The following is a 57,671-nucleotide window of genomic DNA, read 5'->3' on the forward strand; positions in this document are numbered from 1 at the left end:
GATAGCCCCAACAAGTAGTTCAGGGGCAAGCCTCTTCCGACTTAAAACCCATAACGCGTCGCCCGGTTCCGTGCAACCACGGCTTCATTGTGGGCACTCCGTACCCAACGAAGCCTTAGTTGTTATGGGGAGTAATTTTTTGTACTATTTTATATCTTTTAAGTAGGACTCATCCCAATCGTCCACTTTCCGCACAATGGGAGAAACACGAATAAAAGCGTCTTTTTGCTTTATATTATGCATTATGAACTCCATTAATTGAGGTTTTGAAATTCTTTTCCATCCTGACGAGCGCCCATGATTTCCTCCTTTAAATGCATATCCATTTTCATATCTCTGAACATCAATATATGAACCATCTCTATCACTTTGGTATTCATGCCCTTGGTAGTCATAGAATTCAAGTTCCATGTCATTAGGAAGCCACTCTACTAATTTCCCTATACTTTCAGATGTGATACTAGTGACATCTATCTCATATTGATTGTTTCTGATAGTTATATTGAAATTTTGAGTGTTGAACGGAAACTCTTTTTTCATTTTATTAACCATAACTACTGTATAAACGTCATAGTGACGTTTATCTGCCATATATGCGAAGGTGATTTTGCCTGAATCAGCTGACTTTTTTGAGCTTTCATGTAATATATCCACCTCACTGCATATGGTTAAGCTAATATAGTTTATTCTTAGAGATTATTTAGCGTGCTTATAATTTTATCCAGGGCGTAGCTGGTTACGTGCGTATAAATCTCGTTCGTTTTGCTGCTCCTGTGCCCGAGCAGGGTCTGGATATACCTCAGGTCGGTGCCCTGCTCCAGCAAATGCGTGGCAAAAGAGTGCCTGAGCGTATGCGGGGTGGCCTTGGTCCGCACGCCGGCCTTCTCCTTGGCAGCCCGAAACACATTGCGCAGGCTCTCCACCGTGTATTGCCCGCCCGTCTGCCCCTCAAATAGCCACACTTTCGACCTATACTGCTTGTAATAAGCTGAGACTCTCGAGCAGCTTCTGCGAGAGCACAGTGGTGAACAACTCGCTCAGGTATAGCCAAACAAAAAGCCCCGCCTGAATGACCAGACGGGGCTTTCTAATTTAAAAATGCTTGAGCTTAATTCACTACTTCAGCAGCTTCTTTTTCTTTCTTTTTGGCTGCTTTTTTAGCGGCTTTCTCAGCTTTGCGCTGCTCTTTCTTTGAAAGCTGCACAGCTTCTGCAGGTGCTTCCGTTTTGCGACGGGCATCTACCTGGGGCAAACCGGATGTGTTGTCGTTAACAAGCGTCATCTCTTTCACCAGGTGACCGGCTCCGGCAAATTTGTCTACAATAAACAGCATGTAGCGCACATCCACCGAAATGTTACGTACCTGGTCAGGATTGTAAGTCAGGTCACTCATAGTGCCTTCCCAGTTGCGGTCGAAGTTTGTACCGATCAGCTGACCATTGGCATTGATTATCGGTGAGCCGGAGTTACCACCAGTGGTATGGTTCGAAGCAATGAAACAAACAGGCAGCTGACCATTCACACCGTAAGGGCCATAATCTTTCTTGTCATACAGCTCCTTTAGTCGGGCAGGTATAGTATAGTCTTCAGCAACCCCGGAGGCCGCTTTCTCCATCACACCTTCCAACGTGGTGTAGTGTATGTATTTTACCCCATCAACCGGCTGATAAGGCTCCACTTTTCCGTAAGCCACACGCAGGGTAGAGTTTGCATCCGGATAGAACTTGCGGTCCTGCTGCATGGCGCGCAAGCCTGCTACGTAGGTTCTGTACAACAGGCTCAGGTTGTCATTTACCTTAGTGTAAGTAGGCAGTACGTTGGTGCGGTAATAGTCGTTGATGCTGCTGGCCAACTGGAAGCCCGGGTCATTTTTGAATGGGTTGGCTTTGCCAGCTCTGATGTCGGCAATTACTTTGCGTACACCCGCTTCGGAAGTGAAGAGTGATTTGCTGTATACCTCATTGGCATATTTGCTGAAATCGCCCTTGTATTTCTGACGCACCATCGCGAAAGCGGCAGGCTGTAGTTTCTGGTCCAGGTTTTCATAATACATGCTCAGCAGGGCGGCAAAAACCTTCTTGTCAGTAGGGGCGTTGTAGTTTTTGAAATAACCTGCTGCGCCATTCTCCAGACGGTCCAGCTGCGCATTAATTTCCTGCTGAGGAGCCTTTGCTTCGATCAGTTCGTTCAACTTGATGAAGTCGTTGGCGTAACGTACGAGCTCCACACCCCAGGCGGCTTCCATAATATAGTCGCGGGCGATCGTAATACCTTCCAGTTGCTTATAGTTCTTTTCAAACTCAGCGATCAGGTTGCCATACGTCTGCTTGCGGCTGGCATCGGCGTTTGCCCAGGCAGTAAACTGCTTCTCGAGCTCCTGCTTACGTTCTATGGTATTGGCTTTGCGCAAACCACGGCTCTCACCGATCCACTTTTTCCAGGCATTGGCTACACTGGCATGCTTGGCGGCATACTGTATACGCACGGCATCAGATGCTTTCATGTCCTCGTCGAGCACAGCTAGTTTTGTGTCACGGATCTTGATCTTGTGCGGGTTGGAAGTTTCGTATATCTCTTGAATGGCATGAGACGTCAGGTACTCGTTCGTACGGCCCGGGAAACCGAACACCATCGTGAAGTCATTCTCCTGCACACCGCTCAGTGAAATAGGCAAGTGGTGCTTCGGCTTGTAGGGCTTGTTGTTCGGAGAGTATTCTGCCGGATTGTTGTTCTCATCGGCGTAGATGCGGAACATGGCAAAGTCACCGGTATGGCGCGGCCACATCCAGTTGTCGGTATCACCACCAAACTTACCGATCGACGATGGGGGAGCTCCTACCAGACGGATATCACGGAAAGTTTCGGTCACATACATGTAGTATTCGTTGCCATAGAAGAACGGACGGATAACGGCATCGTAATGCGTGCCGGCAATCGCCTGCTGGCGTACTTTAGCGATGTTTGCCTGCACCATTTTCTCGCGTTCAGCCTCTGTTACGTTAGCCGGTATACCTGCCAGAATCTGCTGCGTCACGTCATCCATGCGCACGATAAAAGTGGCAAACAGACCAGGATTCGGAAGCTCCTGCTCGCGGTTCATGGCCCAGAATCCTTCGGTCAGGTAGTCTTTCTCAACGGAACTGTGGTTTTGGATCTGGCCGTAGCCGCAATGGTGGTTAGTCAGCAGAAGTCCCTCAGAAGAGATCATTTCACCAGTACAGAAACCACCAAACGACACGATAGCGTCTTTGAGGCTCGACTGGTTGATGCTGTAAATGTCTTCGGCTGAGAGCTTCATGCCCTTCTTCTGCATTTCTGCTTCGTTGAGCTGCTTGAGGAGCATAGGCAGCCACATACCTTCATCAGGCTTGGCCGTGCTTATACCCAGGCTCAGACAGGCTGCCGCAAAAAATGCTATAATGCGCTTACTGATCATGGTTTTTATAAGAGTTGGTTTTAAGCTCCCAAGATACGCAAGAATTATGAGTTTGGGAGGTGAGGAGTTTAGGAGTTTGAGAGTTGAAACAACTATGTCATTTCGAATGCAATGAGAAATCAGAAGTACAGCTATTCATTATTCAGATTTCTCATTGCGTTCGAAATGACAAGTAAAACTGGTATCTCAATCACGACCGAGGTACCTCTAGAGGGTCCCAATCGTCGGCTCAAAATCTTTGTTGCTTTCCCAGGTTTTAAAATTGGTGATCTCTTTCTGAAAAGAGTCAATGAACCAGGCCATCAGGCTAATGTCGTCAAGGAAGCCGATGACAGGTATAAAGTCGGGAATCACGTCGAGGGGAGTGACCAGGTATAGCAGTACCGCCACGCCGGCTAGCAGCGACTTGTTCGAAACCTCACGATACGAGCCATTGATGTAAGCTTTCACTAGGCGAATGAATGTTTGCATCACTTCCTTCACTTGCGCAAAGCCGCTCTTGTCACTCTCCACATCCACCAGTTTGCCATAAGCCGTGGTCAGCAGCATGCCCAGTTTCACCGGTTTGGACACCAGCACCCCGGCTTTGCCCAGTAAACCCCTGAAAATAGATTGCTGCGATAGTTTTAGTCCTTTATTGATAAGATCCTGAATCATATTTTTGTCTTTAGTTTGGCCCTTATACGGCATCATGCTGCTAAATGGTATAAACAGGGGCAATGTATATAAAGAGACTACCATCAGGAGAAAAATATTCTTGCCTACTTGTTTGTCTATCTTGTTTTTTCTCCTTTAAATTGGTGTACTTTTAGCATTAAATTATCCCATACACTTACAGGTATGTCGCATCCTTTATGAAAGCGTTCCTCATCATGCTGGTGTCGTTGCTGGTAGCTTCGGCCGCAGTTTTTTTCGGTTCCTTTCTGCTCCCTGACTCCTACGAGGTCAGACGCTCCATTTTGATCAATGCCAAGCCGGAACAGGTTTTCACATACCTGAACAACCCCACCAAATGGGAAGAGTGGAACGCCTGGAATAAAAATTATGACCCGACCATGATCCGTCTTTACGGCGGTCCGATCACCGGCAAAGGAGCTCACCAGGAATGGATCGGTGACCGGGTAGGGACGGTAAAAGTACACTTTACGGAAAGCACGCCGCCTAGCGAGCTTTACTATAAACAGCTTACCAAAGGAGAGGACTTTGAGACTATCGGTATCTTCAGCCTCGAGCCGCAGGAAGATGGAACACGCGTGGTATGGCTCCAGAAATCACGGGTAGCAGACGACCTGTATAACAAGTATAAAGGATTCTTCCAGAAGCTCAAAGCTGAAGCAGAAACCGAACAAAGCCTGCTTACGCTCAAAACGCTGTTAGATCCAGCCGCCAAAAAAGACAGTAAAGCACAGATTGCAGACAGAAAAGGCCGCAGCTAGGTATAGCAGCGGCCTTTTTCCTTTCAAACAGGTATAGCTAGAGCAGATCGTTTGCCAGATTGGCCAACTCCGAGCGTTCACCCTTCAGGAGTGTAATGTGTGCATAGAGCGGGTGGTTGCGGGCCCGGTCAATCAGGTAGGAGAGGCCATTACTCTGAGAATCCAGATAAGGCGTATCGATCTGGTAGATATCTCCTGTAAACACAATCTTGGTATTTTCTCCAGCCCGCGAGATAATGGTCTTGACCTCATGTGGAGTCAGGTTTTGCGCTTCATCCACAATAAAGTAAATGTTGGAAAGGCTGCGTCCCCGGATGTACGCCAGCGGCGTGATCACCAGCTTCTCCAGCTCCACCAATTCTTTTAATTTTTGGTACTCCTTGCTGCTCTCGGCATACTGGTTCTGAATGTACTTCAGGTTATCCCAAAGCGGCTCCATATAAGGGTTGAGTTTCGATTTGATGTCGCCGGGCAGGTAGCCGATGTCTTTGTTGCTGAGCGGCACGATAGGCCGCGCCAGGTAGATCTGCTTGTAGTCGCGGCGCTGCTCCAGAGCACTGGCCAGGGCCAGCAGGGTCTTGCCCGTACCGGCCACACCCTGAATGCTCACCAGTTTGATGCGCGGATTTAACAAGGCATGCATGGCGAATGTCTGCTCAGCATTGCGTGGCTTCACACCGTATGCCGTCTGCTTGTCTACCCGCTCAAACTGGTCTTCAGCCGGGTTATAATAGGAGAGGATAGAGTTCTTAAAACTCTTGAGTACATAAAAGTGATTGTCGGGTGGTGTTTCCTTGATCACCTTGCCGCTTTCAGAACTGCCGTTTTCATAGAGGTCGTTTATAACGCCCGGGTCAATTTCCTCGAGCGTGTCGCTGCCGGTATATAAACCCGCCACATCCTGTATCTTGCCGGTTTCATAATCTTCTGAGATCAGGTTGAGAGCACGGGCTTTGAGGCGCAGGTTGATGTCTTTGGTCACCAGCACGACTTTGCTTTTCGGAAAATCCTGCTGCATCTGCAATGCCGAGTTCAAGATGTGGTGGTCGTTCTTATCCCCGAAAATTTTGGTTGCATCCAGCTTGGAACTGCCGTTCAACATCACCTTAAACTTGCCTTTGGTCTTGCCATTGAGCGGAATCCACTCCTGCAGCATGTGTTCTGAGGAAAGCTTATCGATGAAACGAATGAACTCACGGGCTTCAAAGTTCTTGATATCGTTGCCTTTCTTGAAGTTGTCGAGCTCCTCCAGCACCGTGATCGGGATAGCCACGTCATGCTCCTGGAAATTCCGCACCGCGCTGTGGTCGTAAAGAATGACCGAGGTGTCGAGCACAAAGATCTTCTTGCCTTTAGAGTCGGGTGATTTAACGTTTGCCGGATCTTTTACCTTTTCGGCTGTAGGGGTTATTTTTTCAGATTTGTCCTGGATTGTCTTCGTCTGTTTGGGCATAAGGGAAGGGCTAAAGTGGTAGACATACCCTTTTTACGCAAATACATAGTGCTTAGTCTATCTATAAAAGAAGTGATTTCCTGATACGTACAGTCCCTGTTACCAGTCAGGAATTTTTCTGTTTTTTAGTCTTCTGATTCATAACTCTTTACAAGTAAAACATGTATAACTAAATAATTAGTTATATTAAAAAATATTCTATCTTTGTTTAAGAATTAAGTACAAGTTCTGAATTTCTTTTAGCGGTTTTAATAATCGGATTGAGCAAATGAAAACCACTTCTACCTTCTTTTTGCTGCTGTTTCTTGCGCTGCCAATAGCCCTGCAAGCGCAGACGAAGCCTAAAAATGGTATCTGGCCCTTCAGGATCAATCGCTTCGACAAAGAAGGGCGCCATCATGGTCGCTGGAAGCTATACCTGTCAGATAACACCACGCTGCTGCGCAATGGCCGATTCAAGCACGGGCAGGAGCGGGGCAAGTGGCGCTATTACTACCCCGATGGCAGTATCCGGAAAATCGAGTACCACAAACCAAACTCCAATGAGTTCCTGATCAGGCTATTCCACGACAATGGCGAACTGGAGAAGCAAGGTATGGCCAGAACAGTTGAGACTGAGCGCGTAATCCACTACTACTGGTTCGGCACCTGGCAGGTATACAACCGCGCCGGCCAACTAACCCATACAGAGTATTATGAAAAGGGGAACGAGATGAAGCTAGAATTGAGCAGGAAATGATGGGAGTGGGGTTATGTGTATTGTAAATTGTCTGAATCTAAAAATAGCGCCCCTTCCCCAAGGATTTACAGGACTTATAGATTCTCAGGATTTCTGTGTTCATTTGTCATCCCCGTGCCCCCTTCGAAGGGGGACTTTTCTGAAACGGGTGTTTTACAGGTATAGCATTGTGGCTTTTCCTTCACGGGCTCCTGCTAATTTAACACACCCCTGCCCCTCTCAAGAGAGGAATTTGTGCAGTTACTACTTCAAAGGTATAATTGTTCTAGCTGCTGCAATGCATTGCCTATACCGGGTCCAACCACCCCTAACCCCTCCTTGTCTAAGGCGGGGAATTTCACCCCATCCCAGCCTTCCCCTAAAAACAGGGGAAGGAGTCTGAAGCTAACAATTAACAGGTATAGGCGTTGTAATTCCTTTCACACACCACTAGCAGGTATAGCAAGAGTAACTTGCACTGAAACTACTAATTTACAGCTTGTGCCAGGTGCACTATTTGGCGCTCCACTGTTCGAGCGTTCAGCGAGTTTGGAGCGTCTTGATTTTTTTGCTTACTTTTTTCATCAAGGAAAAAAGTGAGGCCCGCCCGGCCAGGGCAAGCTACACAGCAACGCAGGTTGCTATACCTGCAACAGCAGATGCCACAAAGCAGCTACACCTATACCTGGGCCAGAGGCCCCACTATAGTAGACACGAGCCTAGACGCTCGCGCCATACAGAAAAAAATATGCTAAAGCTACACATTAACTCAAAGTATAATACTCCTCCTTTTCCTTATCATGCAGCCGCACATACCCATGAATCACCAGCTTCACCAGCATTCTATAAGCCCTTCTTTCAGATAAATTCGCAATCTTCATATACTGCCGCAGTGTGACGCGCCGGTTAAGTGCCAGGTAGTCGAGCACAGCGCGTTCGTGGCGGTCGAGAGGGATGCGTTCGAATGTAGGAGCCTCGGTCTGCAAAGACTTCTCTACCATCTTGCTGGTCTGCACACTGGTGTCATTTACCCGCACGTAACCCCGCCAGTCATCTTCCTTTACTTTCGCAAAATGTGGCTTGGTGGTGCTTTCGGGGACAGACACTTTCAGGATGGTATAGCCGTCCAATTCCACCTCTTCATAGTGGAGCGCCAGGGGAGGATCGCAGTAAAAGTTGGCGGCTAGCTCCAGGGTATGCTTCTCTTCCTCCGGGTCCACGCCTACAACCTTCCCGTCGTCTTTCACCCCGATCAGGATGGCGCCACCCTGCGTGTTAGCAAAGGAAACCAAAGTGCGGGCTATTTTGTCAGGCTGCGTGACACGCTGCTTAAAATCTACCCGCTCATTTTCGCCCTGCCAGATCAGGCGTTGTAAATCGTCCATAGTCAGAAGGGTTCAGGTATACAGACTATACCTGGTTATACAGTAACAATCGCTGACAGCAGGTTTTGTTTTATAAATTACGCGAAACACTGTGTCGGAAATGCATAAAAAAAGCGAGCCTGTCGGGGCTCGCTCTGTTTATACGCAATATGTATTAGAATGGCAGATCGTTGTCTGCATCGCTGCTGTAGAAAGAAGGAGCCGCTGATTCCTGAGCAGGAGCACCAGCAGGAGCGCCAAAACCACCTGAGGCGGCTGCACCCTCAACACGCCATGCCTGTAGGTTGGTGAAATACATGGTCTGGCCGTTCTTCGTGAAAGGCTTACCGGTCAGGTTAAACGTCACTTTCACCTCGTCACCCGGCTTGTAGTTGTCGATCAGGTTGCACTTGTCTTGCGTCAGTTGGAACTTGCAGTACTGCGTGAACGAACCGTCCGGGATCTCCAGCACAAACTCACGCTTTCTGAATTTTTCACTTACCTGCTGCTCCTCAAACACTTCGTACAGCTTTCCTTGAATATCAAACGACATAAAATAAACTTTATAATGAATAGATTGATCTAAGGACAAATATACAAAATCTTTGGTTTCGGCGGGACGGAAAAATAGTAGCTTTTTTAAATTTATGGCATAAAAGCAGCCCGATAAAACAGGCAGGGCCCTATAGGCGTAGGAGCCTACTATAACGCACCTATTACTTATGCAGAACATAGCCATTGCCATACACGGAGGAGCCGGTACCATCACACCCGCATCCATGACGCCCGAATTAGAAGAAGCTTATAAGCAGGCCCTCTCGCACGCCCTTGAGCAGGGGTACCAGGTGCTCGAAAAAGGAGGCTCAGCTCTGGATGCCGTGGAAATTGCCGTCGTGCTACTCGAAGATTCCCCTTTATTTAATGCCGGACGTGGCTCGGTGTTCACGAAAGAAGGCAAACATGAAATGGACGCGGCCATCATGTGTGGCAAAACGATGGAAGCTGGCGCAGTGGCAGGCGTACGAAGCATACGCAACCCGGTGCGCCTTACCCGTGCCATTATGGAACACTCTGACCATGTGTTTCTGAGTGGGTATGGGGCTGAGGAGTTCGCCCGCAAGTACAAAATCGATTTTGCTCCTGAAGAATATTTTTATGATACGCACCGCTACCAGCAATGGCGTGAGGTGCGGGATACAGACCTCTTTATACTCGATCACAGCAAGGAACGGAAATTCGGCACAGTGGGCGCCGTCGCCCGCGATGCAAATGGCGACCTGGCAGCAGCAACCTCCACAGGCGGCATGACTAACAAGAACTACAACCGCATCGGCGATAGCCCTATAATTGGCTCCGGTACCTATGCGAACAATAAAACCTGCGCCATCTCCTGCACCGGGCATGGGGAGTTCTTTATCCGGGCAGTAGTAGCCTATGATATATCGTGCCTGATCGAATACAAAGGCTATACCTTGCAGGAGGCCTGCGACGAAGTAGTGATGGACAAACTCGTGAAATTTGGAGGGGAGGGCGGCCTGATCGCTGTTGATAGCAAAGGAAATCAGGCCCTGCCTTTTAATTCCGAGGGAATGTACCGGGCTCACCGAAGCGGGGGCCAGGAGGGCAGGGTGTCGATCTATAAAGACTAGCTGCGCGACTCTGAGGCGAGTTCATTTTTCTCCACGTCGGCCATGTCCTTGTAAAAAGACCGTAAATTGATGTTGAACACATTCCCCTTGGCCAGCACATGCATCATCATGCCGGCAATGGCCACCGGGCGACCGGGTTCAATATTGTTGATATTCGTGTAACTCACACTGTGCCCGTCCACGATCACCACCAGGTTAGAGCCAATAGTTTCGATCATGTGCCCGTCCGTGATCAGCACACCGGTATCTTCGCCCAGACCTATACCGACGGTTTTAGGGTGCGTCGCCACAGCTTCCATCAGCCGACCGAAACGACCCCTGATCACAAAGTGGGAGTCGATGATAACGCCGCTGATCAGGCCAAATCCCTGGCCCATCTTGACAGAACCCTTCAGCAATGATTCCGTGGAGCTGCCGCTCTTGATCATGATCTCTGACATGGCCATGGCCCCCGCGCTGGTTCCGGCCACTACAAAATCCTCGTGCCAGTACCTGTCCCGCACGATTTGCAGAAACTCCGTGTCACCAAAAATGCGGGTCAGCCGGGACTGGTCGCCACCGCTGAACATCACCCCATCGGCTTTGCGGATGCGCTCCAGGTACTCTGGTTTCAGGGCATCTTCCTCTTCCCGGATGTGCATCATGTTCGCGTTCTCACAGCCTAAAATACCGAAAGCACTTTCATATCGCTCGCCCACTTCTTCCGGTATGAGCGAGGCTGTCGTTATTACTTCGATGGCAGGCTTGGAGGAAGGGATCTCACTTAGAAAGCGCTTGAGTATACCCAATTCAAAAAAATCGAGGTAGTATTTTTTTTTGTGTTTTGGGTTCGGGTATGAGCCTTTGTCTTCATTTCCGCCAATGGCTATGAGCTTTCCTTTTGGTCTATCCACGGGTGCTTCTATTATATGCTAATTGTATGCTTACTTTAAAGGTATGATGTTTTACGCTGGCATCATCCCCCATAAGATTACCTATATTTTCAAAAATCGTTACGGGAAGTGCGCCTTAATTACGTTTTAAGTCCATTTTAACGTGTTCCAGTGAATTGCACCGTAATAAACGGATAGCACGTTCAAAATAAAAATATCATAAATAATACATATTCGACTACTCTGTATTCTTACTATATATATTTTGTCTAATAAAAATCATATTTTTAAACCTCCGCCATATCCTCCCGTATAGTAATCTCACAAGCTTAGGCTTATTATTTTTTACGACGCTAAACCTTTCCAAGCTATGAAACTAAACAACCTGAACGACTTATTCATCCACGAACTAAAGGATATCTACAACGCTGAAAAGCAGATTACGAAGGCACTTCCAAAAATGATGAAGGAGGCTTCCTCCACTCAGTTGAAGAAGGCTTTTGAGATGCACCTCAGCGAAACAGAGACACAAATAGAGCGGCTTGAGCAAGTCTTCGATTTACTGGGCATGAAGGCCTCCGGAGAAAAGTGCAAAGCAATGGAAGGCATCATCAAGGAAGCGCAGGACATGATGTCTGAAAACGCTGACTCTGATGTGATGGACGCCGCCCTGATTGCTTCGGCCCAGCGTGTAGAGCACTACGAAATAGCCGGCTACGGCACCCTTTGCACCTATGCCAAGCAGCTAGGCCATAAGGAGATTTTGAAACTGTTGCTCATGACACTGGAAGAAGAAAAAGCCACAGACCTGAAATTAACCGATCTGGCTGAAAGCAAGATCAACGTAAAAGCTGAACACGGAAGAGGAACCAAATAATCCTCTAAAGACATACCGAAAAAAATCTGTCCTTTCCCCATGCTAACCAAGCTGGCCAGAAGGAGACAGATTTTTTTGTTTATACCTGTCATTATCAAAAAAGCCCCGCATTGCTGCAGGGCTTTTTTCTTGGCTGGCTATACCTATTTGAGCATAGTATCCAGTGTGTTGGTGGCTACGGCATGGTAATTAGATTTCGCTCTGCTGTAGATCTCCTGCGCTTTTTTCTTGCCTTCCGGAGTTGCAGCAAGTGCTTTGTAGATCGGCACCAGGAATTTGCGGCGTCCCACGTTGGTCAGGAAGTTGTCGAGCGCCTGGTCCGCGGCCGTGTAGTTGTTGCGGATGGTATGGATGAACCAGGCAGCCAGTACCTCGGAGTTGCCCGAGTTAGTGAAGCCAAAGGCCTTGTCCAGGTCTGCCATCTGCTGCTGGCTCATCTGCTCAGGCAGCATGCGGATGAAGTGCAGCCATTCGTGGCTCGACCAGTCTTTGGTCTGTAGCTGGCTGGCTGGTTTGCCGCTCTGCCAGGCTTTGAAAGACTCCTCCACTTGTGCGAATCGTTTGGAGGTTGGCTTCACATGGTCTTCCGGAAGCCCTGGCGTATAAACCCACCCTTCGATGTTGATCTGCTCCGCTACTTTCGCATCGCCCTGTATCAGCTCTTTGCGCAGGAAATCGAGGAAAAGGTTTGTGTTCGTACTCTGGAAAGCGAATGTTTGGAAGTACTTGTTCAGGAACTGGTCGAAGCGCTCACGGCCCACAACATGCTCCATGTTCTGTAAGAAGAAGTTGCCTTTCTCGTAGGCGATGTCCGTCAGACCTTCGTCCGGATCGCGGCCTTCCAGATCCAGCTTGAGGCGGGTATCATCACTTTTCGGGCCCAGTTCTTCCAGGGTATTTTGCAGATCCTGGTAGCCTAGCACGTTCAGCATGTCGGCATAGTCTTTTCCGTAGATCTCTTCCATGATGCGGCGCTCGAAGTATACCGTAAAGCCTTCGTTCAACCAGAAATCGTCCCAGGTGCCGTTGGTCACCAGGTTGCCGCTCCAACTGTGCGCCAGCTCGTGCGCGATCAGGCTGGTGAGTGAGCGGTCTTTGGCCAGCACAGTAGGCGTCACGAAGGTCAGGCGCGGGTTTTCCATACCTCCGAAAGGGAAGGAAGGAGGGAGTACCAGCAAATCGTAGCGATCCCAACGGTACTTGCCATAGAGTTTTTCGGCGGCCACCAGCATCTTGTCCATCTCGGCAAACTCGTACACGGCGGCATCAATCGTGGCCGGCTCGGCGTAAATACCCGTCTGCTGCCCGATCGGCTTGAATGCCATGTCACCTACGGAAAGGGCCATCAGGTATGAGGGAATCGCCTGGCGCATTTCGAAGGTATAGCCGCCCGTGTTGTTTTTCTGCTGCGGATTTTCGGCGCTCATCACGGCCATTAGCTCTTTTGGTACCTGTACTTTGGCGCTGTAGGTAATGCGTATACCCGGGCTGTCCTGTATCGGAATCCAGGTGCGGGCCAGGATCGCCTGTGACTGCGTGAACAGGAAAGGGTACTTCTTACCGGCCGTCTGCTGCGGATTGAGCCATTGCAGTGCATCCGCGTTGGCGGTGGTGCGGTACTGGATGGTCACGTAATCCGTTTCAGGCTGTATCGCAATAATCAGCGGCCGACCGAGGAATTCTTTTTCATCGCCAAGTTTAAACGTGGTAGGGGTCTGCTCTTTGCCCAGGTATACCTGCTCAATTTCAAGGCCGCGTGTATCGAAAATAATTTCGTTGCCTTTCGCCACGTTCTCGATCTGGTAAGAGGCTTTTCCGGAGATCACCTTCTGCCCGAAGTCAACGGCAATGTCCAGGTCCAGGTGGCGCGCAACGGCCTCGGCAGGCCTGGCAAAGCTGTGTACGTCGGCAGGTGCCTGTGCCATGCCTAGCTGTTCTGCTGTCATAGTTTCATCGTTAGTAGTGGTTTGGGTGGAGCAGGCGCCTAACTGCAGGCTACCGGCCAAACCCAGTCCGAGTAAAAATTTACGGTATGGAGTCATTGTATACTTTGGTTATGGGGTGGTAAGATACATTTTTTGCCATGAACTGTAAAGTACCGTCGTCTAAATGCATCGGCACGCGCACAGGGTGCGTACTATGTTACAGAAGTATTTGTATTAGTTACAGGTTCGAAGCCACTACAGCTCAAGTTTCGTACCAATGCAGCAGGTATGCTTTGCTTGCATATATAGAACATTTTATACCTGTTTAAAGTAAACAAAGCAAAATCGAAGTGAAAAGGCACCAAAGCAGAGAAATAGCACAATTTTAAGCGAATATTTATTATTCGCGTCTAACCGGCCTCTCGCCTAAGCCATTAAACCAACAACCATGAACCCTTTCATCCTACAGAAATTTAAACCAATCGGCCTGGTCGTCCTTTGTCTGTTCACCTTGGCCTCCTGCAATAAAAGTGGCGATAAAAAAGAAGAAGGCGGCGTAAAAGAAATGCTTGGCCTCAACACCGTGGCCGCCACCGAAACCGATAGCCTCTACATCAAAGACTACATTGGGCAGCACAAGCAATTTAAAGAACACGAGGACCTGATCTACCAGTTTTATGGTGACCGCGAATATCGTCTAGGCTGGTTCAAGGGCTCTGATCTGGTGCCTGAATCAGAGAAACTGCTGACTACCCTCAACAATGCAGCACAGGAAGGCCTGGACCCCAAGGAGTATAAAGTAGTTGCCATCGACGAGATGATCAGCCAGTACAACGAGTTGGGTCGTAAGGACTCCACCAGGCTGGCACTGCAGCAGCAGATCGACATAGCCCTGACCGCCACGTACTTTAATTATGCCTCTGACTTTTACAAAGGCCGCATCGACCCACGCAATGTGAAACAGGTGCAATGGGGCGTGCGCAATAACAAAATAAAACTGCACAAAGCGTTGCAAACCATTTTGAAGGAGCGTGAAAGCACCTATCCGTACTATGAGTTTGAAGCACTGCACAAAGGCTATACCAACCTGCGCGATGCCCTGCAAAAATACCGCGAACTGGAAGAAAAAGGAGGCTGGGCCAAAGTAGAACTGGGTAACAAAAAGATGCTGACAAAAGGGGATACCGCGGCTGCCGTTGTAACGCTACGTCAACGCCTTAACCCAGGAACACAGATCAACGCTAATGACCCGGCCATGCGCAAGTATGACGACAAGCTGGAGGCGCAGGTAAAAGCATTCCAGGAACTGCACGGCATTGTGCCTGACGGCAAAGTGGGTGGCAACACGCTGCGCACAATGAATGTGCCGGTAGAAGACCGTATCCAGCAGATTATGATGAACATGGAACGCTGGCGTTGGATTCCCAAGCGTCTGGTGCCGAAGAGCCTGGACCAGAAGTATATCTGGGTGAACATACCCGAGTATAAGCTCTATGTCTACGAAGACCCGAATAACAGCCCCGAAGCAGAGCGCGCTTACAAAAAGACCATGGAGATGAACGTGATCGTGGGCAAAACCATGCATTCGACTCCAATCTTCAGCGACAGAATGGAATATGTGGTGCTGGCCCCTTACTGGAACGTGCCCAACAGCATTGTGGAAAAAGAGATTGCGCCAGGTATACTGCGCGAACCCGGCTACCTGGACAGGCAGAATATGGAAGTGGTGACCAAGGAGCGTGAGCCGAAGCAGATTGATCCGTCTTCCATCGACTGGTCATCTGTGACTGAAAAGAATTTCCCTTATATGGTACGCCAGCGTCCGGGCCCTAAAAACTCGCTCGGCACTATGAAGTTCCTGTTTCCGAACGAGCACGCTGTATACCTGCACGACACACCTTCCGGCGCCTTATTCAGCCAGACACAGCGCGGTTTCAGCCATGGCTGCGTCAGACTGGAACGGCCCATGGACTTAGCTCAATATGTGTTGAAAGACATGCCTGAGTGGAACGAAAGCCGCATACAGGAGACCATCAATGGAGGCGAAGAGGAGTGGATCACGCTACCGAAAAAAATTCAGGTATACCTGGTATACTTCACCAGTTGGGTAGATGAAGATGGAAACGTACACTTTCGGGATGATATCTACGGCCACGACAAGCGGCTGGAGCAGGAGCTTTTCAGCTAACCAGAAGCTGTAAGCATCGACTCTTAACATATGACCCATGAGACAGTTAGGAATAACAGGGCTGCTTTTCGGACTCTTGCTGCTTGCCTCCTGTGGCGGGGAGCAGAGGCCGGTTGACAAGCCGGGGACTATAACAGAAGAAGCCCTGACACTACAGACAGGGGAGCAGGATACCACGCTGCAGGAGATAGCAGAAATAGATATTCGGGCCACCGGGGGCGATGCACTGGAAAGCATGACCTTTGACCAAGATACCATTGAGGTGAAGGCCGGTACGCTCGTGAAGCTGACTTTCACAAACGAAGGAAAGGATCCCAAGATGATCTATAACATCGTGTTTACGAAAGAAGGCTACTCGGCGCAGGTCGCTCAGAATGGCAGCAAGGCCGGTGCATCTGGCAATTACCTGCCCGACAGCTCGCTGCTTTTGGCAGCATCGCCGCTCGCATTGCCCGGCCAGATGGTAAAGATGGAGTTTGCAGTACCTGACACATCCGGAGTATTTGAGTATGTGAACACCTACCCAAGCGAAACACCGTTGATGAAAGGAAAGCTGATTATCAAGGAGTAACCTCCCTGATTCGGATGACTTATAGGAAAGCCCCTGCATATGTGCAAGGGCTTTCTTTTTGATTTTTAAATACTTACCAGGTATAACCCGAGAACGAATTGCAAAAAAAACATGTTAGAAGGCAGACGATATTAGCGGGATTGCATACTTTTGCAATATCCTGATAGCTTATGAAATTCACCAACCCTGACTGTCTGAACTGTTCGAGCCGAGCGAGCTCCCTGCTGAGCTGCTGCAGAGCATCTGAGTTGTCGCACCTTTCTGAAACGAAATCGTGTTTCGCTTATAAGAAAGGGCAACTGATCTTTCATGAGGGAGGCAAGCCGTCAGGCCTTTACTGCATTAACACCGGCAAAATCAAAATTGCCAAACTCGGCAGCGACGGCAAAGAACAGATCGTGCGCCTGGCCAAACCGGGCGACCTGATCGGATACCGTGCCCTGATGGCTGACTCAAATTATTCTGCATCGGCAGTTGCTCTCGAAGATGCCGTGATCTGTTTTATACCCCGTTCGCAGTTCCTGGAGCTGATCAGTCAGAATGTGGAATTTGCAGGCGGCCTGATGAAACTGATCTCTAATGCCTTGGGAGAGGCGGAAGAACGCATGGTGCAGATGGCTTACAAGCCGGTGCGCGAAAGGCTGGCAGAAGCCCTGCTGCTCCTTCAGAAAACTTACCAGGAGCGCGGAGAAGGCGATCAGTTCACCATTTCCATTTCCCGCGAAGACCTGGCCTCCATTGTCGGTACCGCCAAAGAAACTACCATCCGACTTCTTTCTGAATTCAAAGAAGAGGGACTCATCACCGCCAAAGGCAGCTCTATTACCATTTTGGATCACGAAAAACTGTACAAGATCAGCCACATGTACGACTAGGCAGTTTGCTGAAAGGTATAAGGTATAGACAATAAAAAACGGCAGCCGTAGAACGCCTGCCGTTATTGTAGCTCAGTCTCTCCTCTAAGCTAAAATCACCTTATACTAAACACTAAACTTTAATCACAAAACATTATCTTGAAAGGCTTTCAGCATTCCTGCGCCAGCCTTTTATTGTCATTCTTGATGTTACAAATGTCGGGCATCCGGCCGGGCTATGCACTGAGGTATATCAGTTCAGAAAGTGACATACATCATCTTTTAGGCTTTACGATCCAATTACCTTTGTCACAGACATTAATAAAGGATAATTGTGATGGAAGCCGCACTCCAAACCAATATTCAGAACTGCTACCACTGCGGGGATTCCTGTGGTGACGAGCCCATTGTAGCGCACGAAAAAGCTTTCTGCTGCGATGGGTGTAAAGCCGTTTATGAACTTCTCGAAGAAAACAACCTCTGTACTTACTATAACCTGGAAGAAAGCCCTGGCCTGACCGGAAATAAACATGTTTCAGAAGCCCGCTTTGCTTATCTGGACGATCCGGGTGTGGAGGCCCAGTTGATCAACTTCCGCAGTGACAAGATCTGCAAACTGACGTTTTACATACCTCAGATGCACTGCAGTTCCTGTATCTGGCTGTTGGAGAACCTGTTTAAGCTGAATCCAGGTATAGCCGAAACAACAGTCAACTTCATGCGCAAGGAAGTGGCCCTCACATACCTTCACGAAAGGACCTCTTTGCGTGAAGTAGTAGAGCTGCTGACCCGCATCGGGTACGAGCCTGCCATCACACTCGCCGACACCGACGGCAAGAAAACCACCAAGAAAAGCCGCGCCCTTATCTATAAATTAGGTATAGCTGGTTTCGCCTTCGGAAACGTGATGCTGCTGGCCTTCCCTGATTACCTGGACTTTACAAAGGGCCTGCAAAATAACTTCGGCTCCTTCTTCGGGTACCTAAGCATCATCCTGTCTATACCTGTGTTTTTCTACAGCGCCCGTGGTTTCTTTACGTCGGCGTGGGAAGGCATCAGGCAGCGCATGGTCAATATCGACCTGCCCATCTCCACCGGTCTGCTGGCGCTCTTCTTTGTGTCCCTGTTTGATATCCTTACCGGTCGCGGTCCAGGCTACCTGGATTCGTTCACAGGGCTGGTGTTCTTTATGCTGATCGGTAAATACTTTCAGCAGCGCACCTACGACACGCTCGCATTTGACCGGGACTATACCTCTTATTTCCCGGTATCGATTACGGTGCTGAAAGAGGACGGCGAAGAATCGTCTACAGCTGTACGAAACCTTCAGGTAGGAGACCGTATCCGGATTAGAAATCAGGAACTTATACCTGCCGATGCCATCCTGCTGCACGGCCGCGCTATGATCGACTACAGCTTTGTGTCGGGTGAGTCGGAGCCGGTAGAGAAAGTGGTAGGCGAGGTGATCTATGCCGGTGGCCGCCAGGTAGGTGAAAGCATCGAGCTGGAAGTCGTAAAAGAGGTGTCGCAAGGCTACCTGACGCAACTCTGGAACGACACTGTATTCTCCAAAAACGAAGCGCAGTATCTCCATACCTACTCCAACATTGCGGGCAAATACTTCATCATTGTGACCCTGCTGGTGGCAGCCGGAGCGCTCATTTACTGGGTGCCACGCGACATGGACATCGCCATGAAGGCCTTTACCTCCGTGCTGATCATCGCCTGTCCATGTGCCTTATCGCTGGCCACGCCTTTTGTGCACGGCCATACCATGCGTGTGTTCGGACGTAACAAATTCTATCTCAAAAACACGGGCGTAGTAGAAAGGCTGGCCAAAATCGATACCGTGGTGTTTGACAAAACCGGTACACTGACAGAACCAAGCGAAGCTGAGGTAACATACACAGGTAAAGCCCTTTCTCAAGATCAATCACAAGCTATACTTTCAGTACTACGCCACTCCACGCACCCGCTCAGCCAGCGCATCAGCGAGGCCATGAAGGGCAGCACGGCTCCGGTTACAGGCTTTCAGGAATATACTGGCAAAGGACTGGTAGGCGAAGTAAATGGTATGCTGGTGCGCGTAGGATCTGCCGCATACCTGGGCGTACCTGCCGATAAGCAAAACGACACGCTCAAAACAACTGTTTATGTGTCTATAGACGGCGTGGTGCTGGGTTATTATACCTTCTTTAATGTGTACCGTGATGGTCTGAACAAAGTGCTGGGTGATCTGAAAGACAAGAAAATTGCGGTGCTCTCGGGTGACAACGACCACGAGGAGGCAAGACTGCGTGAATTGCTGGGCAACGAAGCCGAACTAAACTTCAACCAGTCGCCTGTTCAGAAACTGGAGTACATCCAGAAATTGAAAGAGCAGGGCCAGCACCAGGTACTGATGGTGGGGGATGGCCTGAACGATGCTGGCGCCCTGAAGCAGAGTGATGCAGGTATAGCCCTGAGCAACAGCGTCACCAACTTCTCACCGTCCTGCGACGCTATTCTGGATGCAGAGTCATTCGATAAACTGAGCACTTTCCTTAACTTCTCTAAAAAGACCATGTCGCTGATCCTGCTGACTTTCGCAGTGTCGCTGGTTTACAACGTGGTGGGCCTCACCATGGCTGTGATGGGGCTGTTCACACCTATTGTTTCAGCTATCCTGATGCCGATCAGTACGCTTAGTGTGATGACTTTCGCAACACTCTCTGTCAGGTATGCTGCTAAGAAAGCTGGACTTTAATAATTGAGTGAGTTAGTGGTTGAGCGAATGAGTGAATAATTTTCTCATGTATTAACAGTCACTCAATCACTCATTCGCTAATTCACTCACTCAATCACCAACACTCTAAAACCAAAAAACGCCATGTATATCATTTTCATTCTCATATCCATCAGTGTGCTTGTAGCAGCTGCTTTTCTGGCCGCTTTCCTGTGGGCCGTGCGCTCCGGGCAGTACGACGATGACTATACGCCAGCCGTTCGCATGCTTTTCGAGAACGAGGTGGGCGGCGCACCTAAAAACGACAAAATAGCCCAGAAACAGCAGTAAGTCGCTCTGATTACTGATGACAATCACCTGGAAGAGTGACATTAGTCATCTTTTCGGAGAGGCTGATTTATCAATTTTGCACATGATTAACAAGCAAACAAACAGTAATTCACAACACACCTTAACCAATGGAGGACACCGCACATGTCAACTAATGTAGGAACCGTCTTAGAGCCGAACCCGAAGCGGGTAGGCGAGGACACCGGGGGTTCAGAATCCTTCTTCTACGACAACAAGATCGTTCGCGACTTTGGTATTGCTACCGTGTTTTGGGGCGTAGCCGGTATGATTATCGGTACCCTGATCGCGTTCCAGCTTGCCAACCCCGATGTGAACATGGGTAACCAGTACACAACTTTCGGCCGTATCAGGCCACTGCACACCAATGCGGTAATTTTTGCCTTCGTGGGTAATGCCATCTTTATGGGTGTGTACTACTCGCTGCAGCGCCTCTGTAAGTCGCGCATGTACAGCGATACACTGAGTAGACTGAATTTCTGGGGCTGGCAGCTGATTATTGTCGCCGCTGTTATCACGCTTCCGCTGGGTATGACGACTTCAAAAGAGTATGCCGAGCTGGAGTGGCCCATCGATATTGCCATTACATTAATATGGGTGGTATTCGGATGGAACATGTTCGGTACCCTTGCCAAACGTCGCGAAAAGCACATGTACGTAGCCATCTGGTTCTACATTGCCACTTTCCTGACTGTAGCGGTACTGCACATCGTTAACTCTTACGAATTGCCTGTTACCATGTGGAAAAGCTACTCTGGCTACGCCGGGGTGCAGGATGCGCTGGTGCAGTGGTGGTATGGCCACAACGCGGTTGCATTCTTCCTGACAACACCGTTCCTGGGCCTGATGTACTACTTCCTGCCAAAGGCTGCGAATCGTCCGGTATACTCATACCGTCTTTCTATCATCCACTTCTGGTCGCTGATCTTCATCTATATCTGGGCGGGTCCGCACCACTTGCTCTATACCTCATTGCCTGACTGGGCACAGTCACTGGGCGTTGTATTCTCCATCATGCTGCTTGCTCCAAGCTGGGGTGGTATGATTAACGGTCTGCTAACATTGCGTGGTGCCTGGGACAAGGTGCGTGAAGAGCCGGTATTGAAGTTCATGGTAGTAGCGATCACCGCTTACGGTATGGCTACTTTCGAAGGACCGATGCTGTCGCTGAAGAACGTAAACGCCATTGCCCACTTTACTGACTGGATCGTAGCACACGTGCACGTAGGTGCGCTGGGCTGGAACGGCTTCCTGACATTCGCGATGCTGTACTGGTTGTTCCCACGCCTGTACAAAACAAAACTACACTCTAAGAAGCTTGCAAACGCGCACTTCTGGCTGGGCACACTCGGTATCCTGTTCTACGCTATACCTATGTACTGGGCTGGTTTCACCCAGGGTCTGATGTGGAAACAGTTCACTCCGGAAGGCACTTTGCAGTACTCTAACTTCCTGGAGACTGTTCTTCAGATCGTTCCGATGTACTACCTGCGTGGTGTTGGCGGATTGCTATACCTGAGCGGCGTGTTCCTGATGATCTATAATCTGTTTAAGACGGCTAAGTCTGGTGCTTTGGAAGCAAATGAGGCAGCAGTAGCTCCTCCGATTGTGAAAGAAGTAAGCCACAACGCAGGTCACTGGCACAGCTGGATCGAGAAGCGTCCGATGCAAATGGCGATATGGGCAACTATAGCCATCCTGATTGGAGGTTTGGTAGAATTTATACCTGCCTTCGTGATCAAGTCAAACGTACCGACCATTGCCAGCGTGAAGCCTTATACCTCGCTGGAGTTGCAGGGACGTGACCTCTACATCAAAGAAGGTTGTGTGAACTGCCATACGCAAATGGTTCGTCCGTTCCGCTCTGAGACAGAACGCTACGGCGAGTACTCCAAAGCAGGCGAGTTCGTGTATGATCACAACTTCCTGTGGGGCTCCAAGCGTACCGGTCCGGATCTTCATAGGGTCGGCGGTAAGTATCCGCACAGCTGGCACTACCACCACATGCTCGACCCGACTTCCATGTCGCCAGGCTCTATCATGCCGGCTTACCCGTGGCTGTTTGAGCAAGATGTGGACCTGACAACAACGCAGAAGAAACTTGAAGTGCTGAAGCAACTGGGCGTACCTTATGAGGACGAGTACATTGCCAACGCGAACGAGGAACTGATGAAGCAGGCCCGCGAGATTAGCGCCGACCTGGCTAAAGAAGGTCTGGAAGTGCGTCCTGAAACCGAAATTGTGGCCGTGATCGCCTACCTGCAGCGTCTGGGTACCGACATTAAGGTAAAAGCTGAAGAAGTAGAAGAATAGTAAACCTGACATAAGGCTCTATGGCAAAGGACAGAAGAGCAACTCGGAAGTCCTTTGTCACAAAGTCTGACGTCGAAAAAGCCTAAGACAATGTACAAGAACGTGTTACAAGCCATAGAAGGCATTGAAATATACCCGCTCATTTCATTTACTATCTTCTTTTTGTTCTTCCTGGGGCTCCTGATCTATGTAGCCTTGATGGACAAGAAGTATGTGAGCAACATGAGCAGCTTCGCCTGCTCAGATGATGATCAAGACGAAACAATAGGAGGGAACAGACAATGAAATCTCCCATGCTAAAACTGAAACAACTGGCCCTGGCGGCCGGCTTTGTTCTGATGACGGTCGCCCCGGCGTTCGCGCAGGATGCGGTGCAGGGCAAGACTATCTTTGATGGAAACTGCGCCGTCTGCCACAGCATAGATGCTGACGTGGTAGGACCAGCCCTGAAAGATGTGCATGAGCGCCGTGGCGATGAATGGCTGCATAAGTTCATCAAAAACTCGCAGGAACTCGTTCAGTCAGGTGATGCGGATGCCGTAGCTGTTTTCGAGAAGTTCAACAAAATGCCGATGCCGGCTTTTGAGGGCTCCCTGTCAGACGACGACATCAACCACGTGATAGCCTACATAAAAGAAGCCAGCGCCGCAGCACCTGCCGTAGCAGAAGAACCGGCAGCAACGAGCACTGCTGAAGCGGCTGCACCAGCTGCAGTACAGGATGTAGCTTTCATGGACCTGCCACCAATCGTACACTTTATCTACGGTCTGGTTGGCTTGATCATCCTGCTGATTGTTATCGTGCTGATCATGCTCTTCCGAGTGATCGTTCCGATGATGGGCGATTCACTAAAGGATGAAGAATTCCATTCTACTTTCTCAGGACGTGTATACGCGCTGATGAGTGGTGATGCCTCTGTTATGACGGGTAAGGCAAAAGATGAGATTCACTCTACCCACGATTTCGACGGTATACAAGAGTACGACAACGACCTGCCGCCATGGTGGAAGTATATGTTCTACGCATCCATCGTGTTTGCTGTAGGTTATATGCTACACTACCACGTGTTCCGCACCGGTGCGCTGCAGCTAGAGGAGTATGAAACTGAAATGGCCCAGGCAGCTCTTATTGCCGCCCAGAACGTGGAAGACCCGAATGCAGTGACTGATTACGAAGTGCTGACAGATGCTGCTGCACTGGAGTCAGGCAAGGCACTCTACATCCAGAACTGCGCCGCCTGCCACGGCCAGGCCGGTGAAGGTACCGTTGGTCCTAACCTGACAGACGAATACTGGCTGCACGGCGGTGATGTGAACGATATTTTCAAAACCGTGAAATTTGGTGTGCCAAGCAAAGGTATGGTGCCTTGGCAGGGCAAACTGACCAAAGATCAGATGCTGGAAGTAAGTAGCTACATCCTGTCATTGCAAGGCAGCAACCCGCCTAATGGCAAAGAGGCACAAGGCGAGAAAGAATAACTTTAACCCTCCCTACATGAGAGGCAGGCATTCGAAAGAGTGTCTGCCTTTTGTGTTTTAAGGTATTACTGATGACAATCACCTGGAAGAATGACATTGGTCATCTTTTTACAGTCCGCAAATAAGGAATTTTGTATCAGCAAAGAGCAGCACAAAGTTGTTATTAGCTACCAATTTTATCTTTAGAGGCAGGATTAATATCCGCACAAATTAAACTGCCATGGCAATTAAATCACACACCGCTCCGGACGAATTCCGCGATCACATCTCGACTATTGACGAGCATGGAAAAAGGGTATGGGTATACCCTAAAAAACCCAAAGGCAAACTCTACGACTACAGGAAGTGGGTAAGCTATGGCTTGCTGACACTGCTGTTTATAGGGCCTTTCATCAAAATTAATGGGCTGCCGCTGCTGATGCTCAACATCGTAGAGCGAAAGTTCGTTATCTTCGGGGTCCTCTTCTGGCCTCAGGACTTCTTTATTCTGGTACTGGCTTTCCTGGCAATGGTGGTCTTTATCATCCTGTTTACCGTGATATACGGCAGGCTATTTTGTGGCTGGGTCTGTCCGCAGACTATCTTCCTCGAAATGGTCTTCCGCCGCATCGAGTACCTGATTGAGGGTGATTATACCAAGCAACGGGCACTGAACAAAATGCCCTGGAACACCGAGAAGATCCTGAAGAAGAGCTCCAAGACAGCCATTTTCCTGTTGATCTCTTTTCTGATCTCCAACTTGTTCCTGGCCTATATAATAGGTATAGATGAACTGAAGAAAATAATTGCAGAAGGCCCTATCAACCATATGGCTGGCTTTGGCTCTCTGGTGGCTTTCACAGGCGTATTCTACTGGGTATTTGCTTATTTCCGTGAGCAGGTATGTACGATCGTTTGCCCTTATGGCCGACTACAGGGTGTGATGCTCGACAAGAAAAGTCTAACAGTAGCTTATGACTATGGTCGTGGGGAGCCGCGTGGCAAGCTGCGCAAAGGGCAGGAGCGTACCGATGGCGACTGCATCGACTGTCACCAGTGCGTGCAGGTTTGCCCGACAGGTATAGACATCCGCAACGGCGCGCAGCAACTGGAATGTATCAACTGCACAGCCTGTATCGATGCCTGTAACGACATCATGCGCATGATCGACAAGCCGGAAGGCCTTATTCGCTACGACTCCGAAGAAGCTATTGCAGAAGGTCGTCAGTGGAAGCTTTTCACGCCACGTGTTATGGGTTACAGCGCCGTGCTGATGCTCCTTTTGGTTGCCCTCACAACGCTGCTATTAACACGAGACGATGCCCAGGCCACCATACTGCGCACACCGGGACAGCTCTATCAGAAAACTGAGCAGGGCACAGTGAAGAACCTCTACAACATTTCGGTGATCAACAAGACCAACACCGATATGCCACTGACCCTGAAACTGCACAACACAGATGGAACAATCCAGATGGTGGGCAGCGAGCTGGTACTGCCGGCGCAGGGCAAAGCAGATGGGGTGTTCTTCGCAGAGATACCGCAAAATCAGTTGACAGGCATGAACGCCGAAATAGAGATCGGAGTGTACCACGATGATGAACTCATCACGACACAGGACACCAAGTTTCTGGCCCCTGCCAAGTAAAGACAGCTTATATTAGAAGCAACCATTCAAGCGCATTCATCATGAAAACTGATAAAAATAAAAAATTCACCTTCTGGCCTTATGCCATCGTCATCGGGCTGGCCTCCTTCATGGCTTACATCATCTATTTTGTGGTACAGGCCATGAACCAGGATGTAGACCTGGTGAGCAAAGACTATTACGCCCAAGAGATCGCCTACCAGGATCAGATCGACCGGGTACGCCGCACACAGGCCCTTGGTGACGTGATGCTGCAATACAACGAAGAAGCAGGCAATATCCTGCTACAGGTACCGGCTACTTACCAGGATAAAAACCTGAGCGGCACGATCACCCTGTTCCGACCATCGGACGACAAACTGGACAAGCAACTGCCTTTACAACTTGGCCGGGACAAGAGCCAGCTTATTAACGTGGGGGATCTGGAAAAAGGTCTCTGGAAAGTTCGTGTGAACTTCAGCGATGGGGCAGAAGCATATTATTCAGAAAAAACAGTTCAAATAAAATAAGGCCATGATCTGGGCAGGATTCTTATTTGGCTTATTAGGCAGTTTCCATTGTGTCGGGATGTGCGGCCCTATAGCAATGGCGCTACCATTTGTCAGGAGTACCGGCTGGCGTTACTACGTCGGCCGGCTCCTGTACAATGGTGGTCGCATCGTTACCTACGCATCGTTGGGCGCAATCGCAGGCGCCTTTGGCCAGTCACTTGAGATGGCAGGCCTACAACAAACCGTTTCCATTGTATCTGGTGTGCTGATCCTTTTATTGCTGGTTTTGCCGGCTGCTTTTAAAGGAAAGGCTTCCAACATGCTGGGAACCGACAAAGTAATGGGTTGGGTACGCAAAAAACTGGGCTATTACTTTCAGAAAAACTCCATGGGTTCACTTTTCATGGTAGGCATGCTCAACGGTCTGCTTCCCTGCGGATTCGTTTACATTGCGCTGGCCGGCGCCATCAGTGCGCCAGGTATAGGCGGTGCCATGCTGTACATGGCGCTCTTCGGGCTGGGTACTTTCCCGCTTATGTATATTGTCTCGCTTTCGGGCAAGCTCATCAGCCTAAAGGTGCGGGGCATGTTTAACCGGGCTGTGCCTTATGTGGGCATGGCACTGGCAGTGTTGTTCATTATGCGCGGACTTGGCCTGGGTATACCTTACCTGAGCCCCAAAGTAGTACATACGGCGCAGCATACAACCGAAATGAGCTGCTGCTCGAAGCCGGAATAAACCAAAAGGCAATACTGTTAAAAGTCACTTTTTCAGGTGATGCAGCTCACTGCAGCCTGACCAGTATACCTATACCTTTACGATACTAACCATGACTACTATGACAACGCCATCGCAGATTAAACGCATCCTGGTTCCTCTCGATCTGAATGAAACGGGTGAGGACCTGCTGTACTATGCCGGGCAGCTGGCCCAAGGGCTGGGTGCGGAGCTATACCTGTTCCATGCCTGCAAAACGGCCGACCTGACTTTTACGCAGCAAAGCAGCTGCATTCAGAAGCTTCGCTCTTTTGCTGAACGTGTGTTTAGCCGCGAATTTAAGGCCGCTCAGGTAGCTGCGCCTTTCGATTGTGTGGTACGCCCGGGTCAGTTTCGTGATAGCATCCAGAGTGTCGTGCAGGACTATCAGATCGATCTGGTACTGATGGATGCTGGGGCACGCGCCAACACAGGCCTAACGGGTGAAGCAGCAGAGCAGGCCGCAGTCATCATGGACCTCGTTTCTTGCCCGGTTATGGTGCTACCAGCCACTGTCAGGTATAGAAAACTGAAGAATCTGGTATTTGCAACTGACTTCACTGACCAGGACCAACGGGTGCTTTTTCGGATAGCGGATCTGGCGCATCAGCTGAAAGCTAAGTTAACGCTCGTGCAGGTATACAGTGAAGAGAAACGATCTGAGTTGTGTGCTTACAAAACAGCCATGCTGGAGCTTGAAAAGCAGTTGAAAGGAAGGAAAGTAGCCTTCAGATTGCTGGAAGAAGAAGATATGCTGGAGGGAATCAGCGAGTTTTCGGAAGAGGCTTCGGCAGACCTGCTGATACTGGCCACGCAGGACAACTACCTACTGGAGCGCCTCTTCAGCACAAACTACATGAAAACCATGGCCTTCCACACGCGAATACCGCTGCTGACTTACAGGCAGATCAAGAAAAAGCCATGCTCCGGCTGTTGTGCGAACTGCAAAAGCAAACAGGCACAGGTGCAACTGCAAGTTACCATCCAATAATTTACTTTCAGGTATGGCAGTAAGGGATTTTATAAACAGGGGCATGATCGAGGGCGAGGCGGAGAGCTTGGAGCCTGGACAATGCATTTTCAGACAAGGGGAGAACGTTGCCTATTTATACCTGGTTACGCAGGGTAGTGTAGCCGTTTCGCATAACACGACAGGTATAGATGAGCAGATCGTTGCCCCACCCGACTTCCTGCTAGGCATCACCGACCTGCTGCATGATACCTACAGTTTCACGGCCTTTACCCTGGAAACAACACAATTGATCAAAATAAAGAAGGAAGCAGTACGAAAAGCACTTCATGAGACGCCGATGCTGCGGCTATACCTGCTCAAAATGATGAGTTGGGAAGCAAGCCTCACCAAAATAGCTTTCGAATAGTTCAACCCGTTTATGATCAGGAGCCGGTAGCCCATAGCTGCCGGCTTTTTGTTTTACAACTTATACCTGAAGCTGCCAGTAAACAGAAGCAGTTTTATCACGACCCAATTTTATGAAGAGAATCATAAGCCGGCTGAAGCTTGTTATTCAGTTCGTCTATACCAGCATTGGCTTTTACCCGACATTAATTTCTCTACTCTTTTTCGGAATTGCTGTTTTAATGATCTATTTCGAGACCAGGGGCATCAGTAAAGCACTCGAAGACGAACTCCCTTTTTTCATCATCAGTCATGGCGAAACAGCCAACATGATCCTGAGCTCGATTGCCACAGGGGTGTTCTCGCTGATCGTTTTCAGTTTTACGATGGTGATGCTGGTGCTCAACCAGGCCAGCGCCAATTTCTCCCCCCGGGTTATTCCGGGTCTCATAACCTCCAAGTCAAACCAGAAAGTGCTGGGCTTATTCTTGGGAACTCTGATCTATACCTTGGTGGTGATGGTGAATGTGCGCTCTGAACATTATGACACCGACCTGCCGGGGCTGGCTGTGTTCATGGCGATGTGCTTCACGATCCTTTGCCTGGCCTTTTTTGTGTATTTTATTCATTCTATTTCAACTGCTATCCAAATCGGCAGCATCCTCGAGGGTATCTATAAACTGACACTGAACAAGCTGCACAAAGAACTGGAGCAGGACGAAGGGAAAGAGCTACCGGCCATTTTTGAAACCGGCAACTGGCAACTACTCGACAGCAGCAAAAGCGGTTACCTGCAAAAAGTAAACAAAAGCGCCGTCATCGAACTGTGCAGAGAGCATGATGTGGTACTGGAGTTTTTGCAGCCTCTCGGGGATTTCGTAATTAAAGATTTGCCCTTTGCCAAGGTGGCCGGGCAATTAAAAGATAAGGAGGCTTTTTGCGATGAGCTTAACACCCAGGTGAGCTACTATCAGGAGGAGATGGCGGAAATAAATTACCTCTATGGTTTTAAACAAATCACCGAAAGCGCGGTGAAGGCGCTTAGTCCCAGCATTAACGACCCCGGCACCGCCATAAAAGCAATAGATTATTTGACCGATCTTTTGATTGTCCGGATGCGGCTCACCGATGAGAAGATATTTCATGACAAGGAAAATGTGCTGCGTCTGCGTCTGGACGAAGTTAGCTTTCCGGAACTGCTCAGCCTGTGTTTAGGACCAATCAGGGTATACGGCAGGGAGGATCCCGTTATTTTGCTGCGCCTGTTAAACCTGCTCAAAAACCTATGCCTGGCAGCAAAGTCACAACCCAAAAGATTGGAGCCGATAACTTCGGAGGCACTCTTGATTGTAGCTGATGCAGATGATACCGTGCAGAATGTGGGAGACCGGGAGAAGATAAACCACATGATAGATACTCTGAACAAGAGCATCTTGCTGCCTCGATCACTGCCAAAGCTCAGCTTATAATTGGGGACTTAAGCTGGAAAAAGTTATTTTTACAGGAATTGCTAATTCCTGTTTATGATTTTTGATTCGATTAAGAGGGTTCTGGACAGTGTGTTCAATATCATCCATGAAACGGATGAGCCAGGCACGATACGCGAAATCTACGATAAGATTCCGGTGCGAGGCAACAACACCTGGATGCTGATCTGCTCTGCCATGCTGGCCTCCATCGGTCTGGACACCGGCTCTGGCGCTGTCATTATCGGAGCCATGCTTATTTCGCCGCTCATGTCGCCCATCCTGGGACTAGGGTTGGCGGTGGGAATCAACGACCGTGAAATGTTGTGGGCATCCGTCAAGAATCTCTCTATCGCAGCAGCAGCTGGCCTGATTGTGAGTACGTTTTACTTTATGATCACACCGCTCGGTGAGCCTACAAATGAACTGCTGGCCCGTACCAAACCAACCTTGCTCGACGTGATGGTGGCTTTCTTTGGAGGTGTGGCAGGTATAGTCTCTATCTCGAGGTCCGATAAATCGAACGCTATACCTGGTGTGGCCATTGCCACCGCGCTGATGCCCCCGCTGTGTACAGCGGGCTACGGTCTTGCGCTGGGACGTTTTGACTTCTTTTTTGGAGGCTTCTACCTGTTTTTCATCAACGCCGTCTTTATCAGTCTGGCAACTTTCCTGATCGTAAAGTACCTAAAGTTTGACACCAAGCATTACGTTGACAAAGCCACAGAGCGGCGTGTGGCGCGTATCATGGCGATCGTGCTATTCATCGTGGTATCGCCGAGCGCCTATTTCCTCTACAACATTTACCAGAGCGTACAGACCAAAAAGAAAATCGAGAACCTGATTGTGCGCGATTTCGCTAATCGAAATAATGAGATCATAAAATGGGAAGTGACGGATACCGATTCGCTCAGCACAATTAAGATCTACAGCGTCGGAAATCCTGTGAATGACAGCCTCATTGCGCACTACAACACACTCCTAACCAACAATTCACTTCCCAAACACCAGGTTAAGCTGGTGCAGCTCGACGTGTCAGCCGAGGATGTGCGCCGCATGGCTTCTGATCTTACCAATAACCTGACCCAGGATTTTCTGAGAACGATCGAGATTCAGAAACTGCAAAGCCAACGTGCCGACAGTTTGATGCGACTTGCCAATTCCTACACGCCCGTCAGCGCCAGCCGTGAACTCAAGTTGATCTTCCCTGAAATAGAGAAGGTGGAAGTAGGAGAGATCGTATCGGTTGCTGAAAATAAAGCGAAGCTAGATACAGTGATGTTAGTTATGATTGGGTGGAAAAAGCCTCAGGCTGCCAATCCGGCGAAAAGTAACAGTGCCGTATTTGTAGACCCGGCTAAGGTAAAAGAGTATGAGCAGCGTATACGGCAGTATATGGCCAGCCGGTTCCGCCGCGATTCGGTGAGAGTTTCATCTTCTTTATAAAGGATAGTATGGCAAGTCAGGATGGTGACCGTTTGAAGCGAAAACTACACAGCGTCATATTTGAAGCTGAAACGCCTGCCGGACAAGCTTTTGACATTTCACTGCTTATTCTGATCTTGGCGAGCGTGATTGTCGTGTCGCTGGAAAGCGTTGTTTCTTTGAGAAGGGACTACCTGCACTTATTTCAGGCACTTGAATGGGCATTTACCATTCTTTTTACAATAGAGTATTTTCTTCGAATCTACAGTTCGCAAAGGCCTTTTAAATATATTTTCTCCTTTTTTGGGATCATCGACTTCCTGGCTATCATACCAACTTACATGAGTCTGTTTGTTATTGGCTCGCAATACCTGCTGGTGATCAGGGTTTTCCGATTGCTTCGGGTTGCCCGTATTTTCAGGCTGACCAACTTTGTGAATGAGGGGCAGGTGCTCACAAAAGCCCTTCGTGCCAGTTTGACGAAGATCTCGGTTTTTCTGGGCGTGGTATTGATGATGGTGGTCGTTATGGGAGCATTGATGTATGTGGTGGAGGGGCGTGCCAGTGGCTTCACGAGTATACCGATGAGTATTTACTGGGCCATCGTTACACTTACTACTGTGGGTTTTGGCGACATTACACCTGCTACTCCCTTGGGGCAGTTGCTGGCCAGTTGCCTGATGATCATGGGCTATGGCATTATTGCGGTGCCTACTGGCATCGTATCAGTGGAGCTGTCAAGGGCTGACAAGCTGGATGCCACGTCACGTGTATGCCCGAATTGCCACAAGGAAGGGCACAGTTCCGACGCCAAATACTGCGATAACTGCGGCTATCCGCTGAGAGAAAAAGCATCGTGACAGATCTGAGTGTGGCAATCAGTCGACGATAATCCGGGGTATGTTCATCGGGAGTCTCGTCAGCAGTTCGTAATTGAGTTGCGTGCTGAGTTCGGAGAATGAAGCTACCGTTATATGTTCGTTTCCCTGCTTGCCAAGCAGCACTACTTCGTCCTGAAGCGATACATCCGGTATACCTGTCACGTCTACCATCAGCACATTCATGTTCACGATGCCCACAACCGGTGCCCTGTGCGATCTGACCAGTACCTGGCCCTGGTTACTCAGGCTGCGACTATAGCCCCAGGCATAGCCTACAGGTATAGCGGCGATCAGCATTTCACTGCTGGCCTGAAAGCTTTTGCCATACCCTATGAATTCACCTGCCGGTACAAACTTCAGGCTCATCACGCGGCTCTTCCAATTTATGAGCCGCTTCAACGGATCAATTCGATCGGTACTCACGCCCATATAACGCTGGTAGATCTCAGGACTCGGCCAGAAACCATACTGCATGATGCCCACACGAACCATATCCAGGTGTGTTTCAGGGTATGCCATCACAGCGGCTGAACAGGCCGTGTGCAGCGTTCTGAACTTAAGTCCTTTTTGCTGCAGCGAGCGCACGGCCAGGCGGTATCGGTCTAACTGGCCAGTTACACGATCATGGTTCTCGCTGCTCTCGGCACCTGCAAAGTGTGTGGAGACGCCCATCACTTCAAAAGCATCGGATTGCTTCAGAATCAGATCGGCAGCGTATTCTACTTCGTTTGCTTCTAATCCGATGCGGTTCATACCTGTTTCGAGGTCAAGATGGATCCGGGCAGGTTTCTGTAAAGATCGGGCAGCCTTTGCTGCTTGTTCCAATCGGTCGATTGAAAAAACATAGAACTCAATATTGTTGGCTATGGCCCAGATCAGCTCCTCGTCGTCAATGTAGCCCATGATCAGGATGGTAGCCTTGTGTGGCAGGACCTGGTGCAGACGATAGGCTTCGTCAGCGCTGAAGACAGAGAAATGGTCAACCCCGCAGGTATAGGCCAACTGTCCGAACTCCTCTATGCCATGCCCATAAGCGTTGCCTTTTACCACCGAAGAATAACGGGTGCCCGGTTTGAGTTGCGCTTTAAGAAACCGGATGTTATGTGCTAAAGCGGAACGGCTTATTTCGATAGAGGAGCTGTAAAACATGAAAGGGCTAAGGATTTAGAATAAATTCCGCGATGCGGTAAAACAAAGCGGCGCCCACAGGTATAAGCTCGTCAGGAAAGTCGTAGTCCGCATGATGCAACTGTGGCCGGTCAGGCCCTGACCCTAATCCAAAATAGGCACCGTTATACCTGTTAGTGAAATGTCCAAAATCCTCGGACCATCGTACGGGCTTAGCCGCCCGAATCACATCCATACCCAAATCCTGGGCAGCTTGCTCTACAAATGCCGTTGCTTCTGCGCTATTCCTGGTGGCTGGAAATTCCTCGACCCATTCAAAATCGCACTTTAAGTCATACTTGTGCGAAACTAACTTTACCACCTCTATGGCAAGTGATTTCAGTTTATTCAGATCATCCTGCTCAAATGCACGCAGCGTAGCCATAACCGTCGCAAAACCCGGATTGGTGCCAAAAGCGACATCGCCAAGACGAGCATGTACAACAGTGAGCAGGGTCAGATCCTGAAAGTGGTGCTGATCGCGCACCAATGCGTTAAAAGCCTGTATCAACTCACTCATACCTTCTCCTGGGTTCAGACCATTCTCAGGCTCCGCAGCATGTGACTCTTTTCCATGTAGCTGAACTTTGAGTCCCACCGACGCCGCCGCAAATGCGTCAGAACGCACAAGCACTTGCCCCATTGGTAAAGGTGGCAAATTGTGAAGCGCAAATACATAATCCGGTGCTATTTTCTGGAAGGCTGGCGTCTGGAGTACTGCCCAGGCGCCAGCGCCGTTTTCCTCTGCCGGTTGAAACAGTAATACTACCCGGCCCTGCGTCAAGGGTTGCTGGTGCAATATGCTGGCCAGCCCGACTAACGTGGCCATGTGTCCGTCGTGCCCGCACTTGTGGCTGACACCTTTCTGAATGGAGGTATAAGCAAACTCGTTTTGCTCCAGTATCGGGAGCGCGTCGAGCTCTGCGCGGAACAGCACAGTAGGTCCAGCCTTTGGTTCTTTTCCATGGAAGATGGCCGCGAAGCCGGTACCGCCCAGCTCTTTCACTATTTTATCAGGCTGATACCGCTGCAGAAATCTTTGAAGGGTTTGGCTTGTTTCATATTCCAACCCGGAAAGTTCGGGATGCTGGTGCAGAATGTGACGCAAGGCGACGATCTCTTCCAGATCAGGTATAGAAACGGGAAGGGTAGGGGATATTGGTAGCATAGGCAAAGCTTTTGTAAGGCTTACGATTGTTTGACCCATAAATTTACAAAAAAGCCTGCCCTGCAACATCATCTTGTCAGCAGGACAGGCTATATTCTTATACAGACGTCTATTTACGAAGTGATCTCTGCACAAATCTCATCTACTACCTGCAGCAGCACTTGCCCTAGCTTATTGACGCCATCACGTACTTCATCCAAGTTGGTTTCCTGTCTGGCGTTCAACTCTACAAAGCGCACCACTTCTTTAATGGACTCTATCTTCATGGTGTCGATGGTGGACTTTACTTTGTGCGCCATGGCACTGACCATTTTCCAGTCTCCCAGCTCCATGGCCTTCTGCATTTCGCGCACAGTAACAGGTATGGTATCAGCAAACAGCTGGCGGGCACGGTTCATAAAGGCCTCATTGTTGTGCGACATTTTCTGAATGATTTCCATGCTATAAAGCGGTGCAGCAGCTAATTTCTGTTCCTGCGCCTGGTGTGCTGAAGTCCTGTCCTTTTCCACGCCACTGTTTTGCTCCTTAGGCACCAGGCTGGAGATTTTAGTATACAGTACTTCGGCTTCAAAAGGCTTCGAGAGATAATCATTCATACCTGCACTCAGGTATTTTTCGGCATCACCTTTCAGTGCATTCGCGGTCAGGGCAATGATCGGAATAGTAGCCTTTTGCGGGTCGCTCATGGCCCTTATCTGCATCGTCGCATCAATTCCACTCAGTTCCGGCATCTGGATGTCCATCAAGACGATGTCGTAGTCGGACAGCTTCACCATCTCGACAGCCTCCAGGCCGTTGTAGGCAACGTCCAGTTGGAAGCCCCATTCCTCCATGATCGCCTGCGCCAGGAAGACGTTTACTTCGTTGTCCTCTGCCAGCAACACCTTTACGGCGCCCAGACTGGCAAAGTCAACAGCAACGGCTTCACTTTCAGGCAAATGCACGTCCTCGCTTTTCGGATAGGTGATCATAAAGCGGAAAATACTTCCCCCCTTTGGATTGTCTTCCACCCAGATATCGCCTCCCTGGCGCTCTACCAGGTTTTTGCAGATACTGAGTCCGAGCCCAGTGCCCCCATACTTGCGCGTAATACTGGAGTAAGCCTGCGTGAAGCCTTCGAAAATCAGATCCTTTTTATCCCCAGGCACGCCTATACCTGTATCAATTACCGAAATCTCAATGGTAAGCGTAGTAGGTGTTTCTTCCAGTGTTCTGCCGTTCAGGACAACGCTTCCTTCTTCTGTAAACTTGAGGGCATTGTTTAACAGGTTCAGCAAAATCTGGTTCAGGCGGTATGGATCTCCCTGCAACAGGGTGTGTGGCAGGTCCAGCTCACCAAGTTGAAAGGCAATCTCTTTTTCTTCGGCCTTGTACTTCAATGTCTGATAAGCAGCCTGCACCGTTTCTTCTATTCTGAATGGTATGGATTCAAGTTCCAGTTTGCCGGCTTCTATCTTGGCCACGTCCAAAATATCGTTGATGACTACCAGCAGGTTGTCGGCCGACTGGTTGATGATCTTGAGATAATTGAGTTGCGTTTCATCCAGCTGGGTTTTGTGCAGCAGACCACTCATGCCCAGTATACCGTTGAGCGGTGTCCTAATCTCGTGGCTCATGTTGGCCAGGAAGTTCTCCTTCACACGGGCTGATTCTTCTGCTGCCTCTTTCGCATTTTTAAGTTCTCGCTCGGTCTGGATACGGTCAGTCACATCCTGCGCAAAACCGATTACATACGGCTCCTGTCCATCCTCACTTACCTTATAGTTCTGGTAACTGAGGAAGCGTTCTTCCTTGTCTTTGCGCAACACGCTCAGTACGCCTTTTACCACCGTTTGGCTTTCAAACTGCTTCAGGTAATCCGGGAAATTCTGGCGGTGCAACAGCGGGAAGAACTGCTTCAGGGATTTGCCCACAATCTCCTCTTCTTTATAGCCCAGCATTTCGACCAGGTATGGGTTGACGGAAAGGATAACGCCCTCCGAATCGTGCGTACACATGTAGGCCTGGCTGTACTTGATCAGGTCGCGGTACTTTTTTTCACTCTTCCTGAGTGCTTCATCAGCCAGGCGACGCTCGCTGATATCACGCGAAGAGGACTGAAACTTGATCACGTTGCCGGCACTGTCCATAATGGGCTTAATGCTGGTTTCCACCCAGATATAATAGCCATTACGGTGCCTTTGACGGTGCTGCACTGTAATGTTGCTTCGCTGTTTCAGGGAAACCTGATCGCTCATGTTCTGTACCTTCAGTACATCATCCGGGTGTATAAAATCAGAGGCAAAAAAGCCGATCAACTCCTCAGGCTTGTAGCCAAACATTTCTTCAACGGCATTCGACACATAGGTATAGTGGCCCTCCTCATCATACAGGCACACCAGATCACGTGAGTTTTCTGACAGCAGCCTGTGTAGTTCCTCGCTTTCCTCCAGTCTTTTGTTGGCGTTGTATTGCTCTGTCACATTGGCGGAAATACCAAGCACGTGTACTTCTCCGTCTTTCGTGACGAGTGGCTTTTTAATGGTGTTGAACCATTCTACACGGCCGTCAGGCAAGGTGAATTTTTCCTGAACGCGTAACTCCTGACCTGTCTGAATGACTAACTGATCGTTACGGTTGAAATGGTCGAGCTCCTGCTCAACCCCATGCAAATCGCGGTTGTTCTGCTCTATCACATTATTAGGTGTAAGTCCGAACAGGGCAGCGAATTCCTGGTTAGCAAGTTTGAAGTTGCCTTCTCCGTCCTTTACATATATGAGCGACGGGCTCGTGTTGAGCACCAGCCTGATAAAGTCATTCTTCTCTTTAACCTCAAGCGCAGCCATACGCTCTTCCGTCACATCACGCACAATGGTAAGCACCTGTTCGCTATTGTATTTTACAATACGCCCTTCGTAGTAGCGCTCGTCTAATTCATAATCGATCGACTGCATTTGTCCGGTTGCCAGCACATCCTGTATGAGGTCAAATGCTTTCTGGCTTAGTGGGGCAGGGAGTAGGTCGAAGAGTGTTTTGCCAATTACCTCAGGAGTTTGTATCACTTCGTACTGCAATTGCTCGTTGTGCATCTCCAGGTACACACCGTGCTTGTCAATGATAAACATTTGATCAGGTATGGCATCCAGAATAGCCCGTATTTTGGCTTCTCTGTTACTGATCTCCTGTTGTGCGTGATGCAGGTCGGTAATATTGAGTCCGTGCCCGATCACAAGTCTCACTTCGCCCTGCTCGTCCAGCACCGGGTTCAGCTTGCGGATATGGTAACTGGCATTGCCCTGTCTATCAACGAGCTTTTCCTCAAACGAAACCTGGCGGCGCTCCTCTAGGGCCTTCGTCAAATATTTACCACGGTTTTCGATGCGGTGCAGCGGCACATTGCGATAGGCGCAATACTCCTCATTCGTTTTGTTAATGATCCATTCCCGCAGGTGGGGATCTGATACGGCTGCCGGGTTAACGAAAATATAGCGAAGCTTGCTGTCGTAAACGGCTACGTCGGAGGGAAGATTATTCAGGATAGCCTCGTAAAACTCTTTCTGCTCGGCAAGTTCCTGGTTCTTCTGGCGTAGCCTGGTTACGTCTTCAGCAGAACCGATGATCTGACTTACCCGGCCATCGGCATTGCGTTTGTAGACGGCCTCTCTGCAAAAAAGGATTCTGCTGGAACCATCGCTGGCACGTACACTGTACGTAATCTTGCGTACCTCACCATCCCGGGCACTTAACATGCCGGAAGAATGCTGCAGCAGGAGGGGCTTGTCTGCATCATGCACGACGGACATAAAAAAGTGCCCATCCATCGCATCCAGTTCCCCCTGCGAATATCCCAGAATTGTTTTAATGCAGTTGTTAAGGTAGATGCTTTTGTTTTGATCCAGATCGTAAATGTAGACGATGCTCGGCACCATGTGCATGACGTTCTGTACCAGTTCTGCTGTGGTATCAGACGGATTTGTACGGAGTAGCTGTAACTCGCTGGCAAGTTTTTCGGCCTTTTGTTCGGCCTCCTGGCGTGCTTTTCTTTCTTTTTCGAGCTCCTGTTGCAGCAGCTGCAGCTCGTATGAAGTTTCCATCATGCAATCAATAAAACCCGAGTAAAAGAGAAATGGATTTCCTTGCAAATTATCTCTTTTCAGTGAGGTAACAATCTAATCAGGTAGATAATTTTATGCGAAATCGAATATTTTATTTCACACATGGATATATACCTGAATCGGCACACACTACAGAACTAAACTTATCTGGTTTAAACGCTGCTTTGCAAATGGTACTTTTCAATAGCTGACACCTTATGTTATAGTACTGTAAAACCTATTGTAGGACTAGCTTAAAATCGCTCTAAAATTTAATTTAGTGTAAAACCCCGGTGGCACTACTGTGCGAAGAAAACACTGTTCATATCACTAGAATTCCGGGAAGTTGAATTGAAAAGCGACTTGACGAAAAAAACTGTGCAGGCAAGCCAACAAAATAAGTCGGTTCCTGTTGCCAACCGTAGATATTAAAACGACCCCATACAACTACTGCAGTTAGCCCATTTCCAATGGATGCAAATAAAGAACTAGAATTGTTTCAGTTCGAAAAACTTACCCAGACGCTCTTTCTCAATCATCCGGATGCCATATTTCTACTGGATCTGGAGGGGAATTTTATGATGGTAAACGAAGAAGTGTGCCGCATAACCGGGTATGATCGGGAAATGCTGATTGGCCATAGTTTTGAGCCACTCATCGAGGAAAGCATCAAAGATTTTACAAGGAAGCGCTTTCTGGAATCGACGCAGGATATACCACAGCGCTACGAAACCACCATTGTCACCAAAAGCGGAGCCAGGCACCTGGATGTCACCAATTTCCCACTCAAAAACGAAAGCCGCATTATTGCAATTTTCGGTATCGCCAAAGACATCACCGACAAGAAACAGAAAGAGGCTGAACTTGAGCAATACACAGCGCTATTGAAGGTACACAACGACGAGCTGGAAATATTCCGGAAGATACTGGCCCATGATATGCGGAAGCCCGTTGCCAACGCCCTCGGCTTTGCAAGGCTCCTGCAGTCCAAGCTCCCCGAAAGCAAAGAAAACGAGGTGAAGCGCTACTTACTGCATACCGTAGAGTCTGTGGATGTGATGCTGCGCGATCTAAATGAGTTAATCGCCTTGCAGTCAACAGGTAAGGAAAGCAAGGAAGAAATTGACGTTAACAATACATTAAAGCGATTGGTCAACTTCTTTCAGGAAGAGATCAGGCAGGCGGGTGCAGTTCTGGAGATCGACATTGCTGAAAATACCCAAATCCATACCACTAAGGCTTATTTCAACAGCATTCTCCGCAACCTGATCTCCAATGCGCTGAAGTACCGCAGTCCGAACCGAAAACCGATCATCAGGTTATCCGCTTCCGTGCAGGATGAGTTCATCACCATTCAGATAGCGGACAACGGCATCGGTATGGACCTGGTCAAGATTGGTCCGGAAATGTTTCAGATGCACCGGCGTTTCGCTCCCAAGGTGGCAGAGGGAAATGGACTGGGTTTGTACATCGTCAACCAGCAAGTCAGGTTGATGGGTGGGCGGATCAAAGTAGAAAGCGAGGTCGACAAAGGCTCCACATTTACGATCAAACTTCCCACGAATTAAACCAGTAGCTATACCTGGAGCGCACACGGAATTAAGGTTTTATACAGGTCAAGGCTATACCTTACTTCACTGTGAGCTCGTGGCTCTGGATCATGCGGTAGATTGTGGATTTGCCGATGTCAAGTTTGTCAGCTACCAGCAGCACATTGTAATCATACCTGTCCAGGAAGCGCTGAATGATGGCAGTCGTATATTCCTTTAGGCTGCGCTCCTCGGCCAGAAAGTCCTTTTCAGTGTGACTGGCGGAAAAATTAATATCCTGTTCCTGTATCGCATCCTCATCCGCCAGCACGACGGCCAGTTCTGCCAGCGCCTTCAGTTCGCGCACGTTACCCGGAAAAGTATAAGAGAGGAGCTTTTGCTGTGCCACCGGGGATAAATATTTTCGCCCGAGGCCATTCTCTTTGGCAAAGGCATCAATAAAAAACTTGGCCAGCACCAGTATGTCACTGCCTCTTTCTCGCAAGGGCGGCAACTGAATAGGCAAGCCCAACAAGCGGTAATACAAGTCTTCTCTGAACCGGCCTTTTTTTACTTCTTCAGCCAGGTTTTTGTGCGTGGCCACGATGATGCGTACATCTACCGGCACGACAGCGTTTCCGCCTACCCGTGTAATTTCCTTTTCCTGAAGCACGCGCAATAATTTGGACTGCAGACTAATGTCCAGTTCACCAATCTCGTCCAGAAAAATGGTGCCTTTGTTTGCTTCTTCAAACTTGCCCAGGCGGCGTGAGACGGCTCCTGTAAAGGCGCCCTTTTCATGCCCGAACAATTCGCTCTCGATCAGTTCACGAGGTATAGCCGCCACGTTTACCGCCACATAGGGGGCCTTTTTGCGGGTGCTGTTGTAATGGATCGCTTTGGCCACCAACTCCTTGCCTGTCCCTGTCTCGCCATGAATGGAAACGGTAATGTTGGTTTTCGTGGCTTTGTCCATCAGGTTGAACACCTTTTTGATGGCATCGCTGTTACCAATGATCACTTTGCCGAAATCGTACTTCTGTCCGATTTCCTCCTTGAGATGGTCGATCTCTTCACGCAACGACACATTCTCCCGTATCTTGTTGATCGTGTTCCAGAGCCGCTCCGGGGTGTCTTCGTCCTTTACGATGTAGTCATAGGCACCCAGTTTGAGCAGATCCACGGCAGTAGCCACGTCCTCCTGGCCTGAAATCACTACGACCTGCACATCCGGGTTGAGTTCTTTAATGCGTTTGAGTACCTCAGAGCCGTTTTTGTCTGGCAGCGAATAGTCTAGCGTCACCACATTGGGGCGCAGATGCATGTTGGCAAGGCAATCGTTGGCTGAATGAAACTTACGGATTTCGTAGTCCGGATTCAGGGAAAGGTGATACTCGAGCAGTTCGCTATACCAGACGTCATCATCCAGTATAAATATTTTAAAAGAACCGTTTGTCATCAGGCGTCGTGTGGTTGCAAAGTTCGGGTCAAATATAACTGAAAAGTTATATCCTGATAACAGTTTCCGGCCCAATTTTGGTTTAACAGCAGCGCTTTATTAACATTTCAAAATAATGTTATAGTCCGCCACGGTTCAGTACTTTACCCTCAGTAGATATACGCGGTTGCTCTCATAGCTGCTTAAATACGAAACTAGGAAATGAGGGTTGAAATAGTTGCTAAGGTAATTCGTTTAAAAAACGCATCCGGTAGGGTGGGTGTTCCACCATTATATGCCCTCGACAGGTATAGCGACTAGCTCTTTAGGCACTATCGTGAAGCTGTCAGCACTCATAATCACAGGTACAGAACGTACACGGGAAGTGATCAGCGCTCCTATACCTTCGCGCTGATCACCTCACACTTGGCGCGTACAAACATGAAAACACCGTAGCATATGAGGCCCAAAGCCAGTATCCCGAGCAGGTAGGAGCCATAAGAAGCCTCCTCCAGGAATTGGAAGGCCTCAGAACTACTGCCAGCCTCACGGGAGTTCGAAGTCATTGCGGCACGCAGGAGCATATAGCCGATAATCAGCCAAACCACGCCACGGGCAATGTAACCTACCATTCCGGCCCGCACAAGCGAGGTTCGGAGTTCCGGTTTCAGCTGCTGCGACTGCACTTTGTTCATGTACTTACCGGAATAGGCGCGGTAGAACTGATAAATCCCCATGATCATGGTGCCAACTGCCACTGCGCCCAGCAACCACTGCCCAAAAGGCTGGGACAACAACTCACGCGCAAGTGTCTGACGCGAGTCGGAGCCATTGCCTCCGCCGCCATTGCCTAAAAGTAGCTGCGCGGCTGTAAATGCAAGTACGCCGTAAACAGCACCGCTAAATGCGTAGCCAATGCGCTTTCCTATACCTTTCGCATCAGTTCCTTTCTCCTCGGTATCGCGGAAGGCCTGTATAAAACGCCACAAGGTATAGCATAGCATACCTGCCGTCACGATGCCTAATAGCACTTTGCCATAAGGCTGCTCCAGTATGAACTGAAAAACACCGGTCTTGCCGGCCTCTTCTGTGCTCTGACCGCCCAGTTCGAAGGCCGCCATAAAGGCGAGCGCCCCAACCAGGCAATACACGACTCCTTTAGCGATCAGACCCACGCGGGCGAAGCGCAAGACCCATTCAGGACGGGGTGTAGGTATACGGGAAGGTGAAATAGATATATCCATATAGTGAGTATTTAACCTTCCCATACACGAAAACCCGCAGCTAAAGTTTAGTATCGTGGTTATAAGTTTTTGAACCGCTTATATGCTTCTTCCTCCAGTCGGGCCCGGTGGTCTGGGTGCGCAATCTCAATCAAAGCCTTGGCGCGCTGCCGCAGGTTTTTCCCGTACAGGTAGGCAACACCGTATTCCGTCACCACATAATGCACGTGGGCGCGCGTTGTCACCACGCCTGCTCCCTGGTTAATGTAGGGCGTGATCCTGGAAATGCCTTTGTTGGTCACGGAAGGCAGCGCAATGATCGGCTTCCCGCCATCGGAGAGGGCTGCACCCCGGATAAAGTCCATCTGGCCGCCTATACCTGAGAACTGGTAGGTACCGATGGAGTCGGATACTACCTGGCCGGTCAGGTCAATCTCGATGGCGCTGTTAATGGCGGTCACTTTCGGGTTGGAGCGGATGACGGTCACATCATTCACATAGTCAGAGCTGAGCATCGTGATCAGCGGGTTATCGTCCACAAAATCATAGAGCTCGCGGTTGCCCACGATAAAGCCCGTCGCGATTCGGCCCCGGTGCTTCTTCTTGAACTCGTTCGTAATGATCCCTTTCTCCACCAGCGGCAGCACCCCGTTAGAGAACATCTCGGTGTGGATGCCGAGCCCTTTGTGATTGGTTAGGCTTCGGAGTGTGGCGTCAGGTATAGCGCCGATCCCCATTTGCAGGGTGGCGCCGTCTTCTACCATCTCAGCAATGTACCGGCCAATGGTTTCCTCTGTTTGAGTAATGCGCGGGCCATAGTCCACTTCCGGAAGCGGTTCGTTCACTTCCACCAGCGCATCAAAGCGACGGATATTGATCAGGGCGTCGCCGTGGGTACGGGGCATCTGGGGGTTTACCTGTGCAATGACGTGCTTCGCACTGATAACGGCCTGGCGGGCAATGTCTACAGACACTCCCAGTGAGCAGAAACCGTGGCGGTCGGGTGGCGAAACATGCACAATGGCCACATCGAGCGGCATGATGCCGGAGCGGAACAGGTTCGGGATTTCGCTCAGGAAAATGGGCACATAGTCGCCGCGACCGCTGTTGACAGCCTCCCGCACGTTAGCGGATACAAAAAGAGAATTAATATAAAAAGCGTCGCTGCAGCGTTCTTCGGCGCAGGGCATGTCGCCAAAAGTGGAGATACTCACCAACTCAACATTTCGCAATTCATCGGCGCGCTCGGCCAGTTTATGCAGCAAGTACTGTGGCGTGGCAGCACTGCCATGCACAAACACACGATCACCTGATTTGATAGCAGAAAGGGCTTCTTCAGCAGAGGTGAACTTCAATTGGGCTTGATTCATGGTTTCTTTATTTTGAGTGTAAGCTTTGGGCGTACCGTTTAACTTACGGTTTGTCATACACTCGGTTTGAAATGCCTCCGAAATCGGGGCATACTATTTATTTATTCGCAAAAGAATATATAAATTTGACAGCAAGCGATGATAAATGTCACCCTTAAAAATAAGCACGCGTAAGGAGGGGAGGAGAGAAGCCCCATACCACCGCCGTCCACACACCAACAGCATCTATGAAAAGCTTTAAAAATCAACTATCTTCAGCGCTATACCTCTTTCTGTGCGCTATTTTCCTAAGCTCATGCGTGGCCACTTCGGGCATCGACCACACCAATACGATCAGTTCATCGGAAGGCGTGCTGGCTAAAAAAACCACGTATGCCTGGTACCAGTCCACACCGGCTGCGCAGCCTGCCTACGGTCCGGGCTTTGATGCCGACCTGCACAAGCACCTGCTCAAAGCGGTTGAAGAGGAACTGCAGCGCAAAGGCTATACTAAAACAAGTGTGAACCCGGACATGCTGGTGGCCTATGATGTGAGCGTGTCGGTGCCGGACGCCATGGACAAACCAGAGCTATATGGGCCAGGCTTCGGGTATAGCTACGCCTATATGAGTGGCTACAGGTATACCTATGGCAACGCGGAGCTGCCCGGTTACCGTGCAGTGGATCTTTTCAAGCAGGGTACGCTGATTTTAGACGTGATCGACCCGAAAACCAAACAGCTGCTCTGGCGCGGCTGGACCGAAGGAGCGATCAAGGACTTCGGCGCAGGCTATGGCACCGTGAAAAGCCAGGTGCAGCGGATCGCAAACCGGATGCCGACCGCAACACAGCCTTAATAAGAAGACCCCGCCTGAATAGCGGGGTCTTTTTTTATACTAATCAGCTCTGACAAGATTATTGAAGCGCATTACGTCAGCGGGTTTGCCAACCACATAAACCACATCGCCCCGCTTCAATTTTGTCTGCGCGTTGATCTCAAGCAATGTTGCTCCCTCCCGCTTGATAGCTACCACTGTTATGCCAAAGCGATTGCGCACATCCGCTTCTATCAGCGATTTACCTACCAGCGTATCATCTTTTGTAAAGACTCGCAAGGCAGCCACCTCCATATCAGGCAGTTCTGCCGAAATATTGCCACCCTTGGTTTTGCTGCCCGTCATGCTGCGGAGCATCTCATAGTTGTCAGCCCGGATACTGAAAGTGAAATTATCGATCTCATCGCGGGGCATCAGGTATTTAGAAAGCACGCGCGTGAAAATCTCTATCGAAGTCTCAAACTCCTCAGGTATAACCTCATCCGCTCCCAATCGGTAACTCTCTTCCATTTCCTTCACAAAGCGGGTCCTGACGATAATGTGTACTTTATCACTAACCTCTCTGATGCTGGAGATGATACGATTGGTCGCCTCCTGATCTGAAATGGCAATGACCACCACCCGTGCCTTGTGTACGTTTACATGTGCCAAAATAACACCGTGCACTGCGTCCCCGAAAATGATGTTTTCTCCCCGCAACCGTTCCTCTCTCACAGTTACAGCATTGAGCTCCACGATCACGTAAGGTATGCTGGCATGACGTGCCGCTTTGGCTACATTGCGCCCATTGATGCCATAACCCACGATTATGATATGGTCTTCCAGTCGATGCATGTCGTCTATGGACTCAAAGTTGACAGGGGCATTGGGTATATGGTTTTTGCCGTTCATCCAAAGAGCGCTCAGTTTATTGGCAATGGTATGGAAAGAACCGATCACAAAAGGTGTGATCGCGATGGTCAGCAGTGAAACAGAGAGAAAGAACTGGTACACCTCCAGCGAAAGCAGACCATTTTTTATACCTGTTTTGGAAAGAATGAAAGCGAACTCACCTACCTGAAAAAGGGAAAGGCCAACCAGTATGGACGTTCGTAACGGGTATTGCAAAATCCGGGCAGCCATAGCCGCGATCACGCCCTTCAGGATAAAGGTACAGACAGTCAACAACAGGATCAGCGGCAGATGCTGCAGCATGAAGCCAAAGTCAAGCAGCATCCCGACCGAAACGAAAAAGAAGCTGGTGAAGATCTCACGAAATGGAAGGATGTTACTGGTAGCCTGGTAGCTGTACTGTGATTCTGAGATAATTAATCCGGCCAGAAATGCACCCAGCGCCAAAGACAGGCCAAGGCTCTGAGTCAGCCAGGCCACTGCAAAACAGATGACCACAATACTGAGAATGAAGAGCTCTCTGCTCTTTGTCCTGGCGACTACAAACAAGAGCTTAGGTACCAAGTAGCGGGCACTGATCAATACAAAGACAATGACAAAGGCGCCTTTCAGCACCATGAGCAACAGTTCGACCACGATGTTCTCAGACCCGCCCGCCATGAGCGGTACCACCAGCATCATGGGTACTACAACAATATCCTGAAAGATCAGAATACCGAGCGCCACCTTACCGTGCGGGCTGCTGATCTCCCCATTGTCCTGCAATAGTTTTAGGACAATGGCGGTACTGCTGAGTGAAATCAGGAAACCGATAAAGAAACCTTCGGCTGCTGAGAAGTTGAACATTATCAGGACAAGGCCTACCAGCAATATCGTGACGAGCACCTGGGTAGCACCACCCAGCAGCACAGTGCGTTTGATCAGGGCCAGGTTTCGCAGCGAAAACTCTATTCCGATGATAAACAGGAGCAGTATTACGCCAATTTCGGCCAGTATCTCGATGTCGTGTACGTCTTTGACCAGGCTCAAGCCATAGGGACCGGCGATTACACCAGTTATCAGGAAGCCCAGGATGGTAGGTAGCCTGAAACGCTGAAAGAGCAAAATCACAACTACGGCCAATCCCAGGATAATGACGACATCAGACAGGAAAGGAACTTCCATGAGATTTTATATCCTAAAGGTTTTTGTTATTCGAGTTTGAGCACACCTAAGTTGATTTTTGGTGAAATATAATGAAGATTTAAGAGGTATAGCATAACAGAAAAAAAGGGTAGGGGCATTTAATAAATGTTTCTATAAAACAGGCAACAGGTTTTTTGCCGGATAATTTTTGCGCTATATTTAAGGTTCACAACCATACCTTCAAATTACAATCCCTTATGAAACAGTACCTGGACCTGATGCAGCACATCCTTGACAAAGGGGTGAAAAAAGAAGACCGTACCGGCACTGGTACCCTGAGCGTATTCGGTTACCAGATGCGTTTCGATCTGTCAGAAGGCTTTCCGCTGGTGACGACCAAAAAGGTACACCTGAAGTCCATCATCCACGAATTGCTGTGGTTTTTGAAAGGGGACACCAATATCGCCTACCTCAAGGAAAACGGCGTGACGATCTGGGATGAGTGGGCAGATGAAATCGGTAACTTAGGTCCGGTTTACGGATCGCAGTGGCGCAGCTGGCCAACGCCCGATGGCCGCCACATCGACCAGATCACCCAAGTGGTGAATCAGTTGAAGAATACCCCTGATTCCCGACGCATCATCGTTAGTGCCTGGAACGTGGCTGAAATTGAGAATATGAAGCTGCCGCCTTGCCATGCCTTCTACCAGTTTTATGTAGCCGAGGGCAAACTGAGCTGCCAGCTATACCAGCGTTCAGCCGATGTGTTCCTGGGCGTGCCGTTTAACATTGCCTCGTATGCTTTGCTCGTGCTGATGATGGCGCAGGTGACAGGGCTGGAACCGGGAGAGTTTATCTGGACGGGTGGCGATACGCACCTATACCTGAATCACTTGGAGCAGGCTCAGTTGCAACTGACACGTGAGCCGCACACATTACCTACCATGCGTGTGAACCCCGATGTAAAGAATATCTTCGACTTTACATTCGATGATTTTAAACTGGAGAATTACGTTTCGCACCCAGGTATAAAGGCGCCTGTTGCTGTATAAGTATTTAGGGTATAAGCTTATAAAACAAAATGCCCGAAGCTAAACTTCGGGCATTTATTTTTTAAGGGTTGGTGGACCAGATACCGGCCTCTTTGATGAACACGCGGCGGTTTAGTTTAAGCTGCGCCACAATCAACTCGGCAAAGTCCTCCGGCTGCATCACACGTTCCGGATTGCCATCGGTCAGCTTTAGGTCAATGGCCATGTCCGTGGCTACGGTGCTCGGCGTCAGCGTGCTCACGCGGATGTTGTGCTTACGCACTTCCTGCATCAGCGACTCCGACAAGCCAATAAGCGCAAACTTGGAGGCACTATAAGCACTGGTAACCGCAGCGCCTCTTTGTCCGGCCGTGGAGGAGATGTTGATGATATCACCCGTCTGGCGCTCGATCATCTCCGGCAGCACGGCACGGGTCACGTAGTACGCGCCCATCAGGTTCACCCGGATGATGTTTTCCCACTCAGCCGGCTCCAGTTCCAGGAACTTGCCAAACTTACCTATACCTGCGTTATTGATCAGGATATCAATCGGGCCGAGTTCGGCGCCAATCTTCTTCACCGCTTCGTTTACTGAGTTTATATCCGTCACATCGGCTGGCGCAACCGCCGCTTTTACCCCATGCGCTTTCAGCTCATTGGCGACCTCTTCTAACTGTGACTTGGTGCGTGCCAGCAAGCCAACGTTTACGCCTTCTTTTGCCAAAGCGATCGCAATGGCCTTGCCTATACCTTTACCAGCGCCCGTGATCAGGGCACTTTTTCCTTTTAATGATTCCATGTTGTCAGCAAATATTGTTTGTAACTACAAATATACAACAGAAGCGCATGAAAGTTTAACGCAATTAGGAAAGGGGGCACCTGAATAATGACTCAATGGAAAGCCACCACGCGCTTTTCTCTGCTACTCTGCATAGCCAGTTCGATGGTGCGGATGGTATTTCGGGCCTGTTCGGGTTTTACTTCAAGTTCCGCTATACCTAAGATGGCATCCCGCACATTTTCATAAAACCCGCGGTAATCACCCGCTTCACTCTGGATCTTGCCCACGACCCTTTGTCCATACACTTCTGTATCCAATCTACCCCAGATATATACCGGCTCAATGCCCCAGTCTGGTTCCTTAGGAGAGCGGCCTGCTTTCAGAGCAGCTTCCTGCACATCTAGTCCGTACTTCACAAAAGAGCCTTTATCTCCAGAGAGAATGAAGCGAGGCCCGGGCTGCTTCACCAGCATACCTGCTTTCAAAATCGCTTTCAGACCATTGGCATAGTAGAGCGTCAGGTCAAAGCTGTCGACTATTTTCCCGCCACTCCGCTGCGTGCGCAAATTGGCGTATACCTCTCGCGGTGGCCCGAAAAAGACGAGTGCCTGGTCGATCAGGTGTGCTCCCAGATCATAGAGAATGCCCGAGCCTGGCAGTTCTTCCTCTTTCCAGGTCTCAGAAGCAGGTATTGGCCTGAACCGATCGAAATGAGCCTCATACTCCACCAAACGCCCCAGCATTTCGTTTTCGAGTAGTTTTCTTACTGTCTTAAAATCACTGTCCCACCGGCGGTTCTGATAGGCAGTCAGCAGCTTTCGTTCAACACGGGCTAATTCTATAAGTTCAGTGGCCTCTTTTGAAGTCACGGTAAAAGGCTTTTCGACCACCACATGCTTGCCAGCTTGCAGGGCTGCTTTGGCCAGTTCAAAATGGGTTGCATTGGTGGTGGCAACTATCACCAGCTCAATTTCAGTGTCTTGCAAGACTGAAGAAGTGTCGCTAACAACGGTTGTACCAGGGTATAGCTCTTTTGCCAAGGCGATGCTTTCGGGTCGGTTTGCTTTTATTTTGTTGAGCTTCAAGCCGCCGACGGCTGATACAATGGGTGCATGAAAGACCCGTCCGGCCATTCCGAAGCCCAGAAGGCCTACCGAAATTTTTTGCAGCATAATCTTAAGTTTTAGTGTCGCAAGACATAAAGTTAATGAGGTTAATTTGAGAGCAGGAACGTACAGGAAAGCTGCTGCCAAAAAAAGAACCTTGATTCTCTGTCAGAAAATACATAACAGGCGCACGAACAATTATCAGTTTAAGGTATAAGCTATAGAAGCGGCTTCCATTATCCAGCTATACCTCTATTCACACCTGCAGCCCGTTTTTTATGTCCTGTAGCCAGTTGCTTTCAGTCGCTAAGGCAGTTTGTTCCAGTTGGATTATATTTCTTACACCTGTCACATTCGAAGCAAACACACAATCAGCGTGAGCCAGCTCCTCCGGTTTAGCTAAAATCTCCAGCACGGCTATACCTTGTTGCTCACACCAGCGCAAGATATTTCTCCGCAAAATACCGTTTACACAACCTGTCTCCAGCGGAGGTGTCATCAGCACTTCATCCCTCATCCAGAAGATATTGGAAGAAATCAGTTCTGCGACATGGCCTTCTGCATCTAATAGGAGCATATCATCAAAACTGCTGGCCTGCTTCTCTATACCTGCCAGCACATAAAGCGGGGCTTGTGGTCCTTTAAAATGGGAGAGGGGAGAAAAAACGGTATTCACTGACTTGCAGATCCCGATCCGTATACCAGCATCAGGTATAGGCTGTGCAACCTGGGCAGTCGCCAGCCACTCTACTTCGTTTGATTGAGGGGAGTAAAGACCACCACCAGTTCGCCATACCTTTAATTTGATGCGGCCATACTTTAAGGCTTTGCGCTGTTTGGCCAACTGCAACAGGTTATCTTTCAACTCACCATCCCAAAAGCTGTCAGGTATAGCTAAGCTTAAAGCGTCAGCAGCTTCCCGCATACGCGCCTGATGGTCGCGCCAATAACACAACTTGCCACCTACCACCATCATTGTATCAAAAAACCCATCATTGTACTGAAAAGCACGGTTTGTAACAGAGAGCTTCAGGTCTTGCAATGGCAGAAAGGCGTTGTTGTAGAGAAGCAAGATTTCTTTAGTTAAGAGTTCAAAGTTTAAAATTATATGCTGATTTCACGAAGAGAATAAAAAGCCTGAATGTATAATATACACTTAAAATGAGGAATTCGAGCTCACACTTTTTGGCAAACCAACAGTTTAATCTACTTCAATCTATCGGATAAGGGCAAAACGCTTTCCCGGCATGGCTTTCACCATCCCTTTAAACTCAAGCGATAACAGCACGGAGGCCAATTGGCTAACTGGCACCTGCGACTTCCATCCTAAGTTGTCCATTTGCTCTTCACCGGATTGAATCAGCACCTGCAGTACCTGCATTTCTTCGGGTGTAAAGTCTGCCGGATCAAGCGCAGGTATAGATTTCGCCCGTTTCGCTGCCAGGTTGTCTTCCACATCCCAGTTCAATAGTTCGATCAGGTCTTGGGTGGAGGTCAGCACGGCAGCTTTGTGCGATTTAATAAGCCAGTTCGTGCCTTCCGACATAGGCGAGTTGATATTTCCAGGCACAGCCATTACTTCTTTATCATAGCTGTGAGCGATATCGGCGGTGATCAAGGTGCCACTTTTAAAAGCAGCTTCTATCACAATGGTGCAGTCAGACATACCTGCAATAATGCGGTTGCGTGCCGGAAAACGGGGTGCATCGGGTTTGGTACCGAATGTGTTCTCCGTGATCACACCGCCTTGCTCAAGCATCTTTTCTGCGTACTTCTTGTGAACGCCCGGGTAAATCGTGTCGGGTCCGGAGGCCATCACGCCAATGGTGGGCAGTCCCGCCTGCAAAGCGGCCCGGTGTGAGGCAATGTCAATGCCGTAAGCAAGCCCGCTGACGATCATCACATTATAGGGCTTCAACTCATCTACTATCCGCTCAGTTATACTTTGACCATAACTCGTTGGTTTACGCGTACCTACAATACTGATAATGCGGCGATGGTTTAAGTCAGTATTGCCCCTGAAATAGAGGAGAGGCGGAGCATCCGGAAGTTGCTTGAGTCGGTTAGGATATTTGGGCGAGGTATAGAATAGGAGCTCCACATTTTTTTCTGAAGCTTTCTTTAGCACATCCTCTGCTTCCAACAAAGCATGACGGCCGTTGTCACGAATACTTTTGGCAGCCTTTTCACCTATACCCGGCACTTTCATCAGTTTGGCAACAGGCGCGTCAAAGACGGCTTTGGCGGAGCCGCAATAGCTCACAAGAACCTTCGTCAGCTGGTCGCCGATGTGGGGCAGAAACGAAAGGGCAACTTCAAACTGGGCTTCGTGTGACATGCACCAAAGTACGAAGGCTTAGCTTTTTGTGTTCAGCTGCTCTTTAATACCTACCAGGAAAGAGCGCACCTTCTCCAGCGAGTTGATGATCTCGATCTTGTCCTTGGTTTGCACCGATTTGTTCTTGAGCACTTCCTTGGCGCCCTGAATCGTAAAGCCGCGCTCTTTCACCAGATGGTAAACAGAACGTAGTTCTTCAATGTCTTTGGCGGTATACTGGCGATTGCCTTTCTTGTTTTTCTTCGGCTTGAGTTGGTCAAACTCAGTCTCCCAGAAGCGGATTAGCGAAGGGGCAACGTCAAAAATGGCAGCTACTTCCCCGATGGTATAGTACTGCTTTTCGATTTCTTTCTCTTTATAAGGCATAGTGTCGGTTTCAAGGTATAGGGTCACAGCACTAATTTTCGGGTATAGCACGCACAATTACGTCTAAAATTGCTACTTTTGCCCTAATGCAGGCCCACGTAAGCATTGCCCGAAAGGGCTGTTTCTATAAGGCAAAAATTCTATATTTTTTGTTATTAAACAACAAGTATAGCAGATAGTATCTAAAGGCTTAATACTCATAGATGAACTCAGCTGAGATTAGACAAAAGTTTCTTGACTTCTTCGCGCAACGGCAGCACCAGATTGTGCCGTCGGCCCCCCTTGTGGTAAAAGATGACCCCACCCTGATGTTTATCAACTCAGGTATGGCGCCCTTCAAGGATTACTTCCTGGGCAATAAACCAGCCCCCTCCAAGCGCATTGCCGACACCCAGAAGTGTCTGCGCGTATCAGGCAAGCACAACGACCTGGAGGAGGTTGGTTACGATACCTATCACCACACTATGTTCGAGATGCTGGGCAACTGGTCATTTGGTGACTACTTCAAGAAAGAAGCCCTGGCCTGGTCATGGGAGCTTTTGACGGAGGTATACCAACTGCCGAAAGACAGGCTGTATGTCTCGGTTTTTCAGGGTGATGCATCGGAGAACCTGCCGATGGACCAGGAAGCGTTTGACATCTGGAAGTCTATGATCGCGGAAGACCGCATCCTGATGGGCAACAAGAAGGACAACTTCTGGGAAATGGGCGATACGGGCCCGTGTGGTCCGTGCTCGGAGATACACGTGGACTTGCGTACCGACGAAGAGCGTGCGCATGTAGACGGCAAAACACTTGTGAATGCCGACCACCCGCAGGTTGTCGAAATCTGGAACAACGTATTCATGGAGTTCAACCGCTTGGCCGATGGCTCGCTGGTAAAACTGCCTGCGCAGCACGTGGATACAGGTATGGGCTTCGAGCGTTTGTGCATGGCCATCCAGGGCAAGCGCTCCAACTACGACACGGATGTATTTCAGCCGCTGATCCAGTTCATCGCCAAAGAAGCCGGTGTTGTTTATGGAGAAAACGAGCAAGTAGACATTGCCATCCGCGTCATGGCCGACCACATCCGGGCCATTGCCTTTGCGATTTCGGACGGACAGCTGCCTTCAAACAACAAGGCGGGTTATGTGATCCGTCGTATCCTGCGCCGTGCCGTAAGGTATAGCTTCACATTCCTGGATTTCAAAAAACCATTCCTGTACAAACTGGCTGCCGTGCTGGCTGACCAGATGGAAACCGTGTTCCCGGAACTGAAAGCACAGCTGAGCTTTGTGCAGCGCGTGATAGAGGAAGAGGAGAACGCTTTCCTGCGTACGCTGGAGAACGGTCTGAAGCGGCTTGATGCTTTGGAAGCTAGATTCAAAGAGAATAACAACACCATCGACGGCAAAACCGCCTTCGAACTGTACGATACCTTCGGCTTCCCACTAGACCTGACCGCCCTGATTGCCCGTGAAAAAGGCTTGAAAGTAGACGAAGCTGGTTTCGGTGTGGAGATGGAGCAGCAGAAGAACCGTTCCCGCAACGCTTCGGCTTCAGAGCAAAGTGACTGGGTCATCATTCAGCCAGATGTGGAGACGGAGTTCTTAGGTTATGAGCATGACGTGGCCGATTCGCACATTGTACGCTACAGACAGGTAAAGACTAAAAACAAGAGCGAGTACCACTTGGTGCTGGACCGTACGCCGTTCTATGCCGAGAGCGGCGGACAGGTAGGCGATACCGGTTACTTGGTTTCTGATTCCGAGCAAATCGAGGTGCTGGACACCAAAAAGGAGAACGACCTGATTCTGCACATCACATCAAAAATGCCTCAGAATATAGAGGCTGCATTTAGAAGTGAAGTGGATTTCGAGCGCCGCAACCTGATTCGTAAGAATCACTCGGCTACGCACTTACTGCACGCCGCTTTACGTAAAGTTTTAGGGGAACACGTGCAGCAGAAAGGCTCTTTGGTGAACGAGAAAGTGCTCCGTTTTGACTTCTCTCACTTCGCTAAAGTGACGGATGAGCAGCTGCGCGAAGTAGAGACCATTGTGAACCAGCGTGTGCGTCAGGCTATACCGTTGGAGGAGCAGCGCAATGTGCCGATTGCCCAGGCAAAAGAAATGGGCGCGATGGCGCTATTCGGTGAGAAGTATGGCGAGTTTGTTCGTGTTATTGCTTTCGACCGTGACCACTCGGTAGAGCTTTGCGGTGGTACGCACGTGTTTAATACCGGCGAGATTGGCTACTTCAAGATACTCTCTGAAAGTTCTGTAGCCGCTGGTGTGCGCCGTATTGAGGCAACCACGGCGAGCTCGGCAGAAGAATACATGCAGCAACAGTTGAACGAGTTGAACGCCGTGCGGGAAGTATTGGGGACGCATAGCAACATTTCAGGCGCTGTGCAGAAACTGCAGGAAGACAACAAAGCCCTGCAAAAGCAATTAGAGCAATTTGAACTGAAGCAGTTGACTAGCCTGAAGGAAAGCCTGGTGCAGAAAGCGCAGTCGATTGACGGGGTTAACTTCGTGGCAGAAAAGGTGGATGTGTCCACTGCGGATTATTTGAAGAAACTGGCATTCGATATGCGTCAGGCCGTTGAAAACCTGGTGTTGGTGCTGGCCGCAGAAATTGATGGCAAGCCACAGATTGCGGTGATGCTATCAGACAACCTGGTGACTGAACGCAAATTGAACGCCAGTCAAATGGTGCGCGAACTTGCCAAAGAAATCAAAGGTGGCGGTGGCGGACAACCGTTCTATGCAACAGCGGGAGGTAAGGATGCTTCTGGATTACAAGCTGTGCCGGCGAAAGCTGCTGATTTAGTGAAATCAATGATTAATGGATAAGAGGTAATGGAATCGGCAGAAGTGGAAAATATCTCTTGCTGCTGATTCTTCATTCATCATCATACAATGGATAAAACAATAAGAGACAAATACCAGGCGATCATCGGTCTGGAGGTACACGCCCAGCTGCTTACAGAGAGCAAGGCTTACTCGTCTGACTCAACCGAGTATGGCGTGCTGCCTAACACGAACCTGAGCGTGATTACGCTGGGGCATCCAGGCACGCTGCCACGCATTAATAAGTCTGTGGTAGAAATGGCTGTGAAAATGGGTTTGGCGACGAACTGCGACATCAGGCGCTACAACATCTACGCCCGCAAAAACTATTTCTACCCGGATCTTCCGAAAGGCTACCAGATCACGCAGGACAAGACGCCTATTTGCACGGCTGGCTATCTAGACGTAAAAGATGCTGCAGGAAATGACAAACGCATCGGCATTACGCGGATTCACATGGAAGAGGATGCTGGTAAATCCATGCACTTGGCCGGCGAAACTGAAACGCTGATTGACCTGAACCGTGCCGGAGTACCATTGATTGAGATCGTGTCGGAACCGGATATCCGTGATTCAGAAGAAGCTTATAACTACCTGACAGAAATCCGCCGTCTGGTGCGCTACCTAGAGATTTGCGACGGCAACATGGAAGAAGGTTCGCTGCGTTGCGACGCCAACATTTCGGTGATGTTGAAAGATTCGCCGCTTTGGGGAACCAAGGTAGAGGTGAAAAACATGAACTCGTTCCGCAACGTGCAGCGTGCCATCGAGCACGAAATCGAGCGCCAGATCATGGTGATCGAGAACGGCGGCACGATTGATTCTGAAACCCGCAACTTCGATGCGAACACTGGTACCACCACGGCCATGCGTTCAAAAGAAACATTGAACGACTACCGCTATTTTCCGGAGCCGGACTTGCCACCTTTGGTGATCGAGCAGGAGTGGCTGGAGCGCATCAAAGCCACCATGCCAAGTCTGCCGCAGGAACTGTACAAGCGCTTCACAGAAGAGTTTGGCTTGTCTGAATATGACGCAGGTGTTTTGACAGACGCGAAAGAAATTGCGTTGTATTACGAAGAACTTTGTAAGCACACTCAAAACTACAAGGGGGCAGCCAACTGGGTAACGGGACCGGTGAAATCCTACCTGAACGAGCTACAGCTGCACATCAAGGACTTCCCGCTGCAGCCGCATGCCATCGCGGAGATCATCACGTTGGTGGACGAGAACAAGGTGAGTCACTCGGTAGCTGCCAAGAAGATTTTCCCTTACATGCTGGAGAATCCAGGTATACCTGCACACCAGGTGGCCGAAGAGCAGAATCTTTTACAGGATTCAGACTCTGAGTCATTAAAATCGATCGTGGCAGAGGTACTGGCTTCCAATCCGCAGAAAGTGGAGGAGTATAGGGCAGGCAAACAATCACTAATAGGTATGTTCATGGGTGAGATCATGAAGAAAACCAAAGGCAAAGCCGATCCGAAAGTGGCAAACAAATTGCTGCAAGACGGGTTGAACGCTTAACAATATTGGACAAAGGAGGTTTTGACAAAACACAAAGGAAGCTTGTTCTTATTGCTTTACTCAAAGTTGTCAAAACTCAAGGTCTTCTGCTTTTGATAGGAGAGCCTGCATGATGATCTATTCCTTTGTCAGATAGTCTTTTGTCAAACAGTCAACAAAGATAAATATGAACCTAAGAAACTATGTCGTACTGGCTTCGGCGGCTGCATTGATGGCCAGCTGTCAGGGCAACAAAACAGCAACCAACGGCAGCGCCTATTCCATAGAAGGGAAATTGCAAAATGCCACGCCAGGTCAGATTTTTTTGTTTGAACTGGGAGAGCAGCAATTCATTGCGCGCGATACCGCTGATATTAGTCAGGATGGCACGTTTACTTTTCAGGGCGAGGTGACGGAACCAACGCTGTACCGACTTGGCCTTGACCAGCAAAATGCAATGATGATGGTGCTGGAGAATAAGGCAATCAAGGTAGAGGCTGATGCACGCGACCTGAACAATACCGCCAAATTCGAGAACTCAGACGATTCGGAGCTTTTCCAGCAATTGAACAAGATGGTGAATGAAAACCGTCAGAAGGAAATGGCCCTGAGCGAGCAGTTTAACCGTGCCATGTCGGAAGGTAAAACAGAGGAAGCCGAAGGGTATCGCCAGCAGTATCTGAATTTGCAAAAAGA

47 protein-coding genes (1 of these 47 running past the window's edge) are annotated in these 57,671 nt (G+C 49.4%); 26 read left to right on the plus strand and 21 right to left on the minus strand.

What is annotated here, in order from left to right; translation table 11 throughout:
• Positions 1-144: 144 nt before the first annotated feature.
• The 4 genes from AC4QZR_RS07715 to AC4QZR_RS07730 all read right to left on the minus strand — a co-directional run bounded on the left by AC4QZR_RS07715 (position 145) and on the right by AC4QZR_RS07730 (position 4,093).
• Positions 145-591 carry a hypothetical protein gene (locus AC4QZR_RS07715; protein ID WP_494480389.1) on the minus strand — a complete coding sequence of 149 codons (447 nt, stop codon included), beginning with the start codon at positions 589-591 and terminating at the stop codon, positions 145-147.
• Positions 592-689: 98 nt separating this feature from the next.
• Entirely contained in the window at positions 690-962 is a 273-nt protein-coding gene (locus AC4QZR_RS07720) for a tyrosine-type recombinase/integrase (RefSeq protein WP_494480390.1), read from the minus strand.
• A gap of 146 nt (positions 963-1,108) precedes the next feature.
• Positions 1,109-3,436: a S46 family peptidase gene (locus AC4QZR_RS07725; protein WP_494480391.1), complete on the minus strand. Its 2,328-nt coding sequence runs from the start codon at positions 3,434-3,436 to the stop codon at positions 1,109-1,111.
• A gap of 207 nt (positions 3,437-3,643) precedes the next feature.
• Positions 3,644-4,093: a YkvA family protein gene (locus AC4QZR_RS07730; protein WP_494480392.1), complete on the minus strand. Its 450-nt coding sequence runs from the start codon at positions 4,091-4,093 to the stop codon at positions 3,644-3,646.
• Between the two features lie 197 nt (positions 4,094-4,290).
• Between AC4QZR_RS07730 and AC4QZR_RS07735 the strand changes: the two genes are divergently transcribed.
• A complete protein-coding gene (locus AC4QZR_RS07735; protein WP_494480393.1) occupies positions 4,291-4,872 on the plus strand; it encodes an SRPBCC family protein in 582 nt (193 codons plus the stop codon).
• Positions 4,873-4,909: 37 nt separating this feature from the next.
• On the opposite strand, the gene AC4QZR_RS07740 is transcribed toward AC4QZR_RS07735, so the two are convergent.
• Positions 4,910-6,325 carry a PhoH family protein gene (locus tag AC4QZR_RS07740; protein WP_494480394.1) on the minus strand — a complete coding sequence of 472 codons (1,416 nt, stop codon included), beginning with the start codon at positions 6,323-6,325 and terminating at the stop codon, positions 4,910-4,912.
• Between the two features lie 268 nt (positions 6,326-6,593).
• Between AC4QZR_RS07740 and AC4QZR_RS07745 the strand changes: the two genes are divergently transcribed.
• Positions 6,594-7,064 carry a toxin-antitoxin system YwqK family antitoxin gene (locus AC4QZR_RS07745; RefSeq protein WP_494480395.1) on the plus strand — a complete coding sequence of 157 codons (471 nt, stop codon included), beginning with the start codon at positions 6,594-6,596 and terminating at the stop codon, positions 7,062-7,064.
• Between the two features lie 743 nt (positions 7,065-7,807).
• Here the strand turns inward: AC4QZR_RS07745 and AC4QZR_RS07750 are convergent.
• A complete protein-coding gene (locus tag AC4QZR_RS07750; protein ID WP_494480396.1) occupies positions 7,808-8,428 on the minus strand; it encodes an RNA-binding domain-containing protein in 621 nt (206 codons plus the stop codon).
• A gap of 154 nt (positions 8,429-8,582) precedes the next feature.
• On the minus strand, positions 8,583-8,960 hold the full coding sequence (locus tag AC4QZR_RS07755) for a DUF3127 domain-containing protein (protein WP_116544811.1): 378 nt from the start codon (positions 8,958-8,960) through the stop codon (positions 8,583-8,585).
• A 169-nt stretch (positions 8,961-9,129) separates the two neighbouring features.
• Here AC4QZR_RS07755 and AC4QZR_RS07760 point away from each other — a divergent pair, with 169 nt between their 5' ends.
• Positions 9,130-10,056, plus strand: coding sequence for an isoaspartyl peptidase/L-asparaginase family protein (locus AC4QZR_RS07760; protein ID WP_494480397.1), 927 nt, complete (start codon positions 9,130-9,132; stop codon positions 10,054-10,056).
• Here AC4QZR_RS07760 and AC4QZR_RS07765 read toward each other — a convergent pair.
• Entirely contained in the window at positions 10,053-10,949 is an 897-nt protein-coding gene (locus tag AC4QZR_RS07765; protein ID WP_494480398.1) for a cyanophycinase, read from the minus strand. The two genes, AC4QZR_RS07760 and AC4QZR_RS07765, sit on opposite strands and share 4 nt — an antisense overlap.
• A 349-nt stretch (positions 10,950-11,298) precedes the next feature.
• Between AC4QZR_RS07765 and AC4QZR_RS07770 the strand changes: the two genes are divergently transcribed.
• Positions 11,299-11,805: a YciE/YciF ferroxidase family protein gene (locus AC4QZR_RS07770; RefSeq protein WP_494480399.1), complete on the plus strand. Its 507-nt coding sequence runs from the start codon at positions 11,299-11,301 to the stop codon at positions 11,803-11,805.
• 143 nt (positions 11,806-11,948) lie between these two features.
• On the opposite strand, the gene AC4QZR_RS07775 is transcribed toward AC4QZR_RS07770, so the two are convergent.
• Positions 11,949-13,847, minus strand: coding sequence for a M1 family metallopeptidase (locus AC4QZR_RS07775; RefSeq protein ID WP_494480400.1), 1,899 nt, complete (start codon positions 13,845-13,847; stop codon positions 11,949-11,951).
• A gap of 331 nt (positions 13,848-14,178) precedes the next feature.
• Between AC4QZR_RS07775 and AC4QZR_RS07780 the strand changes: the two genes are divergently transcribed.
• The 16 genes from AC4QZR_RS07780 (at position 14,179) to AC4QZR_RS07855 (ending at position 32,190) form a co-directional block, all read left to right on the plus strand.
• A complete protein-coding gene (locus AC4QZR_RS07780; protein ID WP_494480401.1) occupies positions 14,179-15,918 on the plus strand; it encodes a L,D-transpeptidase family protein in 1,740 nt (579 codons plus the stop codon).
• A gap of 37 nt (positions 15,919-15,955) precedes the next feature.
• The gene (locus AC4QZR_RS07785) at positions 15,956-16,489 is read left to right on the plus strand and encodes a plastocyanin/azurin family copper-binding protein (protein ID WP_494480402.1); all 534 of its coding nucleotides are present in this window, start codon (positions 15,956-15,958) and stop codon (positions 16,487-16,489) included.
• A 170-nt stretch (positions 16,490-16,659) separates the two neighbouring features.
• Positions 16,660-17,364 carry a Crp/Fnr family transcriptional regulator gene (locus AC4QZR_RS07790; RefSeq protein WP_253406566.1) on the plus strand — a complete coding sequence of 235 codons (705 nt, stop codon included), beginning with the start codon at positions 16,660-16,662 and terminating at the stop codon, positions 17,362-17,364.
• Positions 17,365-17,680: 316 nt separating this feature from the next.
• Complete coding sequence (locus AC4QZR_RS07795; RefSeq protein WP_494480403.1) at positions 17,681-20,089, plus strand: heavy metal translocating P-type ATPase; 2,409 nt, start codon at positions 17,681-17,683, stop codon at positions 20,087-20,089.
• Positions 20,090-20,212: 123 nt separating this feature from the next.
• Positions 20,213-20,398: a cbb3-type cytochrome oxidase assembly protein CcoS gene (ccoS, locus tag AC4QZR_RS07800; RefSeq protein ID WP_220627469.1), complete on the plus strand. Its 186-nt coding sequence runs from the start codon at positions 20,213-20,215 to the stop codon at positions 20,396-20,398.
• 144 nt (positions 20,399-20,542) lie between these two features.
• Complete coding sequence (gene ccoN, locus AC4QZR_RS07805) at positions 20,543-22,729, plus strand: cytochrome-c oxidase, cbb3-type subunit I (protein ID WP_494480404.1); 2,187 nt, start codon at positions 20,543-20,545, stop codon at positions 22,727-22,729.
• Between the two features lie 90 nt (positions 22,730-22,819).
• Entirely contained in the window at positions 22,820-23,014 is a 195-nt protein-coding gene (locus tag AC4QZR_RS07810) for a hypothetical protein (RefSeq protein ID WP_220627467.1), read from the plus strand.
• 8 nt (positions 23,015-23,022) lie between these two features.
• A complete protein-coding gene (locus AC4QZR_RS07815; RefSeq protein WP_494480405.1) occupies positions 23,023-24,207 on the plus strand; it encodes a c-type cytochrome in 1,185 nt (394 codons plus the stop codon).
• 220 nt (positions 24,208-24,427) lie between these two features.
• Positions 24,428-25,834, plus strand: coding sequence for a cytochrome c oxidase accessory protein CcoG (ccoG, locus tag AC4QZR_RS07820; RefSeq protein ID WP_494480406.1), 1,407 nt, complete (start codon positions 24,428-24,430; stop codon positions 25,832-25,834).
• 41 nt (positions 25,835-25,875) lie between these two features.
• Entirely contained in the window at positions 25,876-26,343 is a 468-nt protein-coding gene (locus AC4QZR_RS07825; protein ID WP_494480407.1) for a FixH family protein, read from the plus strand.
• Positions 26,344-26,347: 4 nt separating this feature from the next.
• Complete coding sequence (locus AC4QZR_RS07830) at positions 26,348-27,064, plus strand: sulfite exporter TauE/SafE family protein (RefSeq protein ID WP_494480408.1); 717 nt, start codon at positions 26,348-26,350, stop codon at positions 27,062-27,064.
• Between the two features lie 91 nt (positions 27,065-27,155).
• Complete coding sequence (locus tag AC4QZR_RS07835; protein ID WP_494480409.1) at positions 27,156-28,073, plus strand: universal stress protein; 918 nt, start codon at positions 27,156-27,158, stop codon at positions 28,071-28,073.
• Positions 28,074-28,086: 13 nt separating this feature from the next.
• The gene (locus AC4QZR_RS07840) at positions 28,087-28,461 is read left to right on the plus strand and encodes a Crp/Fnr family transcriptional regulator (RefSeq protein WP_494480410.1); all 375 of its coding nucleotides are present in this window, start codon (positions 28,087-28,089) and stop codon (positions 28,459-28,461) included.
• Positions 28,462-28,573: 112 nt separating this feature from the next.
• On the plus strand, positions 28,574-29,908 hold the full coding sequence (locus AC4QZR_RS07845) for a DUF2254 domain-containing protein (RefSeq protein ID WP_494480411.1): 1,335 nt from the start codon (positions 28,574-28,576) through the stop codon (positions 29,906-29,908).
• Positions 29,909-29,962: 54 nt separating this feature from the next.
• Positions 29,963-31,351: a TIGR00341 family protein gene (locus AC4QZR_RS07850; protein ID WP_494480412.1), complete on the plus strand. Its 1,389-nt coding sequence runs from the start codon at positions 29,963-29,965 to the stop codon at positions 31,349-31,351.
• Between the two features lie 8 nt (positions 31,352-31,359).
• Positions 31,360-32,190: an ion transporter gene (locus AC4QZR_RS07855; protein ID WP_494480413.1), complete on the plus strand. Its 831-nt coding sequence runs from the start codon at positions 31,360-31,362 to the stop codon at positions 32,188-32,190.
• 18 nt (positions 32,191-32,208) lie between these two features.
• On the opposite strand, the gene alr is transcribed toward AC4QZR_RS07855, so the two are convergent.
• From alr to AC4QZR_RS07870, 3 genes are all read right to left on the minus strand, one after another.
• Positions 32,209-33,360, minus strand: a complete 1,152-nt coding sequence (gene alr / locus AC4QZR_RS07860) for an alanine racemase (RefSeq protein WP_494480414.1) — start codon at positions 33,358-33,360, stop codon at positions 32,209-32,211.
• Positions 33,361-33,367: 7 nt separating this feature from the next.
• On the minus strand, positions 33,368-34,546 hold the full coding sequence (locus AC4QZR_RS07865) for an amidohydrolase (RefSeq protein ID WP_494480415.1): 1,179 nt from the start codon (positions 34,544-34,546) through the stop codon (positions 33,368-33,370).
• A gap of 113 nt (positions 34,547-34,659) precedes the next feature.
• Positions 34,660-38,622, minus strand: a complete 3,963-nt coding sequence (locus AC4QZR_RS07870) for a PAS domain-containing hybrid sensor histidine kinase/response regulator (RefSeq protein ID WP_494480416.1) — start codon at positions 38,620-38,622, stop codon at positions 34,660-34,662.
• 467 nt (positions 38,623-39,089) lie between these two features.
• On the opposite strand from AC4QZR_RS07870, the gene AC4QZR_RS07875 reads away from it, so the two are divergent.
• Complete coding sequence (locus AC4QZR_RS07875; RefSeq protein WP_494480417.1) at positions 39,090-40,187, plus strand: sensor histidine kinase; 1,098 nt, start codon at positions 39,090-39,092, stop codon at positions 40,185-40,187.
• Between the two features lie 61 nt (positions 40,188-40,248).
• Here AC4QZR_RS07875 and AC4QZR_RS07880 read toward each other — a convergent pair whose 3' ends face one another.
• The 3 genes from AC4QZR_RS07880 to AC4QZR_RS07890 form a co-directional block, all read right to left on the minus strand.
• On the minus strand, positions 40,249-41,607 hold the full coding sequence (locus AC4QZR_RS07880) for a sigma-54-dependent transcriptional regulator (RefSeq protein ID WP_494480418.1): 1,359 nt from the start codon (positions 41,605-41,607) through the stop codon (positions 40,249-40,251).
• Positions 41,608-41,984: 377 nt separating this feature from the next.
• Entirely contained in the window at positions 41,985-42,830 is an 846-nt protein-coding gene (locus AC4QZR_RS07885) for a DUF1206 domain-containing protein (RefSeq protein ID WP_494480419.1), read from the minus strand.
• Positions 42,831-42,889: 59 nt separating this feature from the next.
• Entirely contained in the window at positions 42,890-44,179 is a 1,290-nt protein-coding gene (locus AC4QZR_RS07890; protein ID WP_494480420.1) for an acetyl-CoA hydrolase/transferase family protein, read from the minus strand.
• Positions 44,180-44,406: 227 nt separating this feature from the next.
• On the opposite strand from AC4QZR_RS07890, the gene AC4QZR_RS07895 reads away from it, so the two are divergent.
• Positions 44,407-45,015 (plus strand): DUF4136 domain-containing protein, encoded by a 609-nt coding sequence (locus tag AC4QZR_RS07895; RefSeq protein WP_494480421.1) that lies wholly within the window; start codon positions 44,407-44,409, stop codon positions 45,013-45,015.
• 39 nt (positions 45,016-45,054) lie between these two features.
• Here AC4QZR_RS07895 and AC4QZR_RS07900 read toward each other — a convergent pair whose 3' ends face one another.
• Entirely contained in the window at positions 45,055-47,049 is a 1,995-nt protein-coding gene (locus AC4QZR_RS07900) for a monovalent cation:proton antiporter family protein (RefSeq protein ID WP_494480422.1), read from the minus strand.
• Positions 47,050-47,267: 218 nt separating this feature from the next.
• On the opposite strand from AC4QZR_RS07900, the gene AC4QZR_RS07905 reads away from it, so the two are divergent.
• Positions 47,268-48,062: a thymidylate synthase gene (locus AC4QZR_RS07905; RefSeq protein ID WP_494480423.1), complete on the plus strand. Its 795-nt coding sequence runs from the start codon at positions 47,268-47,270 to the stop codon at positions 48,060-48,062.
• Positions 48,063-48,123: 61 nt separating this feature from the next.
• Here the strand turns inward: AC4QZR_RS07905 and AC4QZR_RS07910 are convergent, their stop codons facing one another.
• From AC4QZR_RS07910 to AC4QZR_RS07930, 5 genes are all read right to left on the minus strand, one after another.
• The gene (locus AC4QZR_RS07910; RefSeq protein WP_494480424.1) at positions 48,124-48,840 is read right to left on the minus strand and encodes a 3-ketoacyl-ACP reductase; all 717 of its coding nucleotides are present in this window, start codon (positions 48,838-48,840) and stop codon (positions 48,124-48,126) included.
• A 92-nt stretch (positions 48,841-48,932) separates the two neighbouring features.
• A complete protein-coding gene (locus AC4QZR_RS07915; RefSeq protein WP_494480425.1) occupies positions 48,933-49,994 on the minus strand; it encodes a Gfo/Idh/MocA family oxidoreductase in 1,062 nt (353 codons plus the stop codon).
• Between the two features lie 190 nt (positions 49,995-50,184).
• The gene (locus AC4QZR_RS07920; RefSeq protein ID WP_494480426.1) at positions 50,185-51,000 is read right to left on the minus strand and encodes an aminotransferase class IV; all 816 of its coding nucleotides are present in this window, start codon (positions 50,998-51,000) and stop codon (positions 50,185-50,187) included.
• 144 nt (positions 51,001-51,144) lie between these two features.
• The gene (gene dprA / locus AC4QZR_RS07925) at positions 51,145-52,266 is read right to left on the minus strand and encodes a DNA-processing protein DprA (RefSeq protein ID WP_494480427.1); all 1,122 of its coding nucleotides are present in this window, start codon (positions 52,264-52,266) and stop codon (positions 51,145-51,147) included.
• Positions 52,267-52,284: 18 nt separating this feature from the next.
• Positions 52,285-52,632, minus strand: coding sequence for a MerR family transcriptional regulator (locus tag AC4QZR_RS07930; protein WP_220627447.1), 348 nt, complete (start codon positions 52,630-52,632; stop codon positions 52,285-52,287).
• Positions 52,633-52,835: 203 nt separating this feature from the next.
• On the opposite strand from AC4QZR_RS07930, the gene alaS reads away from it, so the two are divergent.
• The 3 genes from alaS to AC4QZR_RS07945 all read left to right on the plus strand — a co-directional run.
• Positions 52,836-55,472, plus strand: coding sequence for an alanine--tRNA ligase (alaS, locus tag AC4QZR_RS07935; protein WP_494480428.1), 2,637 nt, complete (start codon positions 52,836-52,838; stop codon positions 55,470-55,472).
• Positions 55,473-55,538: 66 nt separating this feature from the next.
• A complete protein-coding gene (gene gatB / locus AC4QZR_RS07940; RefSeq protein ID WP_494480429.1) occupies positions 55,539-56,996 on the plus strand; it encodes an Asp-tRNA(Asn)/Glu-tRNA(Gln) amidotransferase subunit GatB in 1,458 nt (485 codons plus the stop codon).
• Positions 56,997-57,162: 166 nt separating this feature from the next.
• A protein-coding gene (locus AC4QZR_RS07945; protein WP_494480430.1) for a redoxin domain-containing protein crosses the window boundary here: on the plus strand, positions 57,163-57,671 show its start. 601 nt of this gene lie beyond the right edge of the window; the window shows 509 of its 1,110 coding nt (coding positions 1-509); it begins with the start codon at positions 57,163-57,165; the stop codon falls past the right edge of the window.

Source organism: Pontibacter sp. YIM B11418 (genome assembly GCF_059278805.1).

Excerpts from the sequence above, each read along its gene's own strand:
- AC4QZR_RS07795 (WP_494480403.1), top strand. The coding sequence starts at position 17,681 with ATGGAAGCCGCACTCCAAACCAATATTCAGAACTGCTACCACTGCGGG.
- AC4QZR_RS07880 (WP_494480418.1), bottom strand. The coding sequence starts at position 41,607 with ATGACAAACGGTTCTTTTAAAATATTTATACTGGATGATGACGTCTGG.
- dprA (WP_494480427.1), bottom strand. The coding sequence starts at position 52,266 with ATGTCACACGAAGCCCAGTTTGAAGTTGCCCTTTCGTTTCTGCCCCAC.
- AC4QZR_RS07930 (WP_220627447.1), bottom strand. The coding sequence starts at position 52,632 with ATGCCTTATAAAGAGAAAGAAATCGAAAAGCAGTACTATACCATCGGG.
- AC4QZR_RS07915 (WP_494480425.1), bottom strand. The coding sequence starts at position 49,994 with ATGCTGCAAAAAATTTCGGTAGGCCTTCTGGGCTTCGGAATGGCCGGA.
- ccoS (WP_220627469.1), top strand. The coding sequence starts at position 20,213 with ATGTATATCATTTTCATTCTCATATCCATCAGTGTGCTTGTAGCAGCT.
- gatB (WP_494480429.1), top strand. The coding sequence starts at position 55,539 with ATGGATAAAACAATAAGAGACAAATACCAGGCGATCATCGGTCTGGAG.
- AC4QZR_RS07910 (WP_494480424.1), bottom strand. The coding sequence starts at position 48,840 with ATGGAATCATTAAAAGGAAAAAGTGCCCTGATCACGGGCGCTGGTAAA.
- AC4QZR_RS07740 (WP_494480394.1), bottom strand. The coding sequence starts at position 6,325 with ATGCCCAAACAGACGAAGACAATCCAGGACAAATCTGAAAAAATAACC.
- AC4QZR_RS07725 (WP_494480391.1), bottom strand. The coding sequence starts at position 3,436 with ATGATCAGTAAGCGCATTATAGCATTTTTTGCGGCAGCCTGTCTGAGC.
- AC4QZR_RS07845 (WP_494480411.1), top strand. The coding sequence starts at position 28,574 with ATGAAGAGAATCATAAGCCGGCTGAAGCTTGTTATTCAGTTCGTCTAT.
- AC4QZR_RS07895 (WP_494480421.1), top strand. The coding sequence starts at position 44,407 with ATGAAAAGCTTTAAAAATCAACTATCTTCAGCGCTATACCTCTTTCTG.
- alr (WP_494480414.1), bottom strand. The coding sequence starts at position 33,360 with ATGTTTTACAGCTCCTCTATCGAAATAAGCCGTTCCGCTTTAGCACAT.
- alaS (WP_494480428.1), top strand. The coding sequence starts at position 52,836 with ATGAACTCAGCTGAGATTAGACAAAAGTTTCTTGACTTCTTCGCGCAA.
- AC4QZR_RS07760 (WP_494480397.1), top strand. The coding sequence starts at position 9,130 with ATGCAGAACATAGCCATTGCCATACACGGAGGAGCCGGTACCATCACA.
- ccoG (WP_494480406.1), top strand. The coding sequence starts at position 24,428 with ATGGCAATTAAATCACACACCGCTCCGGACGAATTCCGCGATCACATC.
- AC4QZR_RS07815 (WP_494480405.1), top strand. The coding sequence starts at position 23,023 with ATGCTAAAACTGAAACAACTGGCCCTGGCGGCCGGCTTTGTTCTGATG.
- AC4QZR_RS07810 (WP_220627467.1), top strand. The coding sequence starts at position 22,820 with ATGTACAAGAACGTGTTACAAGCCATAGAAGGCATTGAAATATACCCG.
- AC4QZR_RS07890 (WP_494480420.1), bottom strand. The coding sequence starts at position 44,179 with ATGAATCAAGCCCAATTGAAGTTCACCTCTGCTGAAGAAGCCCTTTCT.
- AC4QZR_RS07780 (WP_494480401.1), top strand. The coding sequence starts at position 14,179 with ATGAACCCTTTCATCCTACAGAAATTTAAACCAATCGGCCTGGTCGTC.
- AC4QZR_RS07855 (WP_494480413.1), top strand. The coding sequence starts at position 31,360 with ATGGCAAGTCAGGATGGTGACCGTTTGAAGCGAAAACTACACAGCGTC.
- AC4QZR_RS07770 (WP_494480399.1), top strand. The coding sequence starts at position 11,299 with ATGAAACTAAACAACCTGAACGACTTATTCATCCACGAACTAAAGGAT.
- ccoN (WP_494480404.1), top strand. The coding sequence starts at position 20,543 with ATGTCAACTAATGTAGGAACCGTCTTAGAGCCGAACCCGAAGCGGGTA.
- AC4QZR_RS07875 (WP_494480417.1), top strand. The coding sequence starts at position 39,090 with ATGGATGCAAATAAAGAACTAGAATTGTTTCAGTTCGAAAAACTTACC.
- AC4QZR_RS07825 (WP_494480407.1), top strand. The coding sequence starts at position 25,876 with ATGAAAACTGATAAAAATAAAAAATTCACCTTCTGGCCTTATGCCATC.
- AC4QZR_RS07865 (WP_494480415.1), bottom strand. The coding sequence starts at position 34,546 with ATGCTACCAATATCCCCTACCCTTCCCGTTTCTATACCTGATCTGGAA.
- AC4QZR_RS07785 (WP_494480402.1), top strand. The coding sequence starts at position 15,956 with ATGAGACAGTTAGGAATAACAGGGCTGCTTTTCGGACTCTTGCTGCTT.
- AC4QZR_RS07715 (WP_494480389.1), bottom strand. The coding sequence starts at position 591 with ATGGCAGATAAACGTCACTATGACGTTTATACAGTAGTTATGGTTAAT.
- AC4QZR_RS07750 (WP_494480396.1), bottom strand. The coding sequence starts at position 8,428 with ATGGACGATTTACAACGCCTGATCTGGCAGGGCGAAAATGAGCGGGTA.
- AC4QZR_RS07775 (WP_494480400.1), bottom strand. The coding sequence starts at position 13,847 with ATGACTCCATACCGTAAATTTTTACTCGGACTGGGTTTGGCCGGTAGC.
- AC4QZR_RS07840 (WP_494480410.1), top strand. The coding sequence starts at position 28,087 with ATGGCAGTAAGGGATTTTATAAACAGGGGCATGATCGAGGGCGAGGCG.
- AC4QZR_RS07885 (WP_494480419.1), bottom strand. The coding sequence starts at position 42,830 with ATGGATATATCTATTTCACCTTCCCGTATACCTACACCCCGTCCTGAA.
- AC4QZR_RS07730 (WP_494480392.1), bottom strand. The coding sequence starts at position 4,093 with ATGATTCAGGATCTTATCAATAAAGGACTAAAACTATCGCAGCAATCT.
- AC4QZR_RS07735 (WP_494480393.1), top strand. The coding sequence starts at position 4,291 with ATGAAAGCGTTCCTCATCATGCTGGTGTCGTTGCTGGTAGCTTCGGCC.
- AC4QZR_RS07790 (WP_253406566.1), top strand. The coding sequence starts at position 16,660 with ATGAAATTCACCAACCCTGACTGTCTGAACTGTTCGAGCCGAGCGAGC.
- AC4QZR_RS07905 (WP_494480423.1), top strand. The coding sequence starts at position 47,268 with ATGAAACAGTACCTGGACCTGATGCAGCACATCCTTGACAAAGGGGTG.
- AC4QZR_RS07755 (WP_116544811.1), bottom strand. The coding sequence starts at position 8,960 with ATGTCGTTTGATATTCAAGGAAAGCTGTACGAAGTGTTTGAGGAGCAG.
- AC4QZR_RS07850 (WP_494480412.1), top strand. The coding sequence starts at position 29,963 with ATGATTTTTGATTCGATTAAGAGGGTTCTGGACAGTGTGTTCAATATC.
- AC4QZR_RS07745 (WP_494480395.1), top strand. The coding sequence starts at position 6,594 with ATGAAAACCACTTCTACCTTCTTTTTGCTGCTGTTTCTTGCGCTGCCA.
- AC4QZR_RS07830 (WP_494480408.1), top strand. The coding sequence starts at position 26,348 with ATGATCTGGGCAGGATTCTTATTTGGCTTATTAGGCAGTTTCCATTGT.
- AC4QZR_RS07870 (WP_494480416.1), bottom strand. The coding sequence starts at position 38,622 with ATGATGGAAACTTCATACGAGCTGCAGCTGCTGCAACAGGAGCTCGAA.
- AC4QZR_RS07835 (WP_494480409.1), top strand. The coding sequence starts at position 27,156 with ATGACTACTATGACAACGCCATCGCAGATTAAACGCATCCTGGTTCCT.
- AC4QZR_RS07900 (WP_494480422.1), bottom strand. The coding sequence starts at position 47,049 with ATGGAAGTTCCTTTCCTGTCTGATGTCGTCATTATCCTGGGATTGGCC.